Here is a 57,671-nt window from a genome sequence, read left to right as displayed (position 1 = left end):
ATACAATAATGACAATACATGATTTGAACCACTTAAGATTCCCTCAGTTTTATAGTCCATTTCATAAATATTATTACAAATTTATAGTTAAAACTTCAGCTAGAAAAACAGCTAAGCTGTTAACTGGTTCTGAGTTTGCTAAAGATGAACTTTTAGAATGGCTAGAATGTGATGAAAGTAAAATTGTAGTGGCTTATGACGGAATAGATAAAAGATTTAGCTTGATAGAAGATAAAGATAAACTAGAAAGCGTAAGAAAAAAATACAAATTACCAGATAGATTTATTCTATATATTGGCAATCAGAAACCTCATAAGAATGTTGAGACTATAATAAGCTCAATGAAGTATATTGATGAGGTTAAGTTTGTGATAAATGGCAAAGGAAATGAATCTATTAACAAAGCAATAAGTGATAATAAGGTTGAAGATAAAATTTTGAAAATAGGATTTGTAGATGAAGAAGATTTACCCTATGTTTATAATTTAGCTACAGTATTTACGTTTCCATCTTTATATGAAGGGTTTGGTCTGCCTCCTTTGGAAGCTATGGCTTGTGGATGTCCAACAGTAGTTTCAAACACAAGTTCTTTGCCTGAAGTTGTTGGTGAGGCTGCCTTGAAGGTAGAAGCTAAGGATGATAAGGCCTTTGCTGATGCAATAAATCAACTATTAACAGATGAAAAATTAAGAGAGAACCTAATTCAATCTGGAATGGAAAGAGTAAAGAAGTTTTCGTGGGACAAAATGGTTGAGGATACAATAAAGGTTTATATGGAAGCAATGAATTAGGAATTATAATATATATTTAAATAGAGTATAGGAAAGAAGGAATGCAGATGCTATGTGCACTTATAATGGCGGGAGGCAGAGGAGAGAGGTTCTGGCCATTATCTACAGATGATAAACCTAAACAGTTTTTAAAGTTAATTGGTGATAAGACTATGCTGCAAATGACAGTAGACAGAATAAAAAGAGTCATACCAATGGATAGAATATTTATAGTAACTGGTAAAGTTTATACGGAACTTGTAAAAGAACAATTGCCAGACATTTTAGAAAGAAACATAATAGTGGAGCCAATAGGTAGAAACACAGCGCCATGCATTGCACTTTCTGCAAAGTATATAAAAGGCATATATGAGGATTCAGTTTTGGCTGTACTACCTTCCGATCATCTTGTAAAAAATGATGAGAGATTTAACGAAATATTACTGGAAGGCTATAAGTTTGTAAAAGAAAAGCCAGAAAATATCATAACTATAGGAATTACTCCTGACAGACCTGAAACAGGATATGGTTATATAAAGTACAGCAATGAAGAGGATAAGGCAGCAGCAAATGATGCCGCAATAGATGCAGAAAATTCTATCATAATGCCAGTAGAGGCATTCATAGAAAAACCTAATCTTGAAAAGGCAAAAGAGTATTTGGAAGACGGAAAATATCTTTGGAATGCAGGTATGTTTATATGGAATATAGATAATATACTAAACCTTACACAAAAACATCTGCCTGATACATACAAAATTATAGAAAGTATTGAAGTGGATGAAAAAGTATTTAATGAGGAGTGTAATGAAAAATATCCTTTAGTAGAAAACATATCAGTAGATTATGGTATAATGGAAAAGACCGAAAATATATATGTCATTCCAGGAGACTTTGGCTGGGATGATGTAGGAAGCTGGTTTGCTATAGAAAGATATAGCGATAAGGACGAAAACAATAATGTTCATAAGGGAAATATAAGTAGTATAGATTCTAAAGATAATCTGGTTATATCTACCCAAAAGCCTATTGTTGTAGTAGGGGCAGAAGAACTTTTAATTGTAGAAAGCGATGATCTCATCTTTGTTTGTAAGAAAGATCAAATAAAGAATATAAGAGAAATAAAAAAAACTATAGTTAGTAAGTAAATTTTATAAAAGTTATATTATATAAATATAGTTATATTCAAATAATAAATTACAGGTAATGTATTATGGAGGAGATAAAATGAAAAGAGCACTTATTACTGGAGTAACTGGGCAGGATGGATCCTATCTAGCAGAATTACTTTTAGAAAAAGGCTATGAAGTATATGGAATAGTCAGAAGAAAGGCTGTAGTAGATTATGGCCAAGTAGACCATATAAAAGATAAAATAAAGTTTATATATGCAGATATGACAGATATAGTATCTTTGATAAATGCAGTAAGAATCGCTCAGCCGGATGAAGTATACAATTTAGCTGCACAGTCATTTGTTGGAACTTCTTGGGAACAGCCAGTAACTACAGCAGATATAGACGGTATGGGAGTTCTTCATATGCTTGAAGCTATAAAGACAGTAAAGCCGGATGCAAGATTCTATCAGGCTTCCACCAGTGAAATGTTTGGATTAGTTCAGGCAGTACCGCAAAGCGAGACTACTCCTTTCTATCCAAGAAGCCCATATGGAGTTGCAAAGCTTTATGGTCATTGGATCACTAAAAATTACAGAGAAAGCTACGATATGTTCGCATGTTCTGGTATTCTTTTCAATCATGAGTCAGAAAGAAGAGGAAAAGAGTTCGTAACTAGAAAAATAACCGATGCTGCAGCAAAGATTAAGTTCGGTCTACAGGATACTCTTGAGTTAGGAAACTTAGATTCAAAGCGTGACTGGGGACACTCTCAGGATTATGTGAAGGCTATGTGGTTAATGCTTCAGCAGGATAAGCCAGATGACTATGTAATAGCTACTGGGGAAACTCATAAGGTTAGGGAATTCGTAGAATTAGCTTTCAAGCATGCAGGTATAGAATTAGAATGGCAAGGTGAAGGCGTTAATGAAAAGGCTATAAATAAGCAAAATGGCAAAGTAGTGGTTAAGGTTAACCCTAAATTCTACAGACCAGCTGAAGTTGAATTGCTATTAGGAGATCCAACTAAAGCTAAGAAAAATTTAGGATGGGAGCTGCACATTGCATTTGAACAACTTGTTAAAAGAATGGTAGAAGCAGACTTGCATAGTATAGAAATTGAAAAAAATATAAAGAATACATTAGGTGAGGTAGCTCTTTCTGAAAAGTAAAGGAGTGAAAGTATGAATATACTTATAACAGGAGTTGGAGGCTTTGTAAGCAAATACTTAGTTAAGCTTCTTGAAAAAGAATTTGGTAATCAAAACATATATGGAACATACTTTGGAGCAGATGATGCATCGGAATATATTTCTGAAAAAAATTTATTCCCTCTCAACATAAATGATGAAGGTGAAGTAAAGGCTGTACTGCAGAAAGTAAAACCTGATTTAATATTTCATTTGGCAGCACAAAGCTCTGCTGCTGTCTCATGGAAAAAGCCTAAACTTACCCTTGACACTAATGTATATGGCACATTAAATATATTAAATTGGATGAAAGAAGAAAATAAAGAATGCAGATTGCTTTTAATTGGAACAGGAGAAGAGTATGGTAAAATACAGACTGTCCCGATTTCAGAAGAGCATGAAGTAGAACCTCAAAATCCATATTCAATATCAAAATTAACCCAAGAAATGTTTGCAAAGCTTTATGCAAAGGCTTTTAAGCTAAATGTAGTTATGACTAGGTCCTTTAATCATATAGGTCCTCTTCAATTACCTCAATTTGTTGTAGCGGATTGGGCAAAACAGATAGTAGAAATAGAAAGAGGAATACATGAACCTATTATAAAGGTAGGAGATATAAATTTAAAAAGAGATTTTACTGATGTTAGAGATGTGGTAAGAGCATATGTTTCACTAGCTCAAAAAGGAGCATCAGGAGAAATATATAATGTTGGAAGCGGCAATGCCTATCTGCTCAGCGATATACTTGATATGCTCCTATCACTGACTAATGTTAAAATAGAAATTCAGGTGGATCAAAATAAGCTTAGACCAGCTGAAAATCAGATAATACAATGTGATTATTCAAAATTAAATAAACTGTGTGGGTGGGAACCTGAATATGATATAAAGGATACATTGGCAGATACTCTTGAGTATTGGAGAAAAACTGTATAAATTAAAACTAAAATAAAAGGACACTGATAAGTGTCCTTTTTATACTTTTTATAGTATATTTTGCTATGAAAATATACTTAACTCACTGTAATTTATATGATATAATTAATTAAATTAAAAATAAAATTATGTTTTTCATTAAAAATTAGTTGGGAGCGAGTGTAATGAAGAAAAAAGTAATTTTTATTGGAATAATTGTTGTAATTATAGTTTCTGTTTCGGCTATAATTGGAATAAAAGGTATAAGCACAAGCAGAAAAACTAGTAATAATTCATCAATTAGCCAATCCATAAATAAAACTAATGAAGATACATCTAGTAAAAACAGTGCGGATAAAGGCTCAGAAACAAGTAATGAAAATAGTAGTGATACTAGCAATAATGGAAATTCTTCTAATACAAGTTCAGATCAAAGCGCAAATAGCAGCAATGCTGCGTTAAATAGCAACACTAATACTAATTCTCAGACTAATGCTGCAGAATATAGTAAGTATGCAGAAGAAGTGGTCACAAATTTCTCTAATCTTTATTCTGCCGCTATAAATAATAGTGATATGAATACATCTATACTTGACAATGTTTTACTTCCTAATAGTGTGGCATATAATGAAGTGAAGCAAGAAGTTCAGAATTATAAAAAAAAGAATGCAAATGTTAACTTTGAGGATTTTGAAATTAATAATATAAAAGAAAAAGCAGCAGACGATTATGAAGTGACTGTAAATCAAATTCTTGCTATAACAGAGAATGGTGGCACTAGCAAGCAGGAAAACAAGGTGATATATAAGGTTAAGATAGCAAAAAATAAGGTGGGCATCTATGAAATAATAAAAGAATAGTTAAAGTAACTATAAATTCATTGTTAGAGTATATTTTAAAATGTAAATAATCTGTAAATGATACTGACATAAACTTATAAAAAATGTTATTAGTTTTACATTTTTTAAAATTAAATTAATAAATATAAAAACAGAAAAATAATAACTTCTTTTATAATAGAAAACTGAAATTATTTTGTCGATACATTACTATTTGATTTTGGTAGTTAATCAAAGAAACCTGTAGAGAATTTAAGATAGAAAGATTTAAATTAGTAAATAAGAAAATGTCATTATAAAGCTGCAATATACAAATTTAGCCATTGACGTCGTAAGCTTCATGTGTTGAAAAATCAAGGGCTTGGAGTATAATATAAAATAGGTAAACTTAAAGGGGGGAGTATGCTTAATATGTTGAATATGGAAAAAGTATTAACAGCAGAAAATTTAGAAATGGCTTTCCAGAAAAACAAAGTATATTTTGCTATAAAAAGATCCCTTGACATTATTGGATCCATCTTAGGAATAATTATTTTAAGTCCTGTATTTTTAATAACCTTTATAGCAATAAAAGCAACATCTGATGGTCCAGCTTTCTTTTCTCAAGAGAGGGTTGGCATGAATGGTCACATATTTAAAATGTACAAGTTTCGCTCCATGATAGAGGATGCTGAAAGCTTACTAGACAGCATAATTGATAAAAATGAGATGACAGGCCCCATGTTTAAGATGAAGGAGGATCCAAGGCTTACTAAGATCGGAAAGTTTCTTAGAAAGACGAGCATAGATGAGCTTCCACAGCTATTTAATGTACTTAAAGGAGAAATGTCTTTGGTAGGACCGAGACCTAATTTACCTAGAGAAGTAGAGAGATTTAATGAAGAATACAAAATTAAGCTTATAGCTAAACCTGGGCTTACTTGCTATTGGCAGGTTATGGGGAGAAGCAGTATAGGTTTTGAAGAATGGATGAGGCTAGATATGAAGTATATAAGAGAAAGAAATACTTTGGTAGATCTTAAGCTTATATTTAGAACTGTACTGGTGTTCTTTGGGGATAAGAATGCTAAATAAAAAGATAATCAAGGTTATGAAGTGAAAAATTTTAGTGGAAAAATAGGGATTAGCAACATTATAAAATAGAATTATACAGCATATTTAGAGGTGATGATATGTGAAAAAATTAAAGAGATTAAAGATATTAGTAATCTTTTTATTAACGATAAGCACAAGTGTATATGTGAATGAGCCATGGAAAGTCAGAGCTGAAACCATCAATAAAGACTTAAATAGCGATGGTGTTGTAGATATGCTGGATTATAATATTGAAAAGCAATATTATAACACAAATAATTCAATTTATGATTTGAATAAAGATGGAAAAATAGATATATATGATCTCACACTACTGTCTAAGGCTTTTGATGATAATTTTAAGGATAATGGATATTATTCCATAGGGAACACCCAAAGTAATCTTATGAATTCTTCCTATGCAGTTTATAGAGATGGATGGATTTATTACAGAAATACGCAGGAACAAAATTCTTTATATGTATCAAAGCCTAATAGTGAAAGCAGAAAAAAACTGACTGATGACCAGGTGTCAGGAATTAATGTGATAGGAGACAATATATTTTACATTAATGAAAGTGATGGAAATAAGATATATACAATAAAAAAGGATGGCACTGGAAGAAAGCTTCTTATAAATAACTCAGCCAGCAATCTTATAGTTAGCGGCGGATATATTTTTTATATAAATTCTAATAACATACGTAGGACAAGCATTGATGGAACTAATGATGTTCTGCTTACCAAGGATGCAGTAAAAAATTTTACCATAAATGCGTTAAAGCTTTATTATATAAACAATTCGGATAGTAAAATTTACTCAATAGGTATTGATGGTGACGGCAAGAACGTTGTAGAGAATAATACTGCTGTTAATTTTGCCGTAAATAATAATATGCTGTATTACATAAATGCATCGGACAATAAGATATATTCATTAAACACAGAGAATAATAGCGAAAATCTCCTTATTAATTCAAGTGCTTTAGCTATAAATTATGATGATGGAAACATTTATTACAGCAGTAAGGAAGATGGAACGCTTTATAAATATATTATAAGTACAGCTCAATGCCAGCAGATTGGAAAAGAGACAGTATCTACAGATATAGGAACTGCTAAAATATCAGTAAAAGATGGTTATGTGTTTTATACCAATGCCAACGATGAAAACAGACTTTACAGCATAATGGATGATGGAAGCAGCAAGAAGGATATGGAAACTGTAATTAATGGACAAGCATCTACCACTGTAAATTTTAGAGTTTCTCCGGACACTTCCAGTAGTATAATTACTACATTAAAAAGCGGCGACAAGGTTCAGATTTTAGGAAAGGTTCATACAAGTTCCTATAATTGGTATAAAATAATATGCACTGTTAATGGAGAAAATAAAGTAGGGTATTCTGTGCAGGATTATTTCTATGTGCTTAATGATGATAGAATGGATACATATTTAGGAGTACTTTCAGCTAAATATGAATCAAATGGTGATCCAGGTTCCATATCCAGTGGAAGCGGCGATGTAGGAGGTAAATCTTACGGGGCATGGCAATTTTCTTCTAATGTAGGTACTGTAGATAGTTTCTTAGTGTATCTTCATGATAATGAACTGAACTTCTATAACACTCTTAATTCAGCTAAGCAGGCAGATGGAGGAAGCTTCGGAAGTAATTTTGATAATGCCTGGAAGCAGATAGCAAGCAGCAATTATGTGGATTTTCTGCAGCTGCAAAAGGATTTTACAAAAACTATGTATTATGATAGAGCAGTAAAGCTTATAGAAAAAAATATGCCAGCTATAAAAGTAAGCACAGAAGGCTTCCCATATAAGAATGTGGTTTGGTCAACTGCTGTGCAGCATGGAGTAGTAGGAGCTGCAGGACCTGGTGAAGGTTCTAATAAAACTGGTGTTATAACTGCGGTTTACAATAGCATAGGCACCGGAGCTTCAGAGGATACCTTTATAAATGCTGTATATAAGGAAAGATCTAAATTTAGTGTATATTTTCCAAGCTATCCAGCAGATTCACCTGTATTAAAAGCCTTGGCTACAAGATATAAGCAGGAGTGCAATGATGCGCTTACAATGGGCGGGTATCCGACTAATCCTTAAACTTTGTATATAAAGAAACCCAAAAAGAAATTTTACTAGATTTAGAGGTGAAAAAGTGACTAATGTTTTTATAATAGGGTCTAAAGGTATTCCAGCTCAATACGGAGGATTTGAAACCTTTGTTGATAAGCTGACAGAATATAAAAAAAGCAACGAAATAAGATATCATGTTGCGTGCTTAAATAGTGATAAAGAAGAATTTGAGTATAACAGAGCGAGATGTTTTAATGTAAAAGTTAAAGATATAGGAAATGCTAAGGCGATTACCTATGATATCAAAGCTCTAAAAATATGTATTGAATATATAAAAGAAAATAAACTTGAAAATTCAATAATATATATACTTGCTTGTAGAATAGGACCATTTTTAGGTTTTTATAAAAGAAAAGCTGAAAAGTACGGCATAAAAATTTATGCTAATCCAGATGGGCATGAATGGAAAAGAAGCAAATGGAGTAAATCTGTAAAAGCATATTGGAAGTATTCTGAAAGATTAATGGTTAAAAATGCGGATTTATTAATTTGTGATTCTGTAGGTATTGAGGAATACATAAAGAAAGAATATAAAAAATATAATCCTAAAACAACTTTCATTGCTTATGGAGCTGATGTAACTAGATCAAAATTGCAAGATGATGATGAAAAGATTGTGGATTGGTATAAAAAACATTCAATTAAAGTGAATAATTATTATCTTATAGTAGGAAGATTTGTTCCTGAGAACAATTATGAGACTATGATAAGAGAATTTATGAAATCAAAAACTGAAAAAGATTTAGTTATAATCACTAATGTGACTCAAAACGATTTTTATAAAGAGTTATTAGAAAAGACCAAATTTAATAATGATAAAAGAATAAAATTCGTAGGTACTGTTTATGATCAAGAGCTTCTAAAAAAGATAAGAGAAAATGCTTATGCATATATTCATGGGCATGAGGTTGGAGGAACTAATCCATCTTTGCTCGAGGCTTTAGCAAGTACAAAGATTAATATATTATTGGATGTTGTATTTAATAGAGAAGTTGGTGAAGATGGAGCAGTATATTTCTCTAAAAAGCAAAATGATTTATGGTGTGAGATAGGAAAAGCAGAAAAGCTTTCTTTAGAAGAAATTGATGTACTATCAACGATAGCAAAAAATAGAATTGAGGGCGAATATTCATGGGATGCTATAGTAAATAGATATGAAAAATTATTTAAAATATAATATAATTATATTTTTGTTGGGGGAATGTTTATGAAAACAAAAGAAATACATGATGATAAAATGGAGATAATAAACAAGTTAGATGAGAATATAGCTGATGATAATTTATATAAAAATGTATGCATCTTCGGACAGGGATTTGTTGGACTTCCATTGGCTTTAAGTTTTGCTGTAAGAGGCTGTAATGCTATCGGGATAGATGTTGACAATAAATTAGTTCAAGATACAAATGAGGGAATAACTCATCATACAGAAAAATTCTATGATATAACAATACAAGATATATTGAGATTACAGTTACACAATAAAAAATATAAAGCTACTACTGATGCAGCGAAGGCACTTAAAAATTGTAATAATATAATAGTTACAGTAGGTATACCTATAAAAGACAATAATTACATAATGAATTATCTTGAAGATGCTTGTGTTACTATAGGAAAAAATATGAAAAAGGGCGATTTGGTAATAATAAGAAGTACTGTGATACCAGGAACCACAGAAGACTTCGTTTTACCGATTTTAGAAAGAGAATCTGAGCTTAAGGCAGGAGTGGATTTTTATTTAGCATATGCTTCAGAAAGAATTGCTGAGGGAAAAGCTTTTGATGAATTTGCTAATATGCCAACTTTAGTTGGTGGTATAAACAATGTAAGTATTGAAAGAGCTAAGGGATTGCTCTCAATTGTATGTAAAGCCGATGTTATAGAAGCTAGTGATATGAAAGTTGTAGAGACTACTAAAGTATTTGAAAATGTCCAAAGAGATGTTAATATAGCTATGTCTCAGGAATTTGCTAGATTTACAGAAGCCATAGGAATTGATATCTTTGAAGTTGTTAAACTGGCAAATACGCATAAGAGAGTAAATTTATTAACTCCTGGACCAGGTGTAGGAGGATATTGTATTCCAAATGCTTATCATTATATTGCGCCTAAAGCTGAAAGTGTAGGAATAAGTATGGATTTGCTAAAGTTAGCAAGAGAAAAAAATGCTAGTATTCCTGATTTTATAGTAGATAAATTAGCAGAATTACTTAAATCAGTAGGTAAAGATTTATCAAAAAGTAAGATTGCAGTGCTTGGTCTCGCAATGAAGGATTATTCAAATGATGATAGAATAAGTCCTCCAGTAGATATATGTAATATACTTATAGAAAAAGGAGCTGAAGTTAAGGCTTTCGATCCGGTAGTTCCAACTAAATATTCTTTTAAAGTTGAAACTCAAGAGGATGCAGTGGATAAAGCTGATGCGATTTTGATATTAGCTAAACAAGAAGGAATAAATGTTGATGATTTGAAAGCTAGTGTTAGTATTATGAATGAAAAATCAATAATAGTTGATACAAAAGGGATTTTTAAAGAAAATAAATTATACGAATCTGGAATTAAATATTGGAGTATATAAAACTATTACATGTAATTAGAAAGGTAAAGTAAATGTGATATATATATTAAAAAAAATTAAAAATAAAAGCATATCAGATATTATAAAATTAGTATCATTAAAAATTATTTTTAGATTTGAATGTTTGCTTTTTAAGCTTAATAAAAAAGTTAATTCGAAAAAAAAAGATTTTGCTAAATTTGCGCCAAATAATGCTAAATTTATTTATTATGAAAATATAAACCATGTACAAAAATATTTGCAACATGAAAATATAGAAAAAATAATTTTAGATGCTGATAGAATATGTAGTCATATATTTAATTTATTGGGTTCAGGAGATATTAGGGTTGAAGAAAAAATTCCATGGAATGAAGATTTTAAGACAAATTTTATTTGGGAAAATAAATTTTATAAACTAATAAAAATAGTAAATATTTTTGATAATGCGGATGTAAAAGTACCATGGGAACTTTCAAGGTTTCAGCATTTGTTTACGTTAGGAAAAGCATACCAGTTAACTAACAATGAGAAATATGCATTAGAGTTTAAAAATCAAATAGAAGATTGGATTTTATGCAATCCTTTTAAAAATTCTGTAAATTGGACCTGCTCAATGGAAGTAGCGATTAGAGCTGTGAATTGGATCTGTGTATATCCTTTTTTTAAAAAATCTAAAAGCATAAAATCAATATTTTGGAATGATTTTAACAAAACATTATATGATCACGGAAAATTTATTTATAGTAATCTTGAAAACAAAGGGGTCTTAACAAATCATTATATAACGGATTTAGCTGGTTTAATATGGTTGGGTATATATTTTAATGGATATTCCAACGGCAATGAACATATAAAATGGCTTAGAACAGGTATAATTGAATTTGAAAAACAATTATTTATTCAAGTTAATTTAGATGGGACAGATTATGAAGCTTCTACCTCATATCATAGATTGGTTACAGAAATATATATATACACAGCGATATTTTGTAAGATAAATGATATAAAATTTACTACTGAATTTTATAAAAAAATAGAACAAATGTGTAACTTTATAAAAGATATTATTAAGCCTAATGGGGTAAGCCCGATTATTGGCGATTCTGATGATGGAAGATTTATTATATTTTCTAATTATAATACCTGGATAAAAAATGATTTTAGATATATATTATCTGTATCTGGAGAATTTTTTAATCGAGATGATTTTAGATATTTAGCTAAGAATCAAACAGAAGAAGCCATTTGGTGTACCAGTGCTATAAAAAAAGTGGAAAAATATGTGTTGGAGTGTAAATCCTCTTGTTATGAAAATGGAGGATACTATATTTTAAAAAATAAAGTTTTTTTTTGTATCATAAGGTGCGGAAAATTAGGGTGTAATGGAGAAGGAGGACATAGCCACAATGATCAATTAAGTGTTGAAATAAATGTAAATGGCAAGGATTTATTTTTAGATCCAGGAACTTATACGTATACAGCTAATTATAGACTAAGAAATCAATTTAGAAGTACTAAGATGCATAATACATTTATTTTAAATAAATATGAACAAAATAATATAGATGAACTTAATTTGTTTTCTATGAACGAACGAACGTATGCTAAGTGTGATATGTTCGAAAATAATATTTTTGTAGGTAAACACTATGGGTACAAAGATGAATTTGGTATAGTTCATTTAAGAAAAGTAGCTTTATATGATAACTATTTATTAATAGAAGATATGATTGATCAAAAATTATCAAAACGTCAATTTACGGGATATGTAAATTTTTCGTTGCCAAACAAAAATCAAATTTTTTGTAACAATAATAAAATTATATTTGATAATATAAAAATAGAATTTAATACTAGTAATTATGAAATTGTTGATAGTGAAATATCAAGTTCATATGGTAAAAAGACACCTTGTAAGAGTTTGAAAATATATGCAAAAAAAAATGTTAGTATAGTAACAAAAATATATTTGTAGTAATAAAATCATTACAATAGATTTGGGGTTAATAAAATGGTAATTGTATTATTTTTGATATTGATAATTATTTCAATTATATTTGGAGAAATCATAGCGAATAAAAATGATAAAGTAAGAAAAAAGTATTTTCTTATTGTGATAATTTTTGTAAGTTTAATTAATATAAATTTAAACATAGGGTACAGTATTAATGGAAAAATATATATTCCTAGTAGTCTAATTATTATTTTTGTATATCTGATATTATCTATAAATATAAGCATTAAAAATAAAAAAATGAGATATTTCAATGAAATGTTTTTGGTAATATATGCCATATTTGCGTTTCAAAATATTTATTTAGATATAATTGATAAAAATACTTATGTATATATGTTAAGCGGATATATCTTAATACAATTATTATTTAATTTTTTTTATTTAAATCAAAATCATTATAACAGCCGTATTTTATATAAAATAGTCATTAGCATAGCTATATTTAATTTTATTTTATCATTAATGCAAGTTATAACAGGTGAATCTTTATTGTTAGGCGGTAACACTGATATAACCTATGGAGTAAATGAATATGCGGTAAATAGAGCAGTTGGATTCGTTGGATCTAATAATGGCGCAGGTAACTTTGCAGCTATTTTATTTCCTATATTACTTTATAAATTTTTGGAGAAAAAATCTTTTATAAATTTTATAGCGTTATTAGGAAATGTAATATTTGCAATAATAACATTTACTAGAATTGGTTATTTAGCAATTCTTATAGAATTTGTAGTTTTTTTAGTAATGGGCATTGAAAATAAGAAAAAAAATATTAGTAGAGCAAAAATATTGTTTATAGCTAGTTTATTTGCAGGAATTGTAATGCTACTTTTTGGTAATCAATTAATTGATATTTTGTTTATAAAAAGAGGAACTACTGAATTATCTAGATTTAATCAATTTAATATAGTTTTAATGTCTATTAAAACTATAAATCCATTATTGGGAATGGGTGCAGGTCAATATGTTTACTATATTTCTAAATATTATGGCATAAATGACATAGTTATACATTCTCAATATTTAAATGCTTTAGCTGAAACAGGAGTAATAGTGTTTGGTGTATTTATAGTGATAAATATTTATATTCTTATTAAAGCTACTAAAAATGCTAAAATTAAATGGATTCCAATAGCTACTTTTTTAGGAAACTTAATATGTATTAATTTTAATCCTAATGAATATTATGTTGTTAATATTTTTATGTATTATACTATAATGTTTCTACTGATATTTGCAAATGAAAAGCAATGTATAGAATAAATTTATAAAAGGTGATTAATTTGGACAATGTATTATTTTTAACAGATTATATAGAAGGTCAGCCCGTTGTTGCATCAATAAGATATGAAGAATTAATGCTTTATTTTCAAAAAAAATTTAACATATTTGTTGTGAATGATAATAAATATGGTAGCTATAATAGTGAATTTGGAGTTGAAAATTTTAAATTTATAACAGAGAGAAAAATCAAAAATTTTAAACAAAAAAATCAAGAGTATAATCAAAATGTTTTTAAAATTAAAATAAAAAAAATGGTAAAGAATAAATATATAAAAAAAATTTATAAATATGTTATGTTTAATAATAAAAAGTTTTTTTTAAGCAATAGAAAATTACTACAAAAATTAAATAGTCTTATACAGGAAAAAGAAATCAAATATATATTTATTACGGTACCTGACATTTACGTTATTTATATTGCTGACTATTTAAAGCGCAAAAATAAACAACTTCAAGTTATTTCAGAAATAAGAGATTTGATTGTTAATAAAATTTTTATTGAAAATGGGATTCCTAAATCAATACTTAAAAATGCAGAAAAAATTATGCTAAAAACTTCTAACGAAATTATAGCTCTATCTGATGGAATAGAGAATGAGTATAAAGTTAAGTTTAAGAATAATATTGTTATAATAAAAAATGGTTATAATGAGGAATTATTTAAAAGATTTAGTTATAGAAAACTAGAATTAGATGATAAAAAAACATTAATATTTTCGCATGTTGGATCAATATATACGGGAAGAAATATTAGCGAATTTATTGCTGCATTATATGAACTAAATTTAATAATACATAAAAAAATTATTTTTAATATAATCGGATATGTAGATGATCAAGGCATCATTGATATAAGTAATGTGAAAAAAAAGTATAATAATGAAAATGTACAAATAAATATTTTGGGAAGTATGGAGCATTCAAAAGCAATAGAGGCAATGTTTGATTCAGATATTTTAGTTATAATAACTCATCAATCTGGAAGTGAATATGCTATACCTGGAAAAACCTTTGAATATATAGGTGCATGTAAACCTACAATTGCTGTTACTAAGGATCTACCATTAATCAATCTGATTAATGGTAGATATGGAGAATGCGCAGAACATAATAAACAAGATATTGTGGAAAAAATAGTTGAAATAATAAGAAAAGATTATAATTTCGAAAACAGAGAGATATATTCAAGGCGAATCCAAGCTTCAAAAATTATTGATGAAATTAATAAAAATTAACAGGAGTGATATTATTGGTAATAATTCATTATACTTTAGGATTACCGCCTTATAGGACTGGAGGGTTAACTAAATATTCTATTGATTTAGCAACTGAAGAAGCTAAGCATAATGAAGTATATATTTTATTTCCAGGAAGATATACTGCTACTAGAAGAACAAAAATAAATTTTTATAAGTCATTTAAAGGCATAAAGTGTTATGAAATATATAATCCGCTTCCTGTATCATTAACTTTTGGAATAAAGCGGCCGCAAAATTTCATGGAAAAACAAAGTAAAGAAGTTTTTAGGCAAGCGTTATTAAAACTTAAGCCGGATGTAATACATATACATACTTTAATGGGATTACATATAGAGTTTTTGCAAATTGCTAAGCAAATGCAAATAAAGTTGCTTTATACAACTCATGATTACTTTGGAATTTGCCCTAAAGTGAATCTATTAGACTTTGATAGTAAAATATGCATTAATTATGGTGATGGGAAAAGATGTGCTGAATGTAATAAAAGTGCTATTTCAACTACAAAAATAAAAATAATGCAAGGTGGTATATATAGGAAATTTAAGGATACTAGCATAATAAAATATATTCGTAATAAACAGAAGAAAAATATTCGTGAAGAAAAAAAGATAAGTTTACCAATAGATATTAATGAAGAAAGAGGAAAAGGCTATATTTCATTAAGAAATTATTATTTATCAATGCTTAGAATTATAGGAAATATTCATTATAATAGTGCATTATCAAAAAAAATTTATAATCAATACATTGATATTAAAGGAGAAATCATTAATATATCCCATGCTGATATAAAGAATAATAAAAAGATAAGAAGTTATAAAGATACTGAACCCTTAAAATTGCTATTTTTGGCTGAAACTGAAAAATATAAAGGATTTGATTTATTAATAGATTCATTATACAGATTGGTAGATAATAATAATTGGATTTTATCTGTTTGGGGAAATACAATTGAAATGGATTGTGGAAAAATTAGTGATAGGGTTATATTTAATGGAAGATATAAATATGAAGATTTATCGAAAATATTTCAAGAAAATGATATATTGGTCGTTCCAAGTATATGGCCGGAGACATTTGGATACACAGTTTTAGAGGCTATAAGTTATGCTTTTCCTGTAATTGTTACAGACAATGTAGGAGCTAAAGATATAATCCAAGATCAAAAAACAGGATTTATAGTTTCGGCTAATCAAAAAGACATATCTATATTGATAGAAAAAATTATAAATAGTAGGATATTACTAACGCATATTAATAAGAATATATATGAAAATAATGACAAAAATGAATTTTATAATCATTATAAAGCTATTATAGAGTACTATAATAAAATATAAAATTCTTAAATGAGGAATAACATGAAGAAGTCATATAAAAAAATATTATATTTGGGAAGTTTTTCACCCCCAATAGGAGGTGTTACGGTTTTAAGTGCTCAACTGTATGAGTATTTAAATAAAAAAAATATACAAATTGATTTGATTGATTTTAACAAAAGGAAAAATATAAAGTTATTAAAAAGCTTTTTATCAAGTATATTAAAATGCGATGTTGTCACATTTCAATATGGCAACATAATAAGTTATTATGGAAAAAGAGAAATAATTTTATTTGTAATAGCAAAAATATTACGAAGAAAAATTATATTTAGATGTTTTGGTGGAAACGCAAGCGAAAGATATAAAAAGTATAGTACACTAAAAAAGTTATTATTAAAATATACGTTTTTAAGTTCTGATGTTATATTCTTCGAAACGATAGAAAATCTTAATTATTTTAAAAGTATTACTAAAAAAAATAATATATTTTGGTTTCCCAATAATAAATACTATAATAATGATGTAATTATTGAAAAGCGAAAAGCAAAAAGATTTTGCTTTTTTGGACAAATTAAGTCTTCAAAGGGAATTTATGAAATTTATAAAGCATGCAAAAATATTTTTTGCGACATTGAAGTTCATTTATATGGTCCAATAGGATTTGATATAGATAAATCAATAATTAACGAACTGGAAAAATATTCAATCGCACGATATATGGGTAATGTAGAATCTAGTATGGTAATGGATGTCATGAATACTTATGATGTATTATTATTACCAACATATTATGATGGAGAAGGATATCCTGGTTGCATTCTTGAAGCTTTTTCTTTAGGTATACCTGTTATAAGTACTAATTGGAAAAGCATACCTGAAATAGTTGATGAAAGTTGCGGGGAATTAATAGAGATTAAAAACTATGAAGAGCTAAGAAAAAAGATTATTAGCTATAATACAAATGATAAAGTATACAATGAAAAAAGAATAGGTGCATTGAAAAAAGCAAAGCAATTTGATAGTGTTTATTGGAATGAATTTTTTGTTGAAAAGTATAAGAATATTTACAATAAGAGGTAAAAGTACATGATTAAAGTAAGTGTGTTGATGCTTGTATATAATCATGAAAAGTATATAGAACAAGCATTGCAAAGTATATTAATGCAGAAAACAAATTTTCAGTATGAAATAGTTATTGGAGAAGATTGCTCTAAAGATAAATCCAGAGAGATTATTGAGAAATATGAGAAAATGTATCCGAAGGTAATAAAATTGATAAAGCATAGTAAAAATATTGGACCAGCATTAAATTTTATGTCTGCATATAAAGCTTGTATCGGTGAATATATAGCTATGATTGAAGGTGATGACTTTTGGGTAACAGATGATAAGCTTCAGAAGCAAGTTGATTTCTTAGATTCTAACATTGGCTATTCAGGGTGCTTTACTAATGCTAATGTGATATATGAAGAAAGTCCTGAGGATAACGAATTATTTATAAAAAAAATTAAAAAGAATCATTTTTCAACTAATGATTTATTAATAAAAAATGTTATACCAAATTTAACTACATTAGCTAGAAGAAGTATAGTACAAGAATTTCCTGAGTGGTATAGTAAGTTATTTATTGGAGATTGGCCTTTGCATATAATGAGATCAAAGTATGGAGAGTGGTCATATATAGATGATGTAACATCTACTTATCGTAAACATATAGGAGGTATATCGAATAAATCTGGAACACCTATATGGTATAATAATATTATTAGCATGTATATTAATATCAATAATTTTTTAGATTGTAAATATGATAAAATTATAAGAAAGCAATTAGCAAAATACTACGCATATCAATCTATGGCATATATGAAAATCAACGATTTTAAGGAAGCTAAAAAATGTTATTTTGAGAGCTATAATTATAGCATAATTGATAAATATTCTTTATATGTTAGGAGTAAATGCATGGCCTATTATATATTAAAGATATTGCATTTAAAGTAGGAAAGGATGTATAAATATGATAAATGTTACGAAAACTCACTTACCAAGTATTGAAAAATATAAAGCATATATTGATGAGATATACAGTAGTGGATGGTTAACAAACAATGGACAATTTGTTAGAAAGCTTGAAGAAAAACTAAAGGAGTACCTAGGTGTTAAATATATTGTGTTAGTTTCAAATGGAACTTTAGCATTACAAATAGCTTATAAAGCGTTAGAATTAGAGGGAGAAGTAATAACTACACCTTTTACATTTGTGGCAACTACCAGTAGTTTAGTTTGGCAAGGATTAACACCTAAATTTGTTGATATTGATAGAGATACTTTTAATATAGATTATAGAAAAATCGAAGAAAGCATAACTGAGAAAACTTCTGCTATAGTACCAGTTCATGTATTTGGTAATGCTTGTGAAATAGAACGAATTAGCACTATAGCTAAAAAGCATAAATTGAAGGTAATATATGATGCTGCACATGCATTTGGAGTAAAATATAAAGATAAAAATATACTTAATTTTGGTGATATATCAACTATTAGTTTCCATAGTACTAAATTATTCCATACAATTGAAGGTGGAGCTATAGTTGTAAATAGCAAAGAAATGTATGATAAAGTAAAACTATTAATTAATTTTGGAATACCGGGTACAGACCAAATTACAGGAGTAGGAATAAACTCCAAAATGAATGAATTTGAAGCTGCAATGGGATTATGCATGTTAGATGACTTAGAAAAGATACATAATAAAAGGAAAATTGTATTTAATTATTATATGGATAATTTGCCTAATGGTTTAGAATATCAAAAAATAAATGATGATTGTACAGCTAATTATGCATATTTTCCAGTACTATTTAAAAGTGAAGAGTTGCTGTTAAAAGTTATAAAAAATTTGAATTCAAGAGATATTTTTCCGAGACGTTATTTTTATCCATCTCTCGAAACTTTAGATTATATAGAAAATTCATTTGATATTTCCACTTCTTCGGATATATCTAAAAGAATATTATGTCTCCCAATGTATGATACATTAAGTATTGAAGATTTGAGATTAATAACTTCAATTATAAAGGAGTCATTACAATGAAACTTGCAATAATGCAGCCTTATTTTTTACCTTATTTGGGTTACTTTCAACTTATACATTCAGTTGATAAATTTGTTATTTATGATGATGTTCAATTTATAAAAGGTGGATGGATTAATAGAAATCAAATACTTGTTAATTCCAAAGCAAGTATGTTTACATTAAGAATAAAAAAAGATTCTTTTACAGCAAAGATTAATGAAAGGCAGCTAGTAGATAATTATAAATACGAAAATGGCAAAATTTTAAAATCAATTGAGCTAGCATATAGTAGAGCACCTTACTATAATGAGGCATATCAACTAATTTATGATATTTTATGTTTTGAAGAGTTAAATTTATCGTTATTTATTATAAACAGCTTAAAGAGTGTTTGTAATTATATAGGTATAAATACTGAATTTCAAATTTCTTCTCATATAAATAAAAATGATGAACTTAAAGGACAAGATAAAGTTATAGATATATGCCATGGGATTAAAGCTAATCAATATATAAATGCAATTGGTGGCATGTCATTATATTCAAAAAAATTTTTTGAATATAATGACATAGAGTTAAAGTTTATAAAATGTAAGGAATATGAATATGAACAATTTAAAGATAAATTTGTTCCAAATTTATCAATAATTGATTTAGTGATGTTTAATTCAAAGGAAAAATTATATGAATTAATAAATAATTATGAATTAATATAGAAAAGAGTGGATTTAGATGATATATTTAAGAGAAATTCAGTTGCAAGATATATCAGTTATTAATAAATGGAGAAATGATAATGAAGTAGTAGACTTATTGACAGCTAATTTTAGATATGTGAATATGGATACTGATTTAAAATGGTATGAAAATTATATGCAAAATCGAAATTCACAAGTAAGATGCAGTATTTGCTTAGAGAGCACAGATAAGGTTATAGGAGCAGTATATCTTACAGGAATAGATTATATCAATTCAAGTTGTGATTTTGGAATAATGATTGGCGATAAAGAATATTGGAATAAAAAAATAGGAACAATTGTAATAAAAAAAATCTTAAATCATGCTTTTAATAATATTGGATTAAATAGAATATCTTTAGTGGCACTTGAGGATAATAGCAGGGCTATAAATGTATATCAAAAGGCGGGATTTATAAAAGAAGGCATTGCAAGACAAGCTATCTATAAAAATGGTAAGTTTAAAAATTTAATATATATGTCTATTATAAAGGAAGATTACATAAAATTACCGGAGGATAAATAATTTGTTTAAGAAAATAAATAACAAAAGAGTATTTAAGAATGTTATATATATATCTACATCTAGATTTCTTAAATATTTTTTTATGTTAATATTTACCATGCTTAGTGCAAGATATTTAAAAACGGACAATTATGGGCTATTATCATACTATCTATCTACTTTAAGCATAATAGCCTTATTTTTTACTTTTGGATCAGATACATATATTGTTCTTCAAATATCTAAAGATATTGGAAAAGCTGATAGATATATTTCTCAAAACATAGTAAATAGAAATTTTTTAATGATTTTTGTAACCATTGGTATTGTAATATTAAACAATTTTATTTTAATTATACCATTTAATTTGGTTGTATTGTTACTTTATTTATCGTATATATTTGATAGTTATAGAACGGTTGCAGATGGATATTATCAGGCTGTAGAAAAAATGCAATATATTTCCTATATTGAAATTTTAAGATCAATATTACTATTAGCATTTCTAATAATATCTATGTATTTAAAAGGTGGAATTTATGGTTTAGCATTTTCATATTTTTTTAGTACTATGATTTCATTAATAATTAGTTATTATATAATGTTCTTTAAATTAGGTGTTAAATTATATAAAAGTAAATTATACGATATTGTGCTGCTTATAAAAAATAGCACTCCTTATTTTATTAATGCTTTAGTAAATGTAATTGCTATGCAACTAGACGTTATTATGATAAATAATTTATCAGGTAATATAGAAACTGGCTATTATAATAGTGCCAAAAAACTTATAAATATAGTTTTAATAATTCCAGGAATAGTAACTACAGTATTACTTCCAAGATTAAGTAATAAAAAAATATCAAAAAATAAAAATAAAAAAATTATGCTATTAATTTTTATTATAGGGCTTATAATAGGAAGTATGACATTTTCCATATCTAAATTTATAATAGAGTTGTTGTATGGAGAGCAGTATATTAAGTCTTATTATACTTTAAATACATTTTCAATGGGGTTTCCGTTGATATTTTTAAATTATTATTTAAGTGCTGTATTTATAGCTAATGGTAAACAAAAATTCGTTTTGAACATTAATATATTAACTTGTATATTAAATGCTATTGTTAATTATTTTTTAATACCTAGATACGGTTCTAACGGAGCAGCAATTGCAACTATATCAACTATGCTATTTGGATTTATCTTATATTTAATATATTACAAAAAGTACGTTGATTTGATTTTTTGTAAGGCAAAAAAAAGCAATTAAAAATTGTAACTTATTTAGCAATGATATACACTTTTTTCGCAATTTGTTTAAGTACTTAGCATAATCACAATTTAACCATTAAATAAGATGGTGGAGTATTTGTTCGTATATATAAAATATTAGAAAGTGGTAGCAGCAAAGGTTATAGAATTATGGAAGCCTTCCAAGGCTAATAAATTAGAATCATTTCCCTACCTTGAGTTTTTAGAAGAATATCTTCCATGGATTCAATCTTTCTAAAAAATAATTAGTAAAAATTACGTGGCTGTTGCTCTATGCGACAGCCACGTAATTTTTTAATATACACAGTATATTTTAGTTTTTACAATTTAAACTTTATTGTAAAACTTCCAGTGAGTCAATAGCTTGATAACAATTTTTAGCGGAAGCATTCTTATTGCTAGAAACTTGAATTTTTACAGTATGAGTACCAGAAGAGAGACCAGTCTTCTCATAAACAACCTTTTTAAATGTGTTAGAAGCTGAATAATTATCAATAGTTGTAGAATTACCATCAATAGTAACAATAGCATTACCGATATTAGGACCAGCTAATCCATACCATCTAAAACCAGTACCAGTGAAAGAGAAAGAAACATAACTTCCATTGGAGTTAGAGATTTTAGCAGAACCACCGCTATATCCTGAATTAGATTCAGAAGACCAAGTACCAACATAGGTTAAATTAGAATTAGTTTCTTCATAAGAACCAACTGATAAAGCAGTAGATGAAGAATCATTTAAAATTTCTAGAGAGTCAATAGCTTGATAACAATTTTTAGCGGAAGCATTCTTGTTGCTAGAAACTTGAATTTTTACAGTATGAGTACCAGAAGAGAGGCCAGTCTTCTCATAAACAACCTTTTTAAATGTGTTAGAAGCCGAATAATTATCAATAGTTGTAGAATTGCCATCAATAGTAACAATAGCATTACCGATATTAGGACCAGCTAATCCATACCATCTAAAACCAGTACCAGTGAAAGAGAAAGAAACATAACTTCCATTGGAGTTAGAGATTTTAGCAGAACCACCGCTATATCCTGAATTAGATTCAGAAGACCAAGTACCAACATAGGTTAAATTAGAATTAGTTTCTTCATAAGAACCAGCTGATAAAGCAGTAGATGAAGAATCATTTAAAATTTCTAGAGAGTCAATAACTTGATAACAATTTTTAGCGGAAGCATTCTTGTTGCTAGAAACTTGAATTTTTACAGTATGAGTACCAGAAGAGAGGCCAGTCTTCTCATAAACAACCTTTTTAAATGTGTTAGAAGCCGAATAATTATCAATAGTTGTAGAATTGCCATCAATAGTAACAATAGCATTACCGATATTAGGACCAGCTAATCCATACCATCTAAAACCAGTACCAGTGAAAGAGAAAGAAACATAACTTCCATTGGAGTTAGAGATTTTAGCAGAACCACCGCTATATCCTGAATTAGATTCAGAAGACCAAGTACCAACATAGGTTAAATTAGAATTAGTTTCTTCATAAGAACCAGCTGATAAAGGTTGAATTGAATTTATACTCACTGTATAATCCGTACTTGTATATCCAATAGCACTTCCGTTAGAATCTGAAAGCTTAATTCTCACATTGTTTCCTGTTGCAGATAGATCATCATTTGTGCTGATTGTTTTTAGTATCTGACTTCCAGCTTTTTTTGCTGTTGCATTTATAACAAAAAGCGTAGAAGCAGCTGTTGTTGTTAGTCCTGATCTGTTCCCTTGCAATGTTGTAAAAAATTCAACATAGCCTGAGGAAGCTTGACTGCTGTTGTAGCTAGGATTTGTAGTCTCTGAACCCCATGCAGTTCCTTGACTAACACTGTTTACTGAAAAAAGGGAAGAATCAAATTTAAAATCCATAGATGCTCCATATAGATCCTGAACTTGTCCCAGATTAACATAAATGTTGAAGGTATCTCCTACATTTACTGTAGATTTGTCTACACTATAAGAGATAGTGGTATTTGTAGCAGCTTGTACTTTTAAAGCACTTGGAAAAATAGTTGCTGCAAAAAGAAAAATAATAGTGATTGTAGATAGTTTAAATATTTTGCTTTTTCTCACGTAAAAACCCCCTTAGGAAATAAATTCTATCTAATTATATCAGATTTAATTGTAAAATAAAATAAAATATGAAAAGTTTGCAGCTAAAATGTTATATATTACATTAAATTTTTTACATAATTTTAATATTATAATATTTTTTATTATATATTTTTACAAAAGTATTTAATTTATGATGTATTTGATATATAATACCAATATGTGTTTATAATTGCGGAGGTGTTAACTTGAAAAAAACTAAATTTTTATCCATGTTTATGGCGTTTTCATTTATTTTATTAGCTGAACCATTACAGCTTCCCTTTGAAAGAATAAGTGTACAAGCAGCTGAAGCTCAGCCAGAAGATTATACTACCAACAATAAAACAGTAAATATCAGTACAAGTATTGTTAATACTTATAAAGATTACGCTGTCTTGTTTAATTCAGATGCATTAACTCTTGTGAATGATAAAGGGCAAAATGCTATAGCAAACACGGATGGTATGGCATTGCTAAATGTATATGGTAATACAGCTTATATTTTAGGATATGATGAAAGTTTAAAGACTGTAAACCTAGATACTTCTTCGGTCAGCAGCAGTACTTTACCAGATTACGGGGTAGGTACATATTTCGTAGCTGGACAAGGTGTTGATTCCAAAGGTATACTTTGGCAGATGATTGATGTTGGTTCAGGAAGTTCTGAAGCTTACTACATAATAAGATTAGATATTAATACTATGAAATATATAAAATACAAAATTGATACCTCAAAGTTTGGACAATCACCGGAAAATGTGCGTTTTTGTAAGGATGGGCATATATGGTTTCAAACTGGAGATAGAGCTATTAATAATGTAACCTTTGATGGCAGTAACATAAAATTAAATTCCTATACAACTGATATAGATTTATCTTCTTATGCTGCTTATGATATTGACAGCAAGGGAAATTTATGGTTTGAAGATGCCTCTAAAGACTTGAGTTCTGGTATTACTGAATTTTCTTTAAGCGGCAACGCTTTTACTATGACAAACATGTACGATACCTATAACGAAAATTATAGCTATGATTTCGATGTGTTAAAAATAGATGATAATGATAATGTTTGGTGTGTGGCACTTCCTACTGGTTCAAATTACAGCTACAGCTATTTAAGCGAGATACAGAATGGAACCATTATACCAAGATATAAATTTAAGAACAATAGTGATGTAACTAATTATGTTCAAGTGCAAAATGAAAACAGAATAGCTGTTGCAGGAACCTATATTACTCAAACCTCCAGTGGAGATTATAATGACTATACTATAGTAACCAATATAAATAAGGCTACAACTCCTCAAATCAACTATGATCTAAATGGTGATGGAACAGTTGATTCTAAGGATTTGGCTCTTTTATCAAAGAGTTATAATGCTAAAACAGGTGCTAGTAATTATTCTGCCAGCTATGATTTTAATAGTGATGGAATAATAGATATCTATGATATAACATTATTATCAAAACAAATGAAATAATAAATTATAATGATTTGATGGCTCCAAGCTGTCAAATCATTTTTTATCAATGCTATTGTAAATAAATATTAAAGAGCGTTTTAAATCGATAGATTAATGTAGGAGGAGAATGGTTTGAAAAAAATAAGCTATTTATGTGTAGTGGTATTATTATTTAATTTAATGTTTCTTAATAAAATAACTGTTAATGCTGATTCCAGCAGCTTGGTGATTCGCTCTATAACTGTAGACAAAAATCAGGCTACAGGCGGAGATGATGTTAAAATATCAATTGATGCTGCTGATTCCAAGGATGGAATAAAATATATTGAAATATATTATGCAGCACCCTCTGGAAAAACTATTAAGAAGGTTGTAGCAAACCCATCCGATGGAATGTATGAAGGGACTATTCATGTCAATAATTATGATGAGGCTGGGAAAAATTCTATTCAATATATTCTTGTTTGTAGTAATAACAATGGTATTACAGATATTATTAACAACCAGGTTAACCATAATCCTAATCCAAGGACTCAAGATTTTAGTTCGGGTGACTTTATGGTTTATGGAACTAAAGAGGATACCGAAGCACCTAAGATTGAGAGTATAAGTGTAGATAAAGCTATAGCTACTGTGGGTGAGACGGTAAAGGTCTCAGCTAAAGTAACAGATGATTCTTCTGGAGTTAATACAGTAAGAATAAGATATGAAGCAGAAAATGGTGACAGGTGCTATGAGGGTTACATGAAGCTTGTTAATGGAGTTTATGAAATGGATATAAAAATTGGCCAGTATGATGATAATGGAATGATGAAACCTTACAGCATAGAGGTTTGTGATAACTTAAACAATAAGAGGACAGTATATAATAGCAATATATTTACTAGTACTAAATATGAAACTCAAGATTTTAGTTCCGGAGATTATACGGTAATAAGGTCGGTGGATGTAAATGGAGATGGAACAATAGATGGCAAAGACTTGGCACAGATATCACAGCACTACAATTTAAAAAGTACTGACAGCAATTGGGACAATAAATATGATATAAATGGGGACAACATAGTTGATGTTTTTGATATAACTCTTTTATCTAAAAAAATTAATTAATAGAGCATTAAAAAATGATTTGATAATAATTTTTATCAAATCATTTTTTGTTACTAAAATTTTGGTCGGATTTTACATAAAAGTATTGAAAAATGTATAAAAATCTGTATACTAAATTTATGACATGGAGGTGGTGTATCTGAAAAAGGTTAAATCTTTATCAATTTTCTTGCTTTATTTTTTTATTTTGGCTGCTTTTCCGCTGCCAACAGTAGTAAACAGTATAAAGGTTCAGGCAGCAACAAATACTAGTGTTGATTATACGTCAAACTCTAGTAAATTGGACTTGTATACATATGATTCGGCTATATACAAAGATTATGCAGTAATTATGACAAATGATAGTGTTTATCTGGTTAAGGATGGAGTGAATAAAAAGGTTGGAACTAGAACGCTAAGAGATATTTTCTTAGGCATAGCTGGAGATAATGCTTATTTTCTTTCTGACAATTCCACTAGTCAAGGTGAAATTTACTCAGTGCTGACCATAAATCTAAGCACTGCAACCCAAAATTCAAGCCAAATTTCTTCTGCTACTGATTATTCATTATTTGGTAATACAATAGATAATCAGGGAAATGTGTGGCTGGCTACAGGAAAATATAACGAGCCCAATGCTCCAAATGATTATTATATTATGAGAATTAATTCTTCTAATTCATCTGACTATGAGATGTACAAGACTAGCTCTGCTGAGCATTCTGCTGCTCCGACTAACCTTACTGCAGATAAGAATAATAATGTGTGGTTTGACTTAGACCAAAATGTAGTTTGTAAAATGACCTTGAATCAAGGTTCTTTAGCGTTAAACCAATACAGAATAGATAAAATTATGAATAAATTTATGGTAGACAGCAAGGGTAACATATGGTCTGCTGATACTGATACTGCATCAACACTTTTTAAGTTTAGTCTTCAAAATGGCAGCTATGCTACTGTTAATAAGGCTACCTTCCCGGAAAAGTATTCATGGCAGAGTCAGTTCGACATAGACCAAAATGATAACATATGGTATATTTCTACATCTTCTTCACCAAGTAAAATATATAAGTTTGATGGAACCAATTTTGTGGAAAAATACATAGTATCTGATGCTCAGGTATCTAGTTCTAAAAAATATTTCAATGTTATAAATGGTACAAGAATGGTTTCCTTAAAAAATAAATATGATTCTTCAGGAAACTCCTATACCGTATTGACAAACATTAATCCTTCTGATGCTGTGTTGGGGGATTTTAACAATGATTCAATTATTGATGTCAAGGATTTAGCACTTCAAGCTCAGGCGTATAATTCAAAAACAAATTCAGCAAGCTATGATGAACGCTCTGATTTAAATAGTGATGGTATAGTGGATGTATATGACATAACACTAGAAGCAAAACATTTAGATAAATAATACAGCTTGCAAGGAAATTTCCTTGCAGGCTTTTTTTAAATTCATCGGGAGGGTGGACCTAAATGAAAAAGACGTTGTATGTACTTATTGCTTTTTTTATCTTGATGCCATATGTGATATTTGGAGAGGAGTTTGCTTCTTGCATCATTTTATTGTGTTCAAGCGTTTATTATACTATTTTGAGCAAGGGGCATAAGGTGAACAAAGCAGTATTTATAAGTTTACTGCTTATTGTGGCCTTTGCTATATTTTCTTTGGCGTTTTCTTATAACTATATTTTATCTCTTGGAGGATTGACAATATATTTAAATGCATTCATTTTTTATCTTATTTTTTCACAAAACAGAGATTACAAGGAAGATATATTAAAATTTATAATACATTCGTTAGCTGCCTTTGCTTTAATTTTTGCTGTTTACCAAGGAATTATTTTTAATAAAAGAATATACGGCAATGTAGGATATGCAAACTCCTATGGATTTCTCTTGTTTATAGCTCTTGTTTTTACTAGATTAGTAAAGCTTAATGAAAACTATAAAATGGCAGTTCAGACTTCCTTGATATTTGCCATTGCATATACTGGCTCACGAAATACCATTTTTTATGTATTTGTATTTATTTTAAGCTTTTCTATTAAAGCCTTTAAAGAGAAACAGCTGCTATCTGAGCTCTTAAGCGGAGTCCTAGGAGGAATGTTTTATATGTTATGCTACAAATTTGGTTTTGGCATGTTCCTGTTGCTGCCACCTGTAATATATATGGCGTATATCTTATTTAACAATAAAAATACTGAAATAAAGAATATATGCATTATTTTCTTAACTTTTATTGGAATATTAGCATTTTTCACTGTAAGCACAAATCTTTTGAAAAGGGCATCTAATACTTCAATAAACTCTGGAGTGCTTCAGGAGAGATTTGTATATTATGAAGATGCTGTTAAACATATAATAAAAAATCCTTTTGGAAGTGGTATTAATACTTTTGAATATAAGGAATATAAGGAGCAAAGCGCTTTTTATGATGTGCGCTTTATTCATAATTCACTGCTCCAATCCGCTTACGATTTAGGACTTCAAGGAATGATTGCTTTTTTAGCCTTTGCAGCAGCAGGGTGGTACACTATATTAAGGAAAAAAGATAAAAACTATTCACTGGTTCTATGCTTATATTCTGCAATATACCTGCACAGTCTGTTAGATTTTGATTTTTCTTATGCATTTTCCTTTATTATATTGGCTATGTTGTCGGCCTTTTACGGGGAAGGCAAATTTGAAATAAAATTTGGAGTAGAAATTAGATATGTCTTAGCTGCTCCAGTATTGCTATTATCCCTATATCTTTCTTTTGTCGGTTTCAACAATTTCCTAGGAAGCAAAGCTGTAGAGGGAGGGGATTTAGCTTTAAGCAAGAAGGTATTTGAAATAAACAATAAAATCTCTTTAAAAAATCCTGATATCGACACTAATTTAGCTAATATTTACAATATAAAATACGGAAAAGAGAAGAACAAGGAGTATCTTGATATATGTCTTTCTTATCTTAAGGAGGCGGAGAAGAAGAATCCTTTAGATCCAAGAATAAAGGGAAATATAGCATTTGTTTATGAGAAACTTAACAACAGTAAAAAGGCTATAGAGTATTATGATAAATTTATAGAAATTGAGCCTTATTATCTAGATATGTATAAAAAATATTATGCATATCTAAATATACAATATGCCAAGACTCATGATAAGGAATATGCAGATAAACTTGACCAACTTGTAATTTATTACAATAAAAGTATTAAATCACTTAATCCTAAGGCAAAATATATGAACGATCAAATAGGAAAACCATTAACGAACTAGCCATGTTGAAATGCATGTAAATTTATGGTATATCATATATATGGAAGAAGAGATATGCTATAGATTATATAGAGTTGACCTTATATGGAAGCAACTCTATATTAATCTATAATAGCGTATTGTATGAAAGTAGCTTTTTAATTATAATTTTAACAGAATACAACAAAAATATATATAAAATTACATATATATGTGATAAAATCATATATATTGTATTTTTTTAATAGGGGGGACCATAATGAGAAAAAAGGCACTAAAGAAAGTAACATTTTTTATTCCGTTACTATTGATATTTAATCTTTTTACAGGCTTTAAGTATGGAAGTAACACGCAAAACTATAAATTAGAAACAAAAAAGCTTTTTGATACTGTTTCTGCAACTGACCATAAGAAGGGGTATATTCCTGAAAATATAACCATTCCAAAAAGTGAGGGTTATTTAAAGGCTTCTAACCTTCCAACACAATATGATTCCAGAAGCAAAGGTTACATAACCTCAGTTAAGAATCAGGGAAGCATAGGGGATTGTTGGGCATTTGCCACTATGGCATCCATGGAAGCGACCCAGCTTAAAAATACTGGAGTGACCTATGATTTTTCAGAAATAAATATGTCAGCCGAAAATGGTACTGTAAATCCAGATGATGGTGGAAATTATTTTATTTCTACTTATTATCTTACATCTTGGAAAGGACCTGTTATTGAAAATGAGGACCCATATCCAAGTCCGGCTACTCCAGACAATGTGAATTCTAAGAGCATGTCACCAAGATATCATGTGCAGGATGTTATATTTCTTCCTAGCAGAACCTCTGCTGCTGATAACGATGCTATAAAGAACGCAGTAGTGAACTATGGAGCAGTTGCAACCTCTTACTATGATGATGATTCTTACAGAAATTCATCTAATTATGCATACTACAATAATGGCACTTCAAATACCTCAAATCATGCTGTAACTATTGTAGGATGGGATGATAATTATCCAGCAAGCAATTTTAAGACTCAGCCCGCAGGAAATGGAGCTTTTCTTATAAAAAATAGCTGGGGGTCTTCTTGGGGGAATAGTGGATATTTTTATATATCTTATTATGATGTAGATTTAGGATACACTTTAAATACAGTTTATGATGATCTTGAAAGTAAGACGAACTACAGTAGCATTTATCAATTAACGGACAAAATGTCAAATAGTTATTATAAAATTAGTGGATTTGTAGGAAATAAATTTACTGCTAAAACTAATGATTCTATTTCAGCAGCAGGTTTTGAAACTCTTGAACCAAATGCACCTTATGAAATATATTTGGACAAGCTTCAAAATGGTCAAGTAGTTAACCCAACTAACAAAGTAGCTGGCGGTACTTTAGCAGATGCAGGTTTTCATACAGTTAAATTTAGCACACCTGTAAGTGTAAGTGCTGGCGAAAGCTATGTAGTTTCTGTTAAGCTAGGAAATAGCTTGCATGTGCTTGGAACAGTTAATGACCAAAGCACAAGCAACAGCTATAGCTTTGGAGGCTCAAGTCCTTCAAGTATTTCACAAGCTGTACCTGATATTAAGGCCTATGGAACACAAGGAAGTAATACTCTTGGAGTAGCAAATATAACACCAGCCAATGATATTTTAGCTAGTGATGCATCTATTAGTGTTAATTTCAATAAGAGCATTACGCAAGGTACAAGTTATAATAACATAGCTTTAAAAGATAAAAATGGAAAAGCTGTCAGCAGTACTGTAAGCATAAGCGGAAGCACTTTAACTATAAAAGAAAGTCCTAATAATCAATCTGGAAAGCTGACTCTCTACATTCCAAAGGATGCTGTAAAGAGTAGCGATAGCTTGATCATGGCAGATGATTATACAAATGATTTTACAGTGCCTACGCCTATAAAGATTTTAGACCCTAATTTAGAGAGCGCCGTTAGAAGTAGATTAAATAAGTCTAGTGGTGATATAACAGATTGGGATATGAAGCAGCTTACAACTTTGAGTGCAAGCAATGACGGTATTTCAAGTTTAAAAGGTTTGGAGTATGCAGTAAATTTGAAGCAATTAGATGTTTCAAATAATAAGATAGCTTCCTTGGAACCGCTTAAAGGTTTAACAAAACTTATTGGATTAAATCTTGATAGTAATCGAATTAATGATTTATACCCAATAAAGAATTTGACATCATTACAAGAACTTTCTGTGGACAGCAATGGAATAAGTGATGCCAATCCGATTTCTAACCTCACTAAACTTGGTACACTATATTTAAACTACAATTGCATAAATGATTTATCTTTTGTGAAAAAACTTACTAATCTTACTTACTTTGATATATATAATAATTTCATAAAAGATATTTCACCGCTTTCAGATTTTGCTAACAACAACACTTCTTCAAGCGTTAGTATAGATTTGGATTACAACAATATTGATACTTCTTCTACTCAGACTAAAAATGTATTAAGTACTTTGCAGTCTAAAAATATAAGTTGTAGTACGGATAGTGAATATAAAGGGTTACTAGCATCTGTAAATAATATGAATCCTAACACGACTTCAAAGCTTTTTGATAAACAAAGCGTAGTAATTAATTTTAATGATGCTATAAAAGAAACCTCTAGCACAAAAAGCAATATAGATTTATACGATTCTAACTATAACTCTATAGACTTTACTTATAAAATTTCAGGAAGTAAATTGATAATAATTCCATCTACAGAGGTTAAAAATACTACGTTAAATCTTTCTATAAGCGCTGGAGCAGTGACTTCTGCTAGCAATTTAAATACACAAAATGAAGAGGTTTATGCAGAGATGGAAGCAAGCAGCAGTGTATATGGAGATGCGAATGGAGACGGAGCTGTAGATGCTAAAGATTTGGCAGTTATAGGACAAAACTATAATAGCTATATAGATGATTCAGGTAGTTTGAATGATAAATTAGACCTAAATTCTGATGGCTATATAGATATATATGATGTTACTAATTGCTCTAATAGTATAAAATAGTATAAAATTATGATATAAAAACTTATACATCTAATTTATATTAATGTATAAGTTTTTATTTAATGTACTTATATATTTTATGGGGGGATACTTTTGAAACTAAGAATAACAGTGCTTGCTTTAATTTTATTAATGATTTTTGGGATTTCAGCATCTGCAGATGAACAGACTAAGCTTCAAGTTAAAGTCATTGGCAAGGTTGAGCAAGGACAAGACATACAAATTTCTATATATGCCAATAATATAAAAAATCTTTTCGCAGAAGATATTAAATTTCAATTTGATCCTAGCTTTCTCAAGATAACCTCTGTGGAAAAAGGAGATTTGATTGATAACAGTAAGCTATCAATATATGAGAAAAAAAGCTATCCAGGAGACGGAGGAAATGGAGCCGATAATTTGGCAAGATATATATTTACTTGCTTAGGAAAAGTAGATGGATTTTCAGGTAATGGAAATATAGTTATTATTAAGGCTAATGTATTAAAAGCAGGTAACTTGAAAGTGTGCTTTAATTCCGGAAAAAATACTACCGATGATAAAAATCTTTCTGTTGGCATTTATGACAAGGACGTTAAAGATATTCAATATGTATCTGAAGACTATGGTACCGATCAGTCAAATGATACCAAGCAGGGCTCTTCACCAATAACTTCTAATAGTTCCAGTAGCTATGATGATAATAATTCTACTGCTACTAATAGTAATAATGCCGGAAATAGCAGCAATGCTGATGCTGGTAATACCTCAGATACCTCTAATAAAAGTGGAGATAATAATAGTAAACAAGACAATAGCAAAGCATCTTCAAATGATTCTGATAAAAATACATCTAATGGAACTGCTAATACTTCAACCTCAAAGTCAGATAATAGCTTGAAAGTTTCAAGCAGCGATAAAACTAAATTACCAGAAAACAAAAAATTAAATTCTACGAATGCAGAAAATAAAACTAAGTTTACAATTATAGGACTAATTTTTATTACTATAGCCATAACAGCAGCACTTATAATCTACAAACGAAAAAAATCAACTTCAAAGTAAAAAGCAATTAAAGTCATCTCCTTAGTGAAACCTAATTTTATATAGATTCGTATTGGAATATTGTAACCATAGTAAGGGGGTAAAAATGAAAAAGCTGATTTTTAATATTTATGCATTTTGTATATTTGCTTTGGTTCCATTATTAATTTCTCCAAGTGCCAAGGATATCTTCAATAATTATAAAATTGACGCGGCTGCATTTTCCACATTAATATTTATAATTATAGATATTTTTATTTTAAAATCTAAATATGATTTTGATAATTTGGATTTATCGGTAGCAATTTATGGCGTTATTATTACCTTGTCTGCATTTCTTTCTGTGAATATAAATTACAGTGTATTTGGTGTACCCCGCTCAAGAGAAGGGTTGATTTCTCTTATTACTTATATTTTTATATTTATAATATTTCATAAGAATTATAAATTGCTTTCCTTTAAGCTTATTGATTTTGTGTTTTTATCCTCAGCTGTAATAAGCCTATACGGTATACTTCAGATTTATCATATAAATCCTTTACTAAATGGAAAAAATAATGAATTTAGAAATATGGTAACCTCAACTATTGGGCAGAGAAATTTTGTAGGAACCTATTGTACCTTGCTGTTACCTATATCCATAGGCATATTTATTATGAAAACCTATAGAAGATATGCGGTATATTCTATTTTATTATTTGGACTTATGCTTGGCAGTGTTACCAGAAGTGCCTGGATAGCTTTTGCCTTCTATAGCTTAGTTCTTTTATATTTTAGCTTTAAGAATAAGGCAGTAGATATTAAAAAACTCATATTATTTTTAATGATATGTGCTGTTGCCTTTGGCATTGCTAACATCACTAATAAAAATATGTTTACTGATAGGACAAAACAGTTGGTGCATGATGCTAAAAATATAGATGAAGATACCGCAGGCTCCACTAGAATATACATATGGGAAAGAACTTTGCCAATGATTTTGGATAAGCCAATATTAGGCAGCGGGCCGGATACCTTTGGCATATTATATCATAAAAATGGAAAACCTAAATATAAGATATTATTTGACAAAGCTCATAATGAATATTTGCAGATAGCTCTTACGGAAGGTCTACCTGCGCTGCTTTTATATTTAGGTATGGTGCTTTACATATTGAAGGGATTATATAAACGAAGAAATGAAAGCTTTGTTAATATTATATTATTATGCTGCATATCTGGATATTTGATGCAGGCCTTCTTTAATATAAGCTTTATATCCGTAGCACCTATATATTGGGCAATGCTTGGAATATCTGCCGGCAGAGCCTACGAAATTTCTAATTAAAGTTTTGGTTATGTTTTAAACCATTGCTTTAATGTAGAAACAAAGAGCATAGTGAAAACACAAAATTGAGAGATTTACTATGAAAAAAATTCTAGGAAGAAAAAAATAATTATATCTATAGTAGTAGTGTTGCTTGTCATAATAGTTGGAGCAGTTGGCATCGGCTATTATATCTTTAATAAACAGTTCTCAAAGATGAAGGTTACAAATATACCTAAGGATAATAAGCGGTTAGGTATCGATAGCAGTTTATACAATAACTCTAATAAAGCTGCATAGTAAGATTATAACTCAGATGTGTTAAAATAAAATATAAATCAGAGAAAATAACTGCCACAAAATTAGCGTAAATTAATTTTGTGGCAGTTATTTATTTGGCATTAAATAAAAGTTTACAAAAAGGTTACAAAATTTATATACAAATAACACACAAAAGTATTTAATTATTATTATAAAGGGTTTATATTAATATGGTCGTAATTTGTCAAAAAGTAAAGAACTTTTATGTTAAGAGCAGGTTAAAGTTTAAATTTAATTAATATGATTATTTGTTGTAAATAATATATTTGCATTGTTTATCTTTGACATAAATTCATGAATTGAAAGGTAGAGGTGTACTATGAGCAAAATAACAATAGCAGGAACAGGCTATGTGGGACTATCAAATGCAATTCTTTTAGCGCAGCATAATGAAGTGATTGCCCTAGATGTACTTCAGGAAAAAGTGAATATGCTAAATAATGGGAAGTCTCCTATTGTAGATAAAGAAATCAAGGAATATCTAGAAACCAAAGAATTAAATTTGACTGCTACAACAGACAATTATAAAGCTTTTAAGGATGCAGAGTATGTTATCATTTCTACTCCTACTAATTATGATCCAGAGCAGAATTATTTCAATACAAGAACAGTAGAAGCAGTTATAGCCAATGTTTTATCCATAAATCCAGAGGCTATAATGGTTATTAAGTCTACAGTTCCAGTTGGATATACTAAAAAGGTAAGAAAGATGTTTGATACAGAAAACATTATTTTCTCACCTGAATTTTTGAGAGAAGGTAAGGCCTTATATGACAATCTATATCCTTCAAGAATTGTGGTTGGAGAGCAATCAGAAAGGGCAAAGAGATTTGCAAAGCTTTTAGCTCAGGGAGCAATAAAGAAGGATATACCCGTGCTTTTTACCGATTCCACAGAGGCAGAAGCAATAAAATTATTTGCTAATACATATCTTGCCTTGCGTGTTGCTTATTTCAATGAACTTGACACCTATGCAGAGGTGAGAGGACTTGATACAAAGCAGATTATAGAGGGGGTATGTCTAGATCCTAGAATAGGAGATCATTATAACAATCCATCCTTTGGTTACGGCGGCTACTGCCTCCCTAAGGATACAAAGCAACTGCTTGCAAATTATGCTGATGTACCTAATAGCATCATGGCGGCTATTGTAGATGCTAACAGAACAAGAAAGGATCATATAGCAGAGATGATTCTAGCAAGGAAGCCTAAGGTGGTTGGTATATATAGATTAACCATGAAAACTAATTCTGATAACTTCAGGCAATCCTCTATTCAGGGAGTAATGAAAAGAATAAAAGCAAAAGGTATCCAAGTTTTGGTATATGAGCCAACTCTAAAGGAGGACAATTTTTATAATTCTAAGGTTTTAAGAAGCTTAGAAGAATTTAAGGAAATTTCAGAGGTTATTGTTACTAATAGAATGTCTGAGGAATTAGGGGATGTTGTAGATAAGGTATATACAAGAGATTTATATTGCAGAGACTAAAATCATCATAGATAATTGTACAAGGAGTGGAATACTTGAAATTTGTATTTGTGATTTTACACTATATGACCTATACTGATACCAGTGAAGCAATAGATTCAATATTCAATAGTTTGGAAGATGATAATTATGAAATAGTAGTTGTGGATAACAACTCTTTGAATGATAGTTTTTTGTTATTAAAAGATAAATACTCAAATAATAAAAAAGTATATTTCATAAGGAATGACCAAAATCTGGGGTTTGCCAAAGGTAACAATAGAGGATACGAATATGCTAAAAAGCAGCTAAAGGCGAATTTTATAATATTAATTAATAATGATATATTTCTTAAGCAGAAGGATTTTTTGAAGGTGATAGAAAAAACTTATAATATTGAAAAGCCACATATCATGGGACCTGATATAGTTTCAGCTATTGATAAAGGTCATCAAAACCCGCAAAGAATAAAGGAAGCCTCAGATCAAGAAATAAAAAAGAACATTTTAATTAATAGGTTGCTTTGCATATTGATTGAAACAAAGACAGAGAAGCTATTAAGAGGTATATATCAAAAATTAAAAAAAGCATTAAGTGTAGAGACCCAGAGACATTTACAGAATAGTAAAAAACAATGGGAAGAAGCTTTGCTAAATGTTCAGCTTCATGGTGCATGTCTAATATTTACTCCTTTGTATGTGAAAAATTACAAGGGAATGTACAGCGGAACTTTTATGTATATGGAGGAAGATATACTTCATTATATTGCAGTGCAAGAAAATATGAAGATCCTATATACTCCCAAAATAAGAATTTATCATAAGGAGGATGCATCAACTAATGCAGTATTCAATAAGGAAAATAAGAAAAGACTTTTTTATTACAAGAATGTAAATAAGTCTTCTAGGATTCTATTGAGACTTAAGAAAAATCCTCAATTATATAAAGATGATATTATTGAAAATAGCTAATTAAATAAATTCTAAAGTTAACAAAAAGGTAACAAAATTTATATATCTCATGAAATTCATCAGAATCCTCAGAGGATGAGCCAGAATTATTGAGAAATAGTCATGGTGACTTATAAAGCTTATTTATTGAACTTTAATCTCATAAGTTAGGCAGAGTAGGTTATTATGAATATCACAGTTAATATTTCATAAGATATTTACAAATTCAATTAGAATTAGATACTTATAAGTGTATTTAATTATACTGAAACGTTGTAAGTCACTTTAATAACTATAAAAGATGGAGGTATAATGAAAGTACTATTAGTGAATACGTATTATTATCCTAATATGATAGGTGGAACTGAACACAGCGTAAAGCTATTGGCAGAAGGCTTAAGCAAGAAGGGACATGACGTGTATGTCTTAACCTGCGATAAGCATAAAGATGGTGATAGCATAGAGGTTATTAATGGAGTAAATGTTATAAGATTAGATTTAGCATATAAAAGTCAATCCATAGCTTGGAAAGCATTCAGAAAAGTGATTCAATTAAGGAATTTTTATATTTTATCTAAAATTAATAATATATTAGATGAAATAAAGCCAGATGTAGTTCATACAAATAATCTGATATACTTGTCAACAATCATATGGAAAAGTGCTTTTGATAGAAATATAAAGGTGGTTCATACTCTGAGAGATTACTGGGGAATATGCCGAAAGAACACTTTACTGAAGAAAGATGGTGCTATTTGTGATCAGTGCGAATTATTTTGCAAGCTTCATTCGGCTAACTATAAATTGCTTACAAAGTATGTTCATACTGTAACAGCTGCTTCTAATTTTACACTTGATTTACATGTAAATAGATATTATATGTTTCAGGACTCTAAAAAAAGAGTGGTATACAATGCTATAGACTTCAATAATGAAGAGCATTTAAAGATTTTAGATGAAAAAGCTAATAGAGAAAGTGGACTTGTTGAGTTTTTATTTATGGGGAGCCTAGATTACCATAAGGGAATAAAATTTGCTGTAGAGGCATTTAAGGAAGTAAAAAATCCTAACATTAGATTGAATATATGCGGAGATGGTCCGCTAAAACAATATGTTGAAGAGTCAGCATACAAAGATAAAAGAATAAAATATTTAGGGAAAGTTTTTGATGAAGAAAAAGAAAAGATTCTTAATAGAAGCGATGTAATGATTGTTCCGTCAATATGGTATGAACCTTTTGGAAGAGTTGTAATAGAAGCTTATAAATATGCGATGCCTGTAATTGGCACGAATATTGGAGGCATTCCTGAATTGCTTACAGACAATACCTCAATTAAAATTCAAATAAATAATAGCAAACAACTAATAAACGCTATAGAAAAATTTTCTTCAAGAAATTATATAAGAGCTTCTATAAAAGGTATTAGTAACAATTTATCAAAATATGACTTGGAAAATCAGATTATTAAGTTTGAGTCTATATATGCAGATAATTAATTTAAGTGTATACTTGCCAAAAAACTTTATAATTATTAAAAGAATGGAATATTTTAATTTAATAATAGATATATGCTTCATTTATATTTTTAATAAAACGGATCTATAAAGTAAAACCAATGAATATTTTGGTAAACGTTTGTGATAATAATTTTTTTAAATTAAAAAATTATGAAAAACCTTCAGATATACATGTTTACATAGAATAAATACATGTTATAATATCAGTGAAGGGGGGTGCTGTAGTGAAGGAAAGATATACAAAGTTGTTGAACTTAAGCTTAAAGATGTCTTTTGTGATATTTATTGTAGCATTAATAAGCTTAAGCAAAATATTCACAACAACTGTTCTTGCGGAATCCATAGGCAGTGAGTTAAAAATGGGACAAAGCTTACACACTGATCAGTGGTTGCAATCTGACAATGGTCAGTATTATGCTGTATTGCAAAAAGATGGTAATTTTGTAGTGTATGATAAAAATAATAAAGCTAAATGGTCTTCAGGGACTAATAGCAAAAATGAATCTAATGATTACAGAATATCAATGCAATCGGATGGTAATTTAGTTCTATATACTCAAGGGTGGAATGCTAAATGGTCCACACAAACTTATCAGGATCAAGTGTTATCTTTTTCGTTGAAAATTGATAATAATGGTATATTGAGACTATTAAGAGAAGGGCAGTGCATTTGGAGTAGTGATAGTGGCAAGGTTTTGTCTGTTGGAAATGAGTTGGATGAAGGACAAACACTATCTGTAGGTCAGTACATTACATCAACAAGTGGATTATACGCTGCAAAGATGCAGCAAGATGGACAACTTGTAGTATACGATAAAAATGGAACTGCCAAATGGAGCTCTGGGAAATCTGATACTGTATCTAATAATTACAGATTAACTATGCAATCGGATGGTAACTTAGTAATTTATTCAAAAGGATGGAATTCTAGTTGGGTATCAGATACGCCTCAATCTGCAATGTTTTCATATAAGCTAATGCTTACTGATGATGGAAATTTGAAGCTTTTTAGAGGTGAGCAAATTATATGGAATAGCATTAATGGAAAAATTCTATCTTTAGGCAATCAACTACAAGAAGGACAAATAATGGCTGTAAACCAATATTTGGTTTCATCAAATAATTCTTATAAGGCTAAATTATCTTCAAATGGAGATTTTGCTATTTATAATAGCTCTGGAAATATAATATGGGATAGTAAAACAAGTATTGTAGGAAATATTAATTCTTATTATCTATCAATGCAAAACGATGGTAATTTTGTATTATATGGCGATAATTGGGATTACAAATGGGCTACGTTTACTAATCAAGCTACTATCTTCAATTTTAGCATTAGGCTCGATGATGATGGAATTTTAAGATTATTCAGAGATTCTAAATGTGTTTGGAATAGCCAAGATGGTAATGTTTTATCTATGGGTAATCAGCTTAATACTAATGATGTTTTGGCTAAGGGACAGTTTATTACTTCACCAAATGGAAGCTATAAAGCGATTATGGAATCAAGTGGTAATTTTGTTTTGTATGACAATTCTGGCAATGTAGTTTGGACATCGAAAACTCAAGGAAATGGCTCAAGTAATTATCGTTTAGCTATGCAAACCGATGGGAACCTTGTTATATATGAAGATGATTGGTCAGCTCAGTGGGCTACGAAAACTAATCAAGCAACTTCTGGTAGCTTTGTTTTAAAGCTAGATAATGATGGAGACTTGAGATTATACAATGGAAATCAGATGCTTTGGGATAGCAATAGAGGTAAAATTGGTAATTTAGGCAGTGAGCTTAATATGGGCCAAAATATGTGGACAAACCAATATCTTCAATCTCCAGATGGAAGCTATACTGCTCGTGTGAATCAAAATGGAGATTTAACTATTTATGGGATAGATGGAAGTGTTAAATGGTCCACAAACTTAGGCATTAATGATTCATTTACAGATTACAGACTATCTATGCAGGTAGATGGAAACTTAGTGCTATATGGACAAGCATGGAATGCTACATGGCAGACTATAACTAATCAAGCTCAAGGCTCCAACTTTACTTTAAGGCTCGATAATACTGGAGACTTAATTGTATTAAAAGACAATCAAAGAATCTGGGATGTAAATAGAGGTAGAGTAGGAAATCAAGGGAACACCTTAAAAATGGGTCAAACCTTGTGGAATGATCAATATCTTCAATCTGATACAGGAATGTATACTGCTAGAATCCAGAAGGATGGGAATATTGTTATATACCATAAAAGTGGACTCGTAAAATGGGCCAGTTATAGCAATTCAAATAGTTCATTTACTGATTATAGATTATCCATGCAAAATGATGGAAATTTAGTTGCCTATGCACAAGATTGGAATAGTATATGGCAATCTAAAACAGATCAAGCACAGGGAAGTCAATTTTCATTAGTGCTTAGCACCTATGGAGATCTTAGAATTCTTAAAAATGGAGTATGCATATGGGATACTAATGCTTCTATATTAGGAGTATTATCTGCTAAATATGAATCTAATGGCGATCCAGGAGCTATTTCAAACAATCCTGGTGACATTGGAGGAAAGTCCTATGGAGCTTGGCAGTTTGCATCTAAAATGGGAAGTGTAGATAGTTTTTTGAGTTGGTTAAAAAATGTCAATTATAATTATTACCAACAACTAATAGCTGCTAAAACGGCTGATGGAGATACATTTGGAAATAATTTTGATAATGCATGGAAGTCAATTGCTAAAGCAGATAGAGAAGTGTTTTTACAGCTTCAGCATGACTACACAAAAGCGGCTTACTATGATTCAGAGGTTTCACTGATAAAATCTACATTTAATATAGATATATCAGCACAATCATTCGCCTTACAGAATGTTATATGGTCTACAGCTGTTCAGCATGGTGTTTATGGTGCTAGAAATATTCTTAGGGCAGTAGATTCAAGAACTAGTCTAAGCTACTATTTAAATACTAAAAATGATGATGAAACTATTATAAATTCCATATATGATGAAAGATCAAATGTGGATAAATATTTTGCAGGAAATAGCGATTCGGTTAAGGCTGCTGTAAAACAAAGATTTGCTGATGAAAGATCCGATGCTATAAAAATGCTTAATAATGAATATATTGCTTTAGATGGTTAAAATTTATTTTATATAAGGGTTTACGAATAAGCTGTTACTAGTAATGGCTGGAGGCTTTGTAAAATAGTAAAGAATCTGCAGTGTAATAATCTTTAGATTTGTTATGCTACAGATTCTTTTTTTGGTTTATAGATGGATTGTTGAAAAATATTATATATGAGATATAATATATAATAGTGCTTTTATAGAAAATTACAGTAATAGATTTATTGAGGAGGATAAAATAATTGAAAATCGCAATAGATGCCAGGCCTCTAAATAAACGTAAGGCAGGGATAGGATATTTTATAGAAAATCTACTTAAAAACATTCTAAAGAATGATATAGAAAACGAATATTACTTATTTTCAGATAGAGAAATTTGCTTTGATTATGAGAGTCCTAATTTACATAAAATTAAGGATTCAAAAAGTAAATTGAAGAAAACACCTTGGTTTCTGTTTAGTGTTCCTAAATTACTTAAGCAATATGAGATAGATATTATTTGGGGAACTCAGCATGTACTACCTTTTAATGTTCCTAATAACATAAAAAAGGTATTGACTATGCATGATGTTGTCTTATACGAAATGCCGGAAACAATGTCTACTTACAATAAACTTATAATGAGTTTTTCAGTTGCTAATTCTGTAAAACAGGCAGATTATATAGTTTGCGATTCTGAATCTACTAAAGAAGGATTATTTAAATATATGAATAAACACATATGTAATGCTTCTAAAGTTAAGGTGATATATGCTTCTGCAGATGAAGTTAGTATAACAGAGAAAGAAGAGTCTTATTTTTTTAATAAATATAAGGATATGCCATTTATAAGAGAAAAAAAGTATTTACTTTATGTAGGTACAATCGAACCTAGAAAAAATATTACTGTGTTATTAAAGGCATATGAAAAAATTAGAGACAATTCCGATATGAAACTTTTAATTTGCGGCAAAATGGGTTGGAAATGTGAAGATATAATGAATTATATGAAAAATCATAGATATAAAGACGATATTTTTTATTTGGATTATATTTCTAATCATGATAAAAACCTACTTATGAAAAATGCATTTGCTTTTATTTTTCCGTCTCTATATGAGGGATTTGGTATTCCAGTTGTAGAGGCTATGAAGGTTAATACTATAGCGTTAGCATCAAGCAATTCTTCTTTAAATGAACTAATTGAAAAGGAAGAATTAAAATTTAATGCCAAAGATTCTAATGAACTAGCAAATAAGATTTTGAAACTTTATTCGGATAAAAATTTATATAATGAGTGTAAGAATTATTGTATAAACAGGGCCAACTACTTTTCATGGGAAAAGAGCTCTTCTCAATATATAGAGTTATTTGATAAAGTAAGGAAAATATAAAAAAATTGAATAATTAAGCTTGATACGAATCTATTGCTAAAACTAAACGTATGAATTAATTAGCAATATTATGTAAGATATATATTTACAAGATTTTTAATTTCTAATTTTCGTTAAATAATTACGTATATAATTCTGCTAAATATATAAAATTAGGGGGAATAAAGATGAATGCAGTATGTACTATTGTGGCAAAAAATTATTTGTCACAAGCAAGAACTTTAGGAGACTCATTAAAGAAGACTAATCCAGATTTAGATTTTTATATTCTTCTTGCGGACGAAGCAAGAGGAGACTTAGATTTAACAAAAGAAAAACATAAGACTATAGAGGTTAAGGATATAGAAATTCCATATCTTAAAGAAATGGCTTTTAAATATAATGTTTTAGAGTTTTGTACTGCGGTAAAACCGTTTTTTATAGAATGGTTATTTAAAAAGTATAATTATGAAAAGATAATATATTTGGATCCAGATATATATGTTTACGATTCTCTTAATTGTATTTATGATGATTTGAAGGACAATTTTCTTGTTATTACTCCTCATATAGTTAATATGGATTTAGAGTATAGAGGGGCTTTTTCGGAAGATGAACTCTTATTCGTTGGAATATATAATTTAGGATTTGTAGCAATAAAAAATAATGATCAAGGCAAATTTTTTGTTGAATGGTGGAAAAAAAGACTTAAGGATAAGTGTTATGCAGATAGAGAAGATGCTCTTCATGTAGACCAAAAATGGATAGATTTTATGCCGTCTTTTTTTGAAAAAGGTGTTTTGATAAGTAAAAATATGGGATACAATGCTGCATTATGGAATATTCATGAGAAGGAGTTATTAAATGAAGAGGGTGTTTACTATTTTAAAAATAAATTTGCAGAAAATGAAAAATATAAATTGATATTTTTTCATTTTTCAGGTTTTCAACCTAACAATCCGGAATCAATGTGCAGAAAACAAACAAAATATAATTTGAATAATAAACCTGAATATAAGGAAATGTTTAACAATTACTCTCAAGCAATGCTTGATAATGGCTTTAATGAATTAGTAAAATTAAAATATTTTTATGATCAGTATGATAACAACATTTATATAACACAATTTCAAAGACGATTCTATAGAAAAACATTAGACGGTGATAAATACTATGCTGATCCATTTCATACAGGTAAAGGATCATTTTATGAAATGATGGATAACAACGGTTTGATACTTAATGATAAGGTTGGAAATTTTAATAGCCTTAAGGTTGCCACATACCCTAATATTGATTCCAAGCTTAAAAAATTTGAGGCAATGATGAGGATATTTAAAAGGTTGGTTGGAACGAAGAGATATTTTATGCTACTTAAGCTTATAACTAAATATTATAGACCTGAGAACCAACAATTTTTATTAAAGAATGATAAATAAAAGTATATTAAATAAAAAGCTTTTCGGTAAAAATTATTTTTTTGCAGATTCTGTAAGCTATGAATAGGAAGGTATAGAATGAGTGTTGCTAAAAATTTTATCTATAATAGTATCTATCAAATAATAGGTATAATTATGCCTATTATAACAGTTCCATATGTATCAAGGGTATTAGGAACTGGAGGAGTAGGAAAATACGCATATACAAATGCTAATGCCCAGTATTTTATATTGATTGGTATGGTGGGATTGTCGATGTATTCCAGCCGACAGATAGCATATGTAAGAGATGATCAAGAAAAGCTTGAGAAAACTTTTTGGGAATTAAATATAATAAGATTTATTACTACTGGAATTGCGCTGATACTTTATATTCTAATATTTTTAGTATTAAATAAACAGGACAGATTGATATACGCTTTTCAAGGTCTTAATATTTTAGCAGCAGTTTTTGATATATCTTGGTTTTTTATAGGAATAGAAAATTTTAAAAAGACTATAACAAGAAACATAATTACAAAAGTTTTAGGTGTAGCTTTGATATTTTTATTAGTGAAAAATAAAAACCAAGTTGTAATTTATGTATTAATTTTGTCTGCTTCACAACTTATAGGGCAATTAATTATGTGGGTGAATATACCTAAGTTTCGTTTTAGTTTTATAAATAATAAAGCAAATTTATATGTACATTTGATGGCTTCCTTTAAGTTATTTGTTCCTCAGTTGGCTATCCAGGTATACACTTTATTGGATAAAACCATGCTTGGCTGGGTAAAAGGAGATTCAGAAGTAGGTATATACGATAATTCTCAAAAAACAATAAAAATAGCATTAGCACTACTGACATCCTTGGCTACAGTAATGCTTCCTAATATGTCAAATTCGTTTATTAAAGGAAATATTAGCAAATTTAAGGAGTCTGTTAAGAAAGCATTTAGTTTCACATCATTTATGGCATTTCCGATGACTTTTGGATTAATTGGAATTGCTCATAATTTTGTTCCATGGTTTTATGGAAAAGATTTTTCTGGTATAGAATATCTGTTTTATATTGGAGCTTGGATAATGATATCAATATCTTGGAGTAGTGTTTTGGGAATACAAGTTATGATAGCTATGGGGAAAGAAAATTTATATACTATATCTGTAACAATAGCCGCTATAATAAACTTTATCTTAAACCTAATTTTAATACCTAAACTAGCATCTGCTGGTACTACTATATCTACAACTGTAGCTGAAATTTCAGGAACAATAATCCAACTTTATTTACTTCGTAAATTTATAGATATAAGGGGGCTATTTCAGGGAGTAGCTAAATACATCTTTGGATCATCTATCATGCTTGTAGGTATAATTTTTACTGATAGATTTTTGCAGCCTAATTTAGTGTCTACATTTATTCAGATCCTAGTAGGTGGAGTTATTTATGTAGGGACTATGATATTTTTTAAAGATATAAATATTATTTATGTAATGAAAAAGCTAAATATGACTAAGTATCTTAAATTTTTTAATCATAAAGATGTATGAAAGTAAAATAATATAAAAATTTAAGAATCGTAAAAGTTTTATATACGTATTTTAACTTGAGATATATGTAAAGGAAATAGATTGGGATGAAAATTAAAAAAAGAAAAAAATCTATACTTATTTTTACAATTATCACTTTGTTCACTTTATTATTTTTATGTGGATGTGGCAGCAAAAATAATGATTCCTTAAATGAGGATACTAGAGAGCACTATAGACTAGATAATGTGGATGATCAGAAGCAAAGGGATGAAGCTTCAAGAAATGGTGCTCAGAATATTTTACCCAATAAAGCAGAACCATCAATTTCAGCTAATCAAACTCCTGCAAGTAAGCCACCTGCTGCACCACAAACAACAGTTACTAAACCAGATAAACCTAAGATTAAAAAGGTTGCCTATTTGACTTTCGATGATGGTCCTTCTAACAATGTCACGCCTCAAATGCTGGATACATTAAAAAAGTATGATATTAAAGCTACATTTTTCATTATTGGTAAAAACACTGTGGGAAATGAAGAGGTGGTAAGAAGGATAAAAAGTGAAGGACATATAATTGGAAATCACAGTTATACCCACGATGATAAGCGGCTTTATTCTGATTTTGAATACTTTAAAAGTGATTTTAATCAGTGTAATGAAACCCTTACTAAGCTACTTGGGGAAGGTGGATATTCTAAAATTTACAGATTTCCAAGAGGAGAGTATGGACATCATAAAAAGGAAAGAGCTTTTGTTGGGGGGCAAGGCTTCAAGGTTTACGACTGGAACTGCTTGAGCTATGATGCAGAGCTTCCAGAGAACAAGACGCCTCAGCAGCTTTTGGAAAATATAAAAGCCACATCTAGAGGTAAAAATAATCTAATTGTGCTTATGCATACTTCTGCTAATAGACAGAATTCTGCTGATGCATTGCCTAGTATAATTGAATATCTTAAGAGTCAGGAATATTCTTTTGATGTATTATAAAAATAGCGGCTACAACTGCTATTTTTTTATTAACTTTAATGCTTTCAGTGAAGGCTGATAAAGAGATGTTAATATAAAGAGGGTGGAATATTTATTGCATTAAAACCAAAATTTGTTTATAATTAAAGATAGTGTTTTTATTTTTAAGGGGGGATTTTATGTACTGTAAAAAATGCGGTACTCAGGTGGAAGAGGGGAGAAATTTTTGTCCTAATTGCGGCAGCCCGATTAATAGCAACCCAAGTGTAAATGATGAGGAAGCCAAATCACCTGATGATGTCAATATTCAAAAAAATGTTTCATCAAAACCAAAAAGCGGAAAACTGCCTATGATAATAGGAATAGTTGCTGTTTTGGTATTAGCAGTTTTTGTAGGAGGTTTTGCTCTCAAGGATTTATTTATTAAAAAGGATCCTGCCAGCAGAACTCTAGGCGCGTTTACTAAAATTAGTTCAGCTGATGCAGTGGATTCTACAACAGAGTTGAAGCTAAAGGTACAAGGAGCTTCAGACGAAAATGTAATGGTTAAGGATATTTTAGAAGGTATGTCTATTAAGCTTACTACTAAAGCTAAAAAGAAAACCAATGAAATGTCTATGAATTTAGCTTTATTGTATAAAAATTCTACAATAGTTGATATGAATATGTATGCTGATAAAGATCAATTTATAATAAGCTCAAAGGATCTTTTGGATAAGCCTGTATATGCAAGCTACAAAGACCTTCAAAAGCTTTCAAGTGAAAATTCTTCAGCTTCAAGCTTTGATGTTTCTAAGTATGAGAATTTATTTAATTTGAAGGATGATAAGGACTATAAGAAGCTTTCTGAAAGCTACGCAGACTTTTTTCAAAAAACATTAAAAGACTATGTTAAAGAAACAGGAAAGGCAGATGTTAAGGTAAATGAGGGCAGCAAAGCTGAAACTATAAACTGCAATGAAATCACTTTAGATATGAATTCTCAGTTTATTAAACAGTTTGTAACTCAATTGCTTACTAAGGTTTCTACAGACAGCGATTTAAAAGCCTTTGCTAATAAGGAATTTTCAAAGTTCTATGACGAAGCTCAGAAGAATGGAGATTTAGATAAAATAGAAAAGGGCAAGGATGAAATTAAGGCTGCTAAGGATAATTTCAGCAGTCAGTGGGATGAAGCTATGACCCAGATAAAGTCAAATTTAAGCGATATAGAAAATCAGCTTTCTAGCTTGAATTTTAAAGCTACAGCTAAGCTAAGACTTGACAATAAGGATAGACTTAGAGAACTTTATTTTGAGACAGGCCTTGGAGACATATTAAATAAGGTTACCTCATCCACTTCTGAAACAAAGGCATCTTTAATAGTGGATACAGTTTACAATTCCTATGATAATGTGGATATTTCTAAGCCGTCTACTAGCGGTGGTATAAATCTTGCTGCAGCAGATGAAGAAGAGCTCCAATCTATGGGAGAAGATATAACCCAAAAGCTTGAGAGTATAATAGCTTCTAAGTTAGGCGTGCAGTAAGAAATGATTAACTTGCTTCTTAAGTTAATAAAGAAGGATTTGCTGATGATTGTAAGGCATAGGGGAGTACTAATTGCTTCCTTGTGTCTTCCATTTTTATTATACGGAATTTTTTCTTTCTCTTTTTCAAATATGATGGATAGACATGCTGATATATCTAAGCTTCAGGTAGCTGTAGTGGACAAGGAAAATTCAACATTAAGCAAGATGCTGATAAATAATTTTAAGGGAAACAAGTCCTTTTCTGATTTGATTTCCATTGATGTGATGGATGAGAAAACCGCTCTGAATAAATTTATGAATAATGAGCTTACAGGATTTATCATCATTCCTGAAAATTTTTCCGGAAGCCTTATAAATATTGAAAATTATCCTATAAAGGTCTGCTTCAATGCTAAAGACCCCTTGAAAAGCTCTGTGCTTAAAAATATGCTTCAGAGCTATGGCATATATATATCTTCAGTAGAAAAGTCCTTGGTTTCTATGATGGACTATCTAAGGCAGGAAGGTATTGATGATAAAAAGCTGGAATCAATAAATGAAAAGGCCTCTATAGATTTGGTATTAACTGCTTTATCTAGAGACAGCATTTTTAAAGCTGAAAGCATGGATTCTATTCCTAAATCTTCTTCTCAGGAATATTTCATACTGGGGATAATAGTTATGCTGGTAATGTATAATAGCGTATCTGCAGGCAGCAATCTTATAGAAGAGAGTGCTTCCGGTACTCTTAGGAGGATAACCTTTGCTCCTAATAGTGGGGCTTTCTTTCCTATAGCTAAGGTTCTGGCTTACAGCTTATATAATTTTATTTTAACTTCAATATTTGTGGTGCCCCTAGCTATTTATGCAAAAATAGATGATTTTCAAGTGATTTTTCATATTCTATTTATCATGTTTTTGGCTATAGTTTTTTTGAATAGTTTATTTATATGCTTAGCTTCCTTTTTTAGGGAAAGAAATCAATATGTGATGCTTGGAAATATTCTTGTGTTCATATTTTGCCTGACCGGTGGAAGTTTTTTACCTCTTCAGCTTATGCCTGCCTATATTCAAAACCTAGCTGCTTTTACTCCTAACTTTTGGATCATAAAATGCGGAATTTATGTTTTGAATTATTTCCCTTTATCCAGCCTGAAGAATATTTTGGCTGCTGCTTTTGGAATAAGCATATTATTATCCCTTATTTCGGCTTTAAGTACAGTTAGGAGGGCACAGGATGATTATTTTAAAGCTTGCTTCAAATCGTTTAAGACTGGCTTTTAAAAGCAGAGTATTTATCATAATCTGCATTGTACTTCCGCTGATGTTTTCTGTATTGGCAGGTAAAATTTTTGTGAGGAGCAGCCTGTACGATGGGGTGCCTATTGGTGTTATAGATGAAGATCATTCGGGTATGTCACAAAAAATAGTAGATGGAATTTCAAAAAATAAGGCTCTTATATGCTGCAGGATTGAATATAAGGATATAAAACCACTTTTGGATAGAGAAAAGGTTCAAGCCGTATATATAATCAATAAAGGTTTTGAAAAGAATATAGAAAATGGGCAATATGAAGAAGCGGTATCAGTATATTCCGTACCTGGAAGCATAACAGCTATGGGAATTAGCGACATAATTGCCGGGGAAATAATGCCATATATAACTAAATATAGAGCAGTTAAATATGCTGCTTCCATTTTAAAACACGAATCTGCAAAGGACATAGAGACTAATGTTGAAAAGAATATAGAGAGATATGCTGAAGATTCAGACTTTAATATGGAGATTCAAGTGCAGCTTAAAAATCCAGACACTAAAAGTGATGCAGATGTAAATAAGGATCTTTTTTCTTCCAATATGGCACTAGGCATGATTGTGATTTTTTTAATGCTTTTTACTCTTCAGGGCTGCAGCAGCATCATATATGAAAGAACTTCAGGAGTAAGGAGAAGAATTATAGCTAGCGGTATATCAACTTTTAAGGTTCTGCTAGGAGATATGCTTGGATTATTTGCTTTGGGCACTGTTTTTATGATGATTGAATTTGTGTTTATAGCATATGTGCTGAAGGTGTATTCAATGAGGACTATATTTAGCGGCTTCTTGATAACTCTTCCATATATATTAGCTCTCTCAGCTTTTATGATGTTTATGGCGCACATATTTAACTCTCAGGTTGCCTTTCAAAGCTTCATGCCTGTAATTGTTTTAATTATGGGGATACTCTCTGGGTGCCTGTGGAGCTTAGAACTTCTGCCTAAAAATATAGTACTGCTTTCAAAGCTCACTCCCAGCTATTTTGCGCAGAACTCACTTGCAAACATATTAATATATAAAAATATGCCTTCAAGCTGTTTATTCAATATTTTAATTTTGCTGCTTATGACTTCAATATACTTTTTATTTACATTTTTGTATACAAATTTAGTGGAAAGCAGAGCATAATACTATATTAATTTAGACTTGCTGATTAGATACTAAAACTGTTGAAAAATATTGTAAATCTATGATACAAGTGTACTAGGATAAAGACATGTATAAATAAAAGACAGGCCTTTGAAAGCCTGTCTTTTATTTAATGTCTCGCATATATTACTGCACCAAATAGTGCAGAATAATCAGGTCCTATTATATTGAAGAACAATATATTGAAGATTACAATTACTATTGGGAATATCAAAAACAAGTATAATGTAAGATTTTCAGATTTTGAGGTATTATTGTTTAGTGATTTAAACAGCAATATTGAGGTTAATAATACTCCGAACAGATTAAATAGGGAGCTTATGGTTCCATCTGCATAGGATAATATGGTTGCCAAATATGAAAATATAACTACAGGTACGATGGAAAATAATACCTTATTCAATATATATAAAGGAGAAGATTGAGAATTAAGTATTAGCTTGTTTATAAGTAGTGTAACTCCCCAGACTAAAGCTATAATCAATATTACATATACAAGGGAAATTAAAAAGATTAATCCGGAGTTTGGACCACTTGATAATTTAAAGCCACCCAATGTTAAAAGATTGCTGAAATCACCGCTTTTTAAAAGGCTGTCTAGAGAACTCTGCGTCAAGGAAGAGGAAGTAGCAAATAGTAATTTTTTTAGCTTCATTCCATCCCAAAAACAGTTCATTACCAATAAAAATCCTATTATAGAACATAATAATATTGTGGATAATTTTGATAGTTCATTTTTTAAACTGGATACGTAGTCAACAGGTGCTTTAGCGAAAGACCACAGCTCTTTTCCTATCTCTCTGAATGCTAGAGCAAAAGGTGATGGGCCTGCATTTTTGATTATGATTTGCTGATTGTAAGCATATTGGGTATTGTCGCTAGGCGTGCTTGGACTATTTACGTATTCAGCGTTTTCAGCAGCCTCAGCATTGTTTGCTAAATTAGCCCCGCATTTAGAACAGAATTTCTCATCTCCGTCTAATGGAGCACCACAGTTTGGACAAAAACTCATAGTAAACCTCCTAATAACTAATATTTTAATATAACAAATCAATTATACTATAATATATATTATGAAACAAACTTAATAGTATAAAAAATCAAATTTTGCAAAAAATATGAGAAGTTATATTAATATTTGTTTGGATTTGAGGTAATGCAATGAGTAAGGATATTTATTTTTTTATGCAGATTATAAGGAAAACTAAGAAGGATGATATTTCATCTTTAGCGTCTCAAGTAGCGTACAATTTACTTTTGTCTTTTATGCCCTTCCTAATATTTTTGCTTACAATCATAGGATTTACGCCTATAAAAAGCAGCGAAGTGCTTCCGTACATAAGAAGTCTTATGCCATCAGAAGCCTATGCTCTTATAAAAAAAGTGATAATAGAGATAGTAGACACTAAGCATTCAAGTTTATTATCCTTTAGCTTGATACTAACTATATGGTCCTGTACTGGTGGAGTAAAAGCTATAATAAGAGCCCTTAACAAAGCGTATGAAGAAAATGAAAGCAGGGGGTTTTTTAAGCTGCAGTTTCTGTCAATAATGTTTACCTTGGGGATTGTGCTGGCTATTTTTATTATGATAGTCATGCTTGTATTCGGGAATACTATAGGGATTGGAATAGAAAATGCTTTCAACACTCCTCTCATATATAATTCTATATGGAATGTATTGAGATATGTAGTGGCCATACCTATGCTGGGAATTATATCTGCTGCTATATATCATTTTATGCCTTGCAGACGTCTTACCTGGAGAGAAGTCTTACCTGGAACGGCTTTTTCTACAGCTGGATGGATAATCAGTGCTTTATTTTTTTCATTTTATGTAGATAACTATGCCAATTATTCAAGGCTTTATGGAAGCATAGCTGCAGTATTTATTTTAACAGCATGGATATACTTAGAAGCCATCATTCTTCTTATAGGTGGAGAAATAAACGCAATATTGACCACAAGCTCTAAATACAGCCTTTAGTGGACATAAATAATTTATATTGCTATAATTTACTTTGATGAAAGGTGGGAATTATTCTATGAAAATACTTATTACTGGCGCCAATGGCCAACTTGGAAGAGAGCTTACAAAGCAATATGCAGATAATAAAAATGTAGAATTAATATTGACTGATGTAGATACATTGGATATAACAAATACTTCACAGGTTTATGATTTTGTTAGTAATCATCGTCCTGATACCATAATTAATTGTGCAGCTCACACAGCGGTGGATAAATGTGAGACAGATGTGGATAATGCATATAAAATAAACGCTATAGGACCTAAGAATTTGTCTTCAGCAGCCTATGCCATAGGTTCAGAAATAGTTCAGATATCTACAGATTATGTATTTGACGGTGAATCAAGTGCTGCATTAACAGAATTTGATAAGCCAGATCCTAAGACTGTCTATGGAACGTCCAAGCTACAAGGAGAGAAGTTTACAGCTGAGCTTAATCCTAAACATTACATATTAAGAACAGCGTGGCTTTATGGTGATGGAAAGAATTTTGTTAAAACTATGCTGAGGTTAAGTGAAAACGGAAACCCTATAAAGGTTGTAAATGACCAGCATGGTACTCCTACCAGCACCGTTGATCTAGCTAATGTTGTGAGAAAGCTAATTGAAGAAAAGAATTATGGACTTTTCCATGCAACCTGCAAGGGTAAATGTACCTGGTATGACTTTACAAAAGAAATATTCAGAATTAAAGGAATAAACTGTGAGGTTAATCCATGTACATCAGCTGAATTTCCAACTCCAGCCAAGAGACCTAAATATTCAATACTTAGAAACTATATGTTGGAACTTACTACTGGGGATATAACTCGTCCTTGGGAAGAGTCCATTGCAGAATATTTGAAATAAAGGCATGTGGTACTGCGCGCATCAAGCCATTGCCCTTAGTCACAAAATATAGTTGATGGTCAAGATAAGCTTATTTATAAATATAAGTCACAAAATATAGTAGGTGAAATTTTATCTACTATATTTTGTGACTTAACCAAAAAGAAAAGGCAGCTAGGAATTGCTGCCTTTATAGCTAACTGCCTTCAGCACAAATTTTGGTATGACACCAAGTCTTTTTATTCTAAAAGGTTCTTTTGATACTCTGTAAAGCCATTCTAAATTAGAATTTATCATCCACTGAGGGGCTCTGCTTACTTTTCCTGCAAACACATCAAAGCTTCCTCCTACACCCATAAATATCTTAGCATCTATCTTGTCAAAATAATTAATGATGAACATTTCTTGTCTGGGAGCACCCATAGCCACAAATACAGCATAGGGATTACAGGTATTTATTGAAGATATTATATCCTCACAATTGTCCATATCGAAGTAACCATTATGCTTTCCTCCTATTATCAATGAGGGATATTTTGTTGTAAGATTTTCTGCACACTTATTAAGAAGTTCTTCCTTTGCACCTAGAAGAAATATGCTTTTACCGTTTTCTGCACAGTGCTTTATGATAGCTTCCATAACTTCGATTCCTGCAATTTTTTCTTTTACTGGCTGATTAATTAATTTTGATGCCAGCACTACTCCAAAGCCATCTGGAATTATCACGGAATTATCAGAATTAAAGTTTTTGTTCAATATACCGTTTGAAAGGCCCATATGCAAAACCTCTGGATTACCGGATACTATATTAACTTTATTAAAGCTGTCATCAAATAATTTATTTAAAAAGTCATCTTTACTTCCGCTGAAGATTTTGTATCCTAAAATATCACTCATATGTATCCTCCTAAATTCATAAGTATAGGTCTATTATATCAGTTAGTAAGTATTTTTTGTATATGCAAACAAAAATTCTCCTTTCTATGATTATAAAAATTAAATGTGGATAGAATTATAGGAAACCATATTTTGTTTGGAGGAATAAAATGAATAGAATTTTTTTAGTGGGAAGACTCACAAAGGATCCTGAGAAAAAGGTATTTGAGGAAAACGATAAAGTTATGGCAAGATTTATAATGGCAGTGGATAAAGAATATAAAAATTCAAATGGCGAAAAGCAAACTGACTTTATTCCTGTAGTGCTTTGGGGCAAGAGAGCAGAGGTTGCCTTAGAATATCTTAAAAAAGGCGATATGATCAGCTTATGCGGAAAACTTAATTGCAGAAGCTACGATGATGATCAGGGAGTAAGAAGATACATATCTGAAGTTATTGCAGAAAGCTTCCAATTCATCGAAAGCAAAAATAAAGAAAATCAAGTTGGCTAACAAAAATTAATAGAATTGCCTGATTGATAGCATTCGTGGCAATTCTATCTTTATATTCTTATCTTATAAATTAACTGTACATAAAACTGTATATGTGTTCTCTTTACTAAGAAACTTTATTTCCATATAATGTAAATAAAGTAATGTTGTAAGGAGAGGTTATTATGGGAAAAGAAAATCTATGGGAGATAATTAGTAAGGCAAAGCAGGGGGACAGGGAAGCTGTAGGCGAAATAATAGATATGTTTAAACCATACATATTGAAGTTTACTTCTAGCATATTCATAAACGGGTATGATAGGGAGGATTTAATACAATATGGGTATATGTCAGTGATTAAGGCAATTAAGATATATAAGGAAGATAGTGGTATTAACTTTAGTGCTTATGTCAAAGGAGCTATAAAGAATAATTATTATTGTGAAATAAGAAACTTAGCTAGAAAAAACTATGAGACAAGCCTAGATATAGAAGAGGAAGGCGGATTTAGAATTGACCTGTTAACAGATCCTATAGATGTAGAAGAGGAGGTAGAAAAAAGATATACCATAAGCAATGTCAAAAAAATATTATCGGAACTGAGCCTGGAGGACAGGAAACTTATAAGCTACCATATTAAATACGGCAGAGGAGGCATATCAAGATATGCTAAGGAATATGGAAAAAGTTTATTAAATTGCTCTAGAAGAAAGGACAAGCTGTATAAATATATTAGGGAAAGATTAATGGGTTTTAAATCATAAAGTTTTGTTTTAGATCAATCAAAGACTATATAAACATTATCTTAAAATATATCCAATCAATAAAAGATGCCTTTATAAAATATAAAAGCACCTTTTATTAGAGATTTATTATTTTAAGCTAATACTTCTTCAGCTATATTTTCACCAGCGTTTTTCTTTAATGCGCCTATAACTTTAGCTGCCTTTTTAGTATCACCTATGAGGATGGCACCGGCAATCACTCCATCTTTAAAATATAGTTTTTTGTAGACACCTTTTTCAGGGGCTTTAAAGGTATATTCCTTAAGTGAAGTATCGTTAAAGTTTATGTCTCCAGCAGAGAATATGTCTGCATTCATGGCTCTAAACATTACAGAGGATACTAGATGCTCAAGCTTAGCTGAGGAATCGCCAAGAGCATTTTGTCCTGCTATTTTTCCCATTTCCATAGCTGCAGGCCAAGTACCGAAGGATTTTCCATCAATTTCAACTACATCTCCGCAAGCAAATACATCCTTTGCACTAGTTTCCATTTTTTCATTCACAAGAATACCTCTGTTGCAAGCTATTCCAGAATCTTTAGCTAGGGAAGTATTTGCACGGATTCCTACGGAGAATAAAACTAAATCTGCATCTATTATTTTTCCGCTCTTAAGCTTTAAGCCTTTAACACTTCCATTTTCATCAGAAAGTATTTCTTCAGCGGAATCCCCAAGTACAAG

Annotated in this window: 45 protein-coding genes (2 of these 45 cut by a window edge); 41 read left to right on the top strand and 4 right to left on the bottom strand. The window is 30.0% G+C overall.

Annotation, left to right across the window (positions count from 1 at the left end):
* From IAI10_RS05805 to IAI10_RS05715, 19 genes are all read left to right on the top strand, one after another.
* Positions 1-791, top strand: partial view of a glycosyltransferase family 1 protein gene (locus tag IAI10_RS05805; protein ID WP_315672343.1) — the 3' portion only. Its footprint begins 313 nt before the window's first position; only the last 791 of its 1,104 coding nucleotides appear in the window; its start codon lies off the left edge, out of view; it ends in the stop codon at positions 789-791.
* A gap of 47 nt (positions 792-838) precedes the next feature.
* Complete coding sequence (locus IAI10_RS05800; protein ID WP_315672342.1) at positions 839-1,918, top strand: mannose-1-phosphate guanylyltransferase; 1,080 nt, start codon at positions 839-841, stop codon at positions 1,916-1,918.
* A gap of 79 nt (positions 1,919-1,997) precedes the next feature.
* On the top strand, positions 1,998-3,056 hold the full coding sequence (gene gmd / locus IAI10_RS05795) for a GDP-mannose 4,6-dehydratase (RefSeq protein WP_315672341.1): 1,059 nt from the start codon (positions 1,998-2,000) through the stop codon (positions 3,054-3,056).
* Positions 3,057-3,068: 12 nt separating this feature from the next.
* Positions 3,069-4,010, top strand: a complete 942-nt coding sequence (locus IAI10_RS05790) for a GDP-mannose 4,6-dehydratase (RefSeq protein ID WP_315672340.1) — start codon at positions 3,069-3,071, stop codon at positions 4,008-4,010.
* Positions 4,011-4,174: 164 nt separating this feature from the next.
* On the top strand, positions 4,175-4,849 hold the full coding sequence (locus tag IAI10_RS05785; protein WP_315672339.1) for a TcaA NTF2-like domain-containing protein: 675 nt from the start codon (positions 4,175-4,177) through the stop codon (positions 4,847-4,849).
* A 390-nt stretch (positions 4,850-5,239) separates the two neighbouring features.
* Complete coding sequence (locus tag IAI10_RS05780) at positions 5,240-5,902, top strand: sugar transferase (RefSeq protein WP_396334349.1); 663 nt, start codon at positions 5,240-5,242, stop codon at positions 5,900-5,902.
* Positions 5,903-6,002: 100 nt separating this feature from the next.
* A complete protein-coding gene (locus IAI10_RS05775) occupies positions 6,003-8,018 on the top strand; it encodes a DUF5050 domain-containing protein (RefSeq protein ID WP_315672338.1) in 2,016 nt (671 codons plus the stop codon).
* Between the two features lie 55 nt (positions 8,019-8,073).
* Positions 8,074-9,228, top strand: a complete 1,155-nt coding sequence (gene cps2T / locus IAI10_RS05770; protein WP_315672337.1) for a beta 1-4 rhamnosyltransferase Cps2T — start codon at positions 8,074-8,076, stop codon at positions 9,226-9,228.
* A gap of 30 nt (positions 9,229-9,258) precedes the next feature.
* Positions 9,259-10,635, top strand: a complete 1,377-nt coding sequence (locus tag IAI10_RS05765) for a nucleotide sugar dehydrogenase (RefSeq protein ID WP_315672336.1) — start codon at positions 9,259-9,261, stop codon at positions 10,633-10,635.
* Positions 10,636-10,669: 34 nt separating this feature from the next.
* Complete coding sequence (locus tag IAI10_RS05760; RefSeq protein WP_315672335.1) at positions 10,670-12,592, top strand: alginate lyase family protein; 1,923 nt, start codon at positions 10,670-10,672, stop codon at positions 12,590-12,592.
* Between the two features lie 36 nt (positions 12,593-12,628).
* Positions 12,629-13,897, top strand: a complete 1,269-nt coding sequence (locus IAI10_RS05755; RefSeq protein ID WP_315672334.1) for an O-antigen ligase family protein — start codon at positions 12,629-12,631, stop codon at positions 13,895-13,897.
* Between the two features lie 20 nt (positions 13,898-13,917).
* Positions 13,918-15,153 carry a hypothetical protein gene (locus IAI10_RS05750; protein ID WP_315672333.1) on the top strand — a complete coding sequence of 412 codons (1,236 nt, stop codon included), beginning with the start codon at positions 13,918-13,920 and terminating at the stop codon, positions 15,151-15,153.
* A 14-nt stretch (positions 15,154-15,167) separates the two neighbouring features.
* Positions 15,168-16,517, top strand: a complete 1,350-nt coding sequence (locus IAI10_RS05745; RefSeq protein ID WP_315672332.1) for a glycosyltransferase — start codon at positions 15,168-15,170, stop codon at positions 16,515-16,517.
* Positions 16,518-16,538: 21 nt separating this feature from the next.
* Positions 16,539-17,579 (top strand): glycosyltransferase family 4 protein, encoded by a 1,041-nt coding sequence (locus IAI10_RS05740; protein WP_315672331.1) that lies wholly within the window; start codon positions 16,539-16,541, stop codon positions 17,577-17,579.
* Between the two features lie 6 nt (positions 17,580-17,585).
* Positions 17,586-18,503: a glycosyltransferase gene (locus tag IAI10_RS05735; protein WP_315672330.1), complete on the top strand. Its 918-nt coding sequence runs from the start codon at positions 17,586-17,588 to the stop codon at positions 18,501-18,503.
* A gap of 16 nt (positions 18,504-18,519) precedes the next feature.
* The gene (locus IAI10_RS05730; protein ID WP_315672329.1) at positions 18,520-19,596 is read left to right on the top strand and encodes a DegT/DnrJ/EryC1/StrS family aminotransferase; all 1,077 of its coding nucleotides are present in this window, start codon (positions 18,520-18,522) and stop codon (positions 19,594-19,596) included.
* Positions 19,593-20,294, top strand: a complete 702-nt coding sequence (locus IAI10_RS05725; protein ID WP_315672328.1) for a WbqC family protein — start codon at positions 19,593-19,595, stop codon at positions 20,292-20,294. Before IAI10_RS05730 ends, IAI10_RS05725 begins: the two co-directional genes overlap by 4 nt.
* Positions 20,295-20,310: 16 nt before the next feature.
* On the top strand, positions 20,311-20,841 hold the full coding sequence (locus tag IAI10_RS05720) for a GNAT family protein (RefSeq protein WP_315672327.1): 531 nt from the start codon (positions 20,311-20,313) through the stop codon (positions 20,839-20,841).
* A 1-nt stretch (position 20,842) separates the two neighbouring features.
* Positions 20,843-22,093, top strand: coding sequence for a flippase (locus tag IAI10_RS05715; protein ID WP_315672326.1), 1,251 nt, complete (start codon positions 20,843-20,845; stop codon positions 22,091-22,093).
* Between the two features lie 336 nt (positions 22,094-22,429).
* Here IAI10_RS05715 and IAI10_RS05710 read toward each other — a convergent pair whose 3' ends face one another.
* Positions 22,430-24,175 (bottom strand): cohesin domain-containing protein, encoded by a 1,746-nt coding sequence (locus tag IAI10_RS05710; RefSeq protein ID WP_315672325.1) that lies wholly within the window; start codon positions 24,173-24,175, stop codon positions 22,430-22,432.
* Positions 24,176-24,402: 227 nt separating this feature from the next.
* On the opposite strand from IAI10_RS05710, the gene IAI10_RS05705 reads away from it, so the two are divergent.
* The 18 genes from IAI10_RS05705 (at position 24,403) to IAI10_RS05620 (ending at position 51,961) form a co-directional block, all read left to right on the top strand.
* Positions 24,403-25,677, top strand: a complete 1,275-nt coding sequence (locus IAI10_RS05705) for a dockerin type I domain-containing protein (protein ID WP_315672324.1) — start codon at positions 24,403-24,405, stop codon at positions 25,675-25,677.
* A 114-nt stretch (positions 25,678-25,791) separates the two neighbouring features.
* A complete protein-coding gene (locus tag IAI10_RS05700) occupies positions 25,792-26,769 on the top strand; it encodes a dockerin type I domain-containing protein (RefSeq protein WP_315672323.1) in 978 nt (325 codons plus the stop codon).
* Positions 26,770-26,902: 133 nt separating this feature from the next.
* Positions 26,903-28,168 (top strand): dockerin type I domain-containing protein, encoded by a 1,266-nt coding sequence (locus IAI10_RS05695; protein ID WP_315672322.1) that lies wholly within the window; start codon positions 26,903-26,905, stop codon positions 28,166-28,168.
* Positions 28,169-28,230: 62 nt separating this feature from the next.
* Complete coding sequence (locus tag IAI10_RS05690; protein WP_315672321.1) at positions 28,231-30,021, top strand: O-antigen ligase family protein; 1,791 nt, start codon at positions 28,231-28,233, stop codon at positions 30,019-30,021.
* 238 nt (positions 30,022-30,259) lie between these two features.
* The gene (locus IAI10_RS05685) at positions 30,260-33,025 is read left to right on the top strand and encodes a C1 family peptidase (protein ID WP_315672320.1); all 2,766 of its coding nucleotides are present in this window, start codon (positions 30,260-30,262) and stop codon (positions 33,023-33,025) included.
* Between the two features lie 93 nt (positions 33,026-33,118).
* The gene (locus tag IAI10_RS05680; RefSeq protein ID WP_315672319.1) at positions 33,119-34,069 is read left to right on the top strand and encodes a cohesin domain-containing protein; all 951 of its coding nucleotides are present in this window, start codon (positions 33,119-33,121) and stop codon (positions 34,067-34,069) included.
* An 85-nt stretch (positions 34,070-34,154) separates the two neighbouring features.
* On the top strand, positions 34,155-35,375 hold the full coding sequence (locus tag IAI10_RS05675) for an O-antigen ligase family protein (protein ID WP_315672318.1): 1,221 nt from the start codon (positions 34,155-34,157) through the stop codon (positions 35,373-35,375).
* A gap of 619 nt (positions 35,376-35,994) precedes the next feature.
* Positions 35,995-37,164 carry a nucleotide sugar dehydrogenase gene (locus IAI10_RS05670; RefSeq protein WP_315672317.1) on the top strand — a complete coding sequence of 390 codons (1,170 nt, stop codon included), beginning with the start codon at positions 35,995-35,997 and terminating at the stop codon, positions 37,162-37,164.
* Between the two features lie 35 nt (positions 37,165-37,199).
* Positions 37,200-38,114: a glycosyltransferase gene (locus tag IAI10_RS05665; RefSeq protein ID WP_315672316.1), complete on the top strand. Its 915-nt coding sequence runs from the start codon at positions 37,200-37,202 to the stop codon at positions 38,112-38,114.
* A gap of 291 nt (positions 38,115-38,405) precedes the next feature.
* Positions 38,406-39,590: a glycosyltransferase family 4 protein gene (locus IAI10_RS05660; RefSeq protein WP_315672315.1), complete on the top strand. Its 1,185-nt coding sequence runs from the start codon at positions 38,406-38,408 to the stop codon at positions 39,588-39,590.
* A gap of 245 nt (positions 39,591-39,835) precedes the next feature.
* The gene (locus tag IAI10_RS05655; RefSeq protein ID WP_315672314.1) at positions 39,836-42,748 is read left to right on the top strand and encodes a hypothetical protein; all 2,913 of its coding nucleotides are present in this window, start codon (positions 39,836-39,838) and stop codon (positions 42,746-42,748) included.
* A gap of 227 nt (positions 42,749-42,975) precedes the next feature.
* Complete coding sequence (locus IAI10_RS05650; RefSeq protein WP_315672313.1) at positions 42,976-44,106, top strand: glycosyltransferase family 1 protein; 1,131 nt, start codon at positions 42,976-42,978, stop codon at positions 44,104-44,106.
* 167 nt (positions 44,107-44,273) lie between these two features.
* Positions 44,274-45,524 (top strand): hypothetical protein, encoded by a 1,251-nt coding sequence (locus tag IAI10_RS05645; RefSeq protein WP_315672312.1) that lies wholly within the window; start codon positions 44,274-44,276, stop codon positions 45,522-45,524.
* Between the two features lie 78 nt (positions 45,525-45,602).
* A complete protein-coding gene (locus tag IAI10_RS05640; protein WP_315672311.1) occupies positions 45,603-47,057 on the top strand; it encodes a flippase in 1,455 nt (484 codons plus the stop codon).
* Between the two features lie 86 nt (positions 47,058-47,143).
* Positions 47,144-48,025: a polysaccharide deacetylase family protein gene (locus IAI10_RS05635; protein ID WP_315672310.1), complete on the top strand. Its 882-nt coding sequence runs from the start codon at positions 47,144-47,146 to the stop codon at positions 48,023-48,025.
* Positions 48,026-48,183: 158 nt separating this feature from the next.
* The gene (locus IAI10_RS05630) at positions 48,184-49,533 is read left to right on the top strand and encodes a zinc ribbon domain-containing protein (RefSeq protein ID WP_315672309.1); all 1,350 of its coding nucleotides are present in this window, start codon (positions 48,184-48,186) and stop codon (positions 49,531-49,533) included.
* A gap of 3 nt (positions 49,534-49,536) precedes the next feature.
* On the top strand, positions 49,537-50,799 hold the full coding sequence (locus IAI10_RS05625; protein ID WP_315672308.1) for an ABC transporter permease: 1,263 nt from the start codon (positions 49,537-49,539) through the stop codon (positions 50,797-50,799).
* A complete protein-coding gene (locus IAI10_RS05620; RefSeq protein WP_315672307.1) occupies positions 50,753-51,961 on the top strand; it encodes an ABC transporter permease in 1,209 nt (402 codons plus the stop codon). Before IAI10_RS05625 ends, IAI10_RS05620 begins: the two co-directional genes overlap by 47 nt.
* Positions 51,962-52,091: 130 nt before the next feature.
* Here IAI10_RS05620 and IAI10_RS05615 read toward each other — a convergent pair whose 3' ends face one another.
* Positions 52,092-52,994, bottom strand: a complete 903-nt coding sequence (locus IAI10_RS05615) for a zinc ribbon domain-containing protein (protein WP_315672306.1) — start codon at positions 52,992-52,994, stop codon at positions 52,092-52,094.
* A gap of 149 nt (positions 52,995-53,143) precedes the next feature.
* Between IAI10_RS05615 and IAI10_RS05610 the strand changes: the two genes are divergently transcribed.
* Both IAI10_RS05610 and rfbD read left to right on the top strand, forming a co-directional pair.
* On the top strand, positions 53,144-53,968 hold the full coding sequence (locus IAI10_RS05610) for a YihY/virulence factor BrkB family protein (protein WP_315672305.1): 825 nt from the start codon (positions 53,144-53,146) through the stop codon (positions 53,966-53,968).
* A 58-nt stretch (positions 53,969-54,026) separates the two neighbouring features.
* On the top strand, positions 54,027-54,860 hold the full coding sequence (gene rfbD, locus IAI10_RS05605; protein WP_315672304.1) for a dTDP-4-dehydrorhamnose reductase: 834 nt from the start codon (positions 54,027-54,029) through the stop codon (positions 54,858-54,860).
* 153 nt (positions 54,861-55,013) lie between these two features.
* Here rfbD and IAI10_RS05600 read toward each other — a convergent pair whose 3' ends face one another.
* Entirely contained in the window at positions 55,014-55,736 is a 723-nt protein-coding gene (locus tag IAI10_RS05600) for a WecB/TagA/CpsF family glycosyltransferase (RefSeq protein ID WP_315672303.1), read from the bottom strand.
* Between the two features lie 149 nt (positions 55,737-55,885).
* On the opposite strand from IAI10_RS05600, the gene IAI10_RS05595 reads away from it, so the two are divergent.
* Together IAI10_RS05595 and IAI10_RS05590 are read left to right on the top strand one after the other, a co-directional pair.
* Positions 55,886-56,227, top strand: coding sequence for a single-stranded DNA-binding protein (locus IAI10_RS05595; RefSeq protein WP_315672302.1), 342 nt, complete (start codon positions 55,886-55,888; stop codon positions 56,225-56,227).
* Between the two features lie 164 nt (positions 56,228-56,391).
* The gene (locus IAI10_RS05590) at positions 56,392-56,970 is read left to right on the top strand and encodes a sigma-70 family RNA polymerase sigma factor (RefSeq protein WP_315672301.1); all 579 of its coding nucleotides are present in this window, start codon (positions 56,392-56,394) and stop codon (positions 56,968-56,970) included.
* Positions 56,971-57,083: 113 nt separating this feature from the next.
* Here IAI10_RS05590 and IAI10_RS05585 read toward each other — a convergent pair whose 3' ends face one another.
* On the bottom strand, positions 57,084-57,671 hold the end of the coding sequence (locus tag IAI10_RS05585; protein ID WP_315672300.1) for an FAD-dependent oxidoreductase. Its footprint extends 783 nt past the window's final position; 588 of the gene's 1,371 nt are visible here — the last part of the coding sequence; the start codon falls outside the window, past its right edge — the gene reads right to left on this strand; it ends in the stop codon at positions 57,084-57,086.

It is taken from the genome of Clostridium sp. 19966 (genome assembly GCF_032335695.1).
Classification (GTDB): domain Bacteria; phylum Bacillota; class Clostridia; order Clostridiales; family Clostridiaceae; genus JACTOJ01.
Note: the sequence above shows the minus strand (reverse complement) of the source record. Positions and strands in the feature narration are given on the sequence as shown.

Bases quoted from the DNA above. Each gene is read 5' to 3' on its own strand.
- IAI10_RS05780 (WP_396334349.1), top strand. From the start codon at position 5,240: ATGTTGAATATGGAAAAAGTATTAACAGCAGAAAATTTAGAAATGGCT.
- IAI10_RS05765 (WP_315672336.1), top strand. From the start codon at position 9,259: ATGAAAACAAAAGAAATACATGATGATAAAATGGAGATAATAAACAAG.
- IAI10_RS05630 (WP_315672309.1), top strand. From the start codon at position 48,184: ATGTACTGTAAAAAATGCGGTACTCAGGTGGAAGAGGGGAGAAATTTT.
- IAI10_RS05635 (WP_315672310.1), top strand. From the start codon at position 47,144: ATGAAAATTAAAAAAAGAAAAAAATCTATACTTATTTTTACAATTATC.
- IAI10_RS05640 (WP_315672311.1), top strand. From the start codon at position 45,603: ATGAGTGTTGCTAAAAATTTTATCTATAATAGTATCTATCAAATAATA.
- IAI10_RS05595 (WP_315672302.1), top strand. From the start codon at position 55,886: ATGAATAGAATTTTTTTAGTGGGAAGACTCACAAAGGATCCTGAGAAA.
- IAI10_RS05670 (WP_315672317.1), top strand. From the start codon at position 35,995: ATGAGCAAAATAACAATAGCAGGAACAGGCTATGTGGGACTATCAAAT.
- IAI10_RS05790 (WP_315672340.1), top strand. From the start codon at position 3,069: ATGAATATACTTATAACAGGAGTTGGAGGCTTTGTAAGCAAATACTTA.
- IAI10_RS05740 (WP_315672331.1), top strand. From the start codon at position 16,539: ATGAAGAAGTCATATAAAAAAATATTATATTTGGGAAGTTTTTCACCC.
- IAI10_RS05600 (WP_315672303.1), bottom strand. From the start codon at position 55,736: ATGAGTGATATTTTAGGATACAAAATCTTCAGCGGAAGTAAAGATGAC.
- IAI10_RS05660 (WP_315672315.1), top strand. From the start codon at position 38,406: ATGAAAGTACTATTAGTGAATACGTATTATTATCCTAATATGATAGGT.
- IAI10_RS05785 (WP_315672339.1), top strand. From the start codon at position 4,175: ATGAAGAAAAAAGTAATTTTTATTGGAATAATTGTTGTAATTATAGTT.
- IAI10_RS05735 (WP_315672330.1), top strand. From the start codon at position 17,586: ATGATTAAAGTAAGTGTGTTGATGCTTGTATATAATCATGAAAAGTAT.
- IAI10_RS05725 (WP_315672328.1), top strand. From the start codon at position 19,593: ATGAAACTTGCAATAATGCAGCCTTATTTTTTACCTTATTTGGGTTAC.
- rfbD (WP_315672304.1), top strand. From the start codon at position 54,027: ATGAAAATACTTATTACTGGCGCCAATGGCCAACTTGGAAGAGAGCTT.
- IAI10_RS05610 (WP_315672305.1), top strand. From the start codon at position 53,144: ATGAGTAAGGATATTTATTTTTTTATGCAGATTATAAGGAAAACTAAG.
- IAI10_RS05620 (WP_315672307.1), top strand. From the start codon at position 50,753: ATGATTATTTTAAAGCTTGCTTCAAATCGTTTAAGACTGGCTTTTAAA.
- IAI10_RS05590 (WP_315672301.1), top strand. From the start codon at position 56,392: ATGGGAAAAGAAAATCTATGGGAGATAATTAGTAAGGCAAAGCAGGGG.
- gmd (WP_315672341.1), top strand. From the start codon at position 1,998: ATGAAAAGAGCACTTATTACTGGAGTAACTGGGCAGGATGGATCCTAT.
- IAI10_RS05800 (WP_315672342.1), top strand. From the start codon at position 839: ATGCTATGTGCACTTATAATGGCGGGAGGCAGAGGAGAGAGGTTCTGG.
- IAI10_RS05730 (WP_315672329.1), top strand. From the start codon at position 18,520: ATGATAAATGTTACGAAAACTCACTTACCAAGTATTGAAAAATATAAA.
- IAI10_RS05720 (WP_315672327.1), top strand. From the start codon at position 20,311: ATGATATATTTAAGAGAAATTCAGTTGCAAGATATATCAGTTATTAAT.
- IAI10_RS05625 (WP_315672308.1), top strand. From the start codon at position 49,537: ATGATTAACTTGCTTCTTAAGTTAATAAAGAAGGATTTGCTGATGATT.
- IAI10_RS05675 (WP_315672318.1), top strand. From the start codon at position 34,155: ATGAAAAAGCTGATTTTTAATATTTATGCATTTTGTATATTTGCTTTG.
- IAI10_RS05755 (WP_315672334.1), top strand. From the start codon at position 12,629: ATGGTAATTGTATTATTTTTGATATTGATAATTATTTCAATTATATTT.
- IAI10_RS05645 (WP_315672312.1), top strand. From the start codon at position 44,274: ATGAATGCAGTATGTACTATTGTGGCAAAAAATTATTTGTCACAAGCA.
- IAI10_RS05615 (WP_315672306.1), bottom strand. From the start codon at position 52,994: ATGAGTTTTTGTCCAAACTGTGGTGCTCCATTAGACGGAGATGAGAAA.
- IAI10_RS05685 (WP_315672320.1), top strand. From the start codon at position 30,260: ATGAGAAAAAAGGCACTAAAGAAAGTAACATTTTTTATTCCGTTACTA.
- IAI10_RS05690 (WP_315672321.1), top strand. From the start codon at position 28,231: ATGAAAAAGACGTTGTATGTACTTATTGCTTTTTTTATCTTGATGCCA.